Origin of the sequence: Marinomonas algarum, from assembly GCF_020532605.1 — a bacterium.
In the GTDB taxonomy this organism is placed as follows: Bacteria; Pseudomonadota; Gammaproteobacteria; order Pseudomonadales; family Marinomonadaceae; genus Marinomonas; species Marinomonas algarum.
Window position 1 is genome coordinate 1 of sequence record NZ_JAJATW010000006.1, and the last position, 57,384, is coordinate 57,384.

Here is a 57,384-nt window from a genome sequence, read left to right on the forward strand (position 1 = left end):
CGCACAACCGATCATTTTACTGCCTGTGTCCATACCAGCAGTCAGCTTTTGCTTATAGCCGGAGCTTCCACCCAGAAACTTAATGGTAAAGGGCGTCCGTTTAACCACCTTTGCATTGCCACGTTTCAGCAAAGACCTTGCTTTTTGCGGCTTGCATGGCATGAGTGGTTTACCACTCTTATTTAGTACAAACACGAACATAACGTGTTTCTCCTTCGAGTTATGCGTATCTGTCTGCTTGAGGCACAGGCAGAATCCGACTTCCTCTCGATCAGATAGTAAGGCTTTAGGTGAGGTTGACTGGCTATAACGCTTTAAGCCTGTTTACAGTGCCTCGACAGAGCAACGGACTGAGGTGGCATCCGAGGGTGTCTATCTCCAAACTATCGTCTACTCACATAAGATCCTCAGTGAGTGATCTGGTCAACTTGGCTTTTACAAGCCCGCTCCTTTAGGGGCGGCGTAATTGACCGTATATCTCAAATAACAGCACTTCTGCTTGCCTGTATTAAAAATTTAACTCAATACGTGGCTGGCTATTTTTACTCAAATCTACTTCTGGCGAGCAAACAAACACGCGTGATGAAGGAATATCATGGTTTACCAAGTATTCTTTCAGCGCATTGGCGCGCAATAAAGCCATGGCTTTACCGCGTTCTAAGGTGTCCGCGTCCACTTCTTTAGGCGGTGTTTCAAAGCCTAAATCTCGATAACTGGTAATGCCACAGGCTTTTAACTGGCTGTCCTTTTTGTCCTTCATCAAAGCACTGAGTTGCTCAATAAAAGGCGATTGTGCTTCGCCTAGTGTTACGCTTTCAGGATCAAAAATCAGCGGTTCAACGCGAATCTTTAACAACTGATCGCCAGCAAACTGCGCAATGGTAATTACATTGGCGTAAGGGATAAAGGTTTGCATCAAGTAGCTGCTTGAGGCGGAATAAAGGGCTTTACGTACAGGCAAAAGCAAAAAGTCTCGCCAACCAAACTCTGGGTTATCGATGTCACCAGAAAAGGGGATGTCTAAATCAATCACATTGTTGCTGTCTTTTAAAATGCCCACCGCAATATTCAGAGGAACCGCGCCAGCTTTGATAACAGAACTGCTCTCTTTACGCCCCCCCAATTCGAACTCTCTCAACACAATGTTTGAGTTACCGTTTAACACACCATCTTCTGCCTTAAGCTTCAAATCAAGATCAAGTTGTCCCGAGTCGATTTGATAGCCCAGCACACTGGAAATATAAGAAGAGAAGGGTGGCAGCTCGGCTTCACGAATCGCAAATTCGCTGTCGAGTGTCAATCTGTCGGCCAATGGCCAAAGGGTCAAATCGCCATTGAGCGTGGCGTATTTGTCATTGCGCGCCTGAAACGCGACAACGGTCGCCTGCTCTTTATCTTTGGTGTTGAGATTACGTACTGACAAGGTATCAATTTCCACCGAACGTTGCAGGATCGGCCGGATGCTACGATCTTGTAGAGCCACCTTAGATGCCCCAGTGGTGTCATAGGCATCCAGTATTATGTAGTAAGGCGTTGAAATTGCAGAGTCTTGCTCTGTTGTGGCGGTTTCTTCTGTGTCTTGTTCCTTTGCAACGTGCTCTTCTGAGGTTGTTTGCTCTGAAGAGATGTCTTCTGAAACCGGTGCTTCGGAAGAGACGAAAACCAAATTTTCCAGTTGTTTTTGTTCGTTGATTAGCGCCTGAATATCAAAAGAATCGATGGTCACCTGTTTGATCTCAGCACCTTCTTGATCGGCTGTGACGCCTGACACCGAAATATTACCAACGGTGGCTAATGGCGGCAGGCTTTCTTTTGACTCAGAAGCAACCAGTGACTCAGAAACCACAAGATCACGGATCGCTAATGCGCCTAGGGTGACATCAAAGTGGCTGTCTTGCTGAGCAAAGGTCACATCAGATACGCCGGCAGACGCCCAAGACGCAACGCGCTTTTCTGCGGTCAAAAAGGTATCCAGCCCTTGGCTGGCGAAGTTCAGTTTTTTGCCTTGAATGGCCGGCGCTTGTTCGCCTTGAATATCAACGGTTAGACGATCTCCGGTCAGTTCTACAAACGCTAGAGAAGCACGCTCTTGCTGGTTTTGGTCAGCGTACAGGTTCTCTATTTGAATCTCGAAAGCCGTGTTGTCGAGAAACATTGTCTCGCCTGCTTTTTGCGCAGACAGCGTGTTAGCAAGCGAAAAGGTAGTGTATCGAGCGGTATTATTGGCTTGTGTCACTTCAAGGTTTTGACTGTTTAACTGGGTTGTCACCGCCAATGTCAGATCTTGTGATTCCGCCATGGTCATGTCTAGCGCACTTAAATCGATTTCGGTGAAGGCGTTTTTAACGGATAACCCTTCCATCGAAAGGGCAAGGTCGTGGATATCAAAATGCGTGTTATCAATTTGAGCCGTCCATCGTGAATCGTCCTGTGTGGCATTAAATGGACTGTTGAGCGTCATTGAACCAAAAGAAACGTCCTGGTCGGCTTGTTGTAGTCGGGTCTTTTTCAATGAAAAATCGAGTTGTCCTGAAGCCGCGAGTGTTTCTTCCGATTGGTTTTGTTGCACATCAAACGGTGCGCCTATACTGATGTCGTCAAATGTTGCCTGTTGATCGGCCTGACGAACTGCAACCTGTTGTATCTGTAATGCCAGATCCCCGATGGCGCTGAGTACGGTATCGTTTTGCTCAACGGTGACAGGGGCTTTTAGGCTCAAAGAGCCGTACTCAAGGTTCTGGTCAGCTTGTGTAAAGGCAAATTGTGTTGAGCTTAAATCCAGCGTGGCTTCTGCGGATGTTTCGCCTGCTGAGCGTTTAAGGCGAAACGGTGCATCAAAAGACAAGGTTTCAAAGTGTGCTTTTTGCTCACCAAGCGATAGGGCGGTGAGGTCGGACTGAATGGCCAGTGTGCCGTGGGTGGTGAGGTCATGTTCAGACGCAAAAATAACCGACGGCACAGCCAATGATAAGTGAGTGGCTTTGGTGGTGACTTGCTCATTTGAGGCGATTGTTAGATCCAGGTTGCGGATGTGTGTGTCAACAGTGAGGTTTTTGGCCTCAAAGGTGGGGACATCGCCAGATTGATCCAGTAAAACATCGACATCAACAGCGAGATCCACTTCCCCTTGGCTTTGGTTAAAAGGCGCGGGAATAAAGTGCGCAAAATCACTGAGTAAAAGACGAGTGTCTTTTACTCTGATGTTGGCTTGGCTTTGCTCAGGGGAATAACCAAAAGTACTGTTTAGGGCGAACGTGGTGTTATTGACCATCAAGGAGAGGGCTACATCACCTTGCCAGTCAAGCGCTTGCCCCTTGATATCCGTTAGGCGTAACTCAGACAGAATGAGGGTATCCTGTTGCGCAGCTGCGGTTAAGTCAGGCTGCCGTGATAAGTTGACTTGGCTATTAGTAAAGGAAAATGCTGGTAGTTGGACTGTCCATGGTGCGCTGTCTGAGGCGTCATTTCCTGTCTCTTCTTCGACTTCTGCCGTTGCATCTGTATTGTACTGAGCGGTGTTGATGCCTGCTACTATCCAGTCGTTTTCCTGTTGAGTAACGTCCAGCGTGAGTCCTTTGATATTGGCTTCAGAAATACGCACTGTTTTGGTAAAAAGTGGCCAGAGTTCTACTTTAAATAAAGCCTGTTCCAGCGTAAAGGTCTCGTTGCCTGCCTTGGTCACGATAACGTCGCGGACATCGACTCTGGGCGGAAAGAAGTCGACGGATAAGGTGTCGATGGTAAGGGTTTGGTTTTGTTCTTCAAAATACGAGGTTAAAACGTGTTTGGCAACAAAGGGCGTGACAAACCAAGTGAGGGTGACGAGTCCGGTGACGGCAGATAAAGGGTAAAAAACAAAATGACGAAAGTGACGGCGCGTTATCATAAAAAGCCTTTTAAGTGATGGACGTGCAAATACAAATGAGTGTCTTTACTCTTTTGATGATGAATCATTGGCTAATCGTGTGTCGGAAGCAAGGTTTTCTGAACGTAATGGCATCCGCATTAAATAGGTGCTGACGCATAAGCCAATGATGACTAAGCCAACAGTTGCCCAAAAACGATGAACTAAAAAGATGGAGATGGCCATGCCTGCCCACATGAAAATAATGGCGCGATTGCGGGATTTACGAGGGATGCCATCGGAGGACTGCCAGTCCATGACAATGGGGCCAAAAAACTTATGGGCCAACAGCCATGCGTGAAAACGTTCTGATGATTTTGAAAAGCACCAAGCTGCTAGCAAGACCAAGGGCGTGGTGGGTAACAAAGGCAGAAAAATGCCAATGACGCCCGTAATTAAGGAAAGCCATCCTAAGAGTAAATAAAATATTCGCTTTCCGTTCATAAGTTGCCCGTGTCATATAAAACATTCGCGTGATGGCATGAGAATAGCACGCGAATGTGGTTAAGGTGTTACTGTCCTGAATGAAAAATTGCATCCATACTGTCTTCGGTCTCATCGGCAATCAATGGCCAGCCGCCTAAGCGTTTCCAGCGATTGACCATTTCACAAAACAGCTCAGCAGTTTTTTCGGTGTCGTATTTCGCAGAATGGGCTTCGGCGTTACTAAACGGAATAGATGCCGCTTCGCAGGCTTTGGCCAGTACAGTCTGGCCAAATACCAAACCCGCTAAGCTGGCGGTATCAAAGCTTGAAAAGGGGTGGAAAGGGTTGCGTTTAATGTCGGCACGTTCAATGGCAGCGTTTAAGAAACCATGGTCAAAAGCGGCATTGTGACCCACTAAAATGGCGCGTTTGCAACCGACAGATTTTAATTCTTTGCGCACCTTGGTAAAGAGCTGGGTAAGCGCGTCGCTTTCAGGAATGTCTTGTCTGTTTGGGTCAAATGGGTCGATACCGGTAAAGTCCAAAGCCGATTTTTCAAGGTTTGCACCTTCAAATGGCTTGATTAAAAACTCTAATGTTTCATAGATGTAGAAGTCGCCGTTTTCATCTACGCGAAGAATGCTGGCGGCCATTTCCAGTAAGGCGTCGGTTTTTTGATTAAAGCCTGCGGTTTCGACGTCGATAACAATAGGAAGAAAGCCGCGGAATCGGTCTTTGATTTCATGGTTTGACAAAAGAAGGTCCTTAATTCTGCCGTTAAAACAACAGTGACGGTGTATAATAAGGCGAAATCATAACACATTTGATAATGCTTGAACGAGATGTCTAAATGGGAATTACCCAACAACTTTTAATTCGTACGGTCTTTTTATTGTCGTCTTGTGTGCCCTTTGTTCAGGCTCATGGTATGACGCATTATCAGTCTGGTATTGCTGATTCTGAATGGTTGTTATCCGGCGATATTTTTTCATGCAGCTTGACTCATCCGGTGCCCCATTATGGTGAAGGACATTTTATTAAAGAAGCTGGTGAGCCGATGAAGTTTGTTCTGCAACCACAGAATGAAAAGCTTGGGCCGGGTCAAGTTTATATCATCTCCCAAGCACCCGACTGGTCGCCAGGTCTGCGCCCCGAGACGTTGGAAATTCTTCCTTACCCAGGTTATGGCTTAACGGTTGAGGTGGGTGGTAAAGTCGCCGAGCGTATGTTGACTAGCTTAGATCGAGGCCGTCATCCGGTAGTGGCGGGCACGGCATGGGAAAACAGTCGTGAAACAGTGGAAGTCAGTTTATCCAACATCAATTTTGCCCCCGCTTACAATGAGTTTCGCCGTTGTTTATCGACGTTATTGCCCGTGAATTACGATCAAATTGCCCGTACGGCGGCGCTGTTTACTACCAATGGCGTCGAGTTGACCGATCGTATTCGAGCGCGCTTAGATTTGGTGGCCCTGTACGTGTCGTCAGATCCGAGTGTAGGGTACATTTATATTGACGGTCATACGGATGTGATTGGCTCCCGTCGAGATAATCGAGAGCTGTCAAAAATACGGGCAGAAAAAGTCACCAGCTACTTATTAGACAAGGGCGTTCCAGCGGAAAAAATCATTTCTCGTTATCATGGTGAGCGTTATCCATCCACGACCAATAACACTGCAGACGGTCGAGAACGAAATCGACGGGTGACTATTCGACTGGAAAAAAACTCTTAACTGATAGTGTGTCACTCTAAGGTGTTCGCAGCGTTTGTATTTGCCTTGTTTCGCGGATTTATCTCGCTGAAAGAGGGCTTTTCGCTTGCTAAGCAAGAATCGAGATCTTACACTTAATCCCCTGTTTTTAATTATTGGCGCCGCCGTTTTACGGATTATGGGAGCGCTTACCCGTTGAGGAGAATAGAAATAATGTCTGACGTGAAGAAGGTAGTGCTTGCCTATTCTGGCGGCCTGGATACTTCAGTAATCGTGAAGTGGCTTCAAGAAGAGTATAACTGTGAGGTGGTGACGTTTACCGCTGATTTGGGTCAGGGTGAAGAGGTTGAACCAGCTCGCGCCAAAGCTCAAGCGTTGGGTATTAAGGAAATCTTTATCGAAGATCTGCGCGAAGAGTTTGTCCGCGATTTCGTTTTCCCAATGTTCCGTGCTAACACCATTTACGAAGGTGAGTACCTTTTAGGTACATCTATCGCGCGTCCTTTGATCGCAAAACGCTTGATTGAAATCGCTAATGAGACCGGCGCTGATGCCATTTCTCACGGTGCGACCGGTAAAGGTAACGACCAAGTACGTTTTGAGTTGGGTGCATACGCACTTAAGCCAGGCGTTAAAGTGATTGCTCCATGGCGTGAGTGGGACTTGACGTCTCGTGAAACCCTAATGGCATACTGTGAAGAGCATAAGATTCCGGTTGATTTCTCAACGAAGAAGAAAAAATCACCGTACTCTATGGACGCCAACCTACTGCACATTTCTTATGAAGGGGATCAGCTTGAAGATCCTTGGACGGAAGCAGAAGCGGATATGTGGCGTTGGTCCGTATCACCTGAAGAAGCACCAAATGAGCCAACGTATATCGAAATCGGTTACGAAAAAGGCGACCCAGTTTCTTTGAATGGCGAAGCACTGTCTCCAGCCACCATGCTAGAAACCTTAAACAAAATCGGTGGTGCCAACGGCATTGGTCGTGTGGACATCGTTGAAAACCGTTTCGTTGGTATGAAGGCGCGTGGTTGTTATGAAACACCGGGTGGCACCATCATGATGAAAGCGCACCGTGCTATCGAGTCAATCACACTTGACCGCGAAGCAGCGCATTTGAAAGACGAAATGATGCCACGTTACGCAAAAATCATTTACAACGGCTTCTGGTGGTCAGAAGAGCGTCGTATGATGCAAGCCTTGATCGACACATCGCAGACCTATGTGAACGGTACGGTTCGTCTTAAACTGTATAAAGGCAATGTAGAAGTGGTGGGTCGTCAGTCTGAAAATAGCCTGTTTGACAGCTCTATTGCAACGTTTGAAGACGATGCTGGTGCATACGATCAGAAAGATGCGGCGGGCTTCATTAAGCTAAATGCTCTACGCATGCGCATCGCTGCACAAAAAGGCCGTGGTTTTCTTGATAACGACAAATAAGTCGTTTTAACGTTTAATAATAGCCTTTCAAAAAGCGCCTCATTCTTGCAGAATGGAGGCGTTTTTTATTTTTGTACATTTGGTCAGCTATTTTGTGTTTTTAGCGAATACGCTGATTGTGAAGGAAAAGACTGATGACAATTTATAATGTTGGCTCGATAAACCTCGATCATGTGTACCAGCTTGACCACTTTGTTCGTCCTGGTGAGACCATGGCGTCAGACAGTTATCAATGTTTGCTCGGTGGCAAGGGGGCGAATCAATCGGTTGCATTAGCGAAAGCGGGGGCCGAGGTCAAGCATGTGGGCGCGATTCACCCGAGCAATCAAGCGGTGTTGGATCAACTGCAAGCGTTGGGCGTTGACACGTCATTAGTGGCTTTTTCGGACGTGGCGACAGGTCATGCGATCATTCAGCTGACGAAACAGGCAGAAAACTCGATTATTTTGTATCAAGGTGCCAATCATCAATTAACGGAATTACAAGTTGATGAGGTGTTGTCTCAAGCACAATCAGGCGACTGGGTGTTGCTGCAAAACGAGACCAATTTAATTGAGTACACCATGAGAAAGGCGCAGTCTTTAGGGGTGAAAGTGGCGTTTAATCCGGCCCCTATGGATGCAACTTTGACTCAAAAGGTACTGGGCTTGGTTGACTTGTTAATCGTGAATGAAGTGGAAGCCATGGACCTGATTGGCACCACGGACATTGAAACGACCCTTGCCGAATTTCCAAAAAAGTACCCTGATTTAGCGGTGATTATGACGCTGGGCAAAGCAGGCGTGTACTACTTTTATGGGGAGGAGGTGGTGTCTGTGAAGGCTTTTTCGGTCGACGCGGTGGACACAACCGGTGCCGGAGATACTTTTATTGGCTTTTGCCTGTCTGCATTGATGAAGGGGGAAGACATGACGCAAGCCATGACGCGTGCCTGTGCGGCATCGGCCATTTGTGTTACTCGCCTGGGTGCTGCCTCAGCTATCCCTACGCAACACGAAGTGACCGAATTTTTAGCGAACAATACTCAGTAAAACAGGCAGTTTTAAAAGGAATATTCTATGGCTCGTAAGATTATTATTGATACCGATCCCGGCATTGACGATGCGATGGCGATTTTATTCGCCTTTCAAGCACCACAACTGGAGGTGCTTGGGTTAACGACCACCTTTGGTAATGTGTCCGTTGAGTTAGCGACACAAAATGCCATTAAATTAACAGAGATTGCTAAGGTCACTGTTCCTGTTGCCAAAGGGGTGGCGATACCCAGCCAGATTGCACCGCGTCCGCACCCTGACTTTGTGCACGGTAAAGATGGTTTTGGCAATATCGATTTGCCAGCCCCTCAAGGTAAGGCCATAGAGAAAAGCGCCGCTCAGTTTATCGTTGATACGGTGCGTGAATTTCCCGGTGAAGTCACTCTTATTGCGCTTGGGCCTCTAGGCAATCTGGCAAAAGCATTGGAGCTTGATCCTGAGGTCGCGAATCTCGTCGACGAAGTGGTGCTCATGGGGGGAACCGCAATTGAATACGGTAACGTCTCACCCGTTGCTGAAGCCAACATTATGAACGACCCTCATGCAGCGGATAAGGTGTTTACCGCGCCTTGGCAGGTGACCATGATCGGACTTGATGTGACTCATCAAGTGCTGTTGGACAATGATATTCTCGGACGCATTAGACAAGCTAACCCTGAAGAGGGTGGTTTCTTGTTTGATTGCGCACAGTATTACATTGACTTCTACAGCAGTCGATTTGATATGAATGGCTGTTATTTCCACGATGCGTCAACGATTGCTTATGTTATGGACCCTAGTATTTTTGGTGTTGAACTGGGTGCGGTGCGTGTCGCGTGCGAAGGCATTGGCATTGGTCAGACGATCTTTGCGCCTCAGGGGATGACATTTCCAGAGCCTCATTGGAACGATGTGCCCATGACGCAGGTGTGTATGGAAGTGAACAGCGAAAAATTATTGAGCTTGTTTGAGACAACCCTGTCCTAAGTCGTTAGAATGCCTCCACCGAGACAAAGGCATGATTTTCCATGCCTTTTTTATTGATAAAGAGATCAGTATGAAATTATTAGTGAGAAATTTAGCCCGCAACACCACCGAAGAAGAATTGAAGGCATTGTTTGCTGCCCACGGTACTCTACAGTCTTGTAATTTGGTGATGGACAAGGAAACTGGCGAATCAAAAGGTTTTGCCTTTGTTGAAATGCCAAAAGTGGGTGACGCCAAGGCGGCAATCAAAGCATTGAATGGTCAGGAAATCGACGGCGCCAAAGTGCGTGTGAAAAAAGCGGAAGACACGGCAAGCCCAGAAGCCTAATCTTAAGTACGCTACTTATGTGCCTCAACAAAGGTGTTGATAAACGCCACATCCTTGTCTGAAATCGTATGGTAATTGAGTTTGATGTAATGTTTGTTGTGCTCATTAAAAACGTCTAACGTTGGATCACATAAGGCTTTAATGAGCGCTGTTTTGCCTTCATGGATGGCGTTCAGTTCAATTTTGACCATCTTAGATCCTTGCAACCCTGCGGCCGCTTCTACTTCGAGCATCTTGGTTGAAATGTGTGTGCAATGGATCGGCATCACCACACCATTGGTAAGATACAGGGAACCTGTCCAAAAACAGCGAACGTAGGGAACATGTGAATTCAGCACGAATACGATCCTTTAGAAGTGAAAATCTAAGTAGAGGCCAGATTTTGCAAGGATACGCGGTTGAATGCAAGTTTAGCGCTGTACTTAATGTCTCACAAGGTGTGGCTCATAAAGCCAACACCCTGTGAGACATTAAGTCGGAAACAAGGGCGTAGTTTATGTGTTTGAGCGCTTATTCTGTTTGCTTGATGGCCTCGCCCAACGCGTTAATCAAGCTGTCAATTTCAGCTGGCTCAGTGGTAAAGGGCGGTGCCAGTTGAATAGTATCGGCTCCATAACGCACATAGTAACCTTTGTCCCACATGGCCATGGCGATCTGAAATGGCCGTTTTGCGGGTTCGCCATCAATCGGTGCAATGCTGATCCCTGCGGCAAAACCAAAGTTACGAATGTCCGTGACCATACTGTCTGCTTCTTTTAGCTGGTGGACGCTGTCTCCCCACGCCGCACTCATGTTGTTGACTCGTTCAATAAGTCCTTGTCGTTTTATTTCCCCCAAAGACGCCAAACCTGCAGCACAGGCAATTGGATGTGCGGAATAGGTGTAGCCATGAGGGGCTTCTAAAAGGTAATCCGGTCCACCGTGTTCCATAAAGGTGTCGTAAATCTCTTGTTTAAACGCCACAGCCCCCATAGGAATAACGCCATTGGTGACTTGTTTCGCTGTGGTCATAATGTCGGGCGTGACACCGAAGGCTTCCGCGCCTGTTTTGGCGCCCATGCGACCAAACGCCGTAATAACCTCATCAAAAATGAGCAGAATATTGTGTTGGTCACAAATCTCCCTGAGACGCTGCAAATAGCCCTGTGGAGGCACGATAACACCCGCAGAGCCCGACATAGGTTCAACAATAACAGCGGCAATGTTTGAAGCGTCATGCATCATAATTAAGTTTAACAAGTCATCGGCGCGTTCTTTTCCTTGCTCTGCCATGCCTTTGGTAAATTCGGTGCCAGGCGCTTGAGTGTGAGGTAAGTGATACGATTCTAGCCCTTGACCGTATAGAGTTCGGTTAGCAGGAATGCCGCCAACACTGAAGCCCGAAATACTGGAGCCGTGGTAGCCTTTAGCACGACCGATGAATTTGGTTTTGGTGCCCATGCCTTTTTTACGCCAGTAAGCGCGAGCGATTTTTAGGGCGGTGTCGACAGATTCAGAGCCTGAACCCGTAAAAAAAATGCGATTTAAGCCCTCTGGCATGAATTCTGTAATTTGTTCTGCCAGCAGAAACGATTTTTCATGGCCATATTGAAAAGCAGGGGAATAGTCGAGGGTTTTAACTTGCTCTGCGACGGCTTCATTAATCGCAGGAACACTGTGTCCTAAACCACATGTCCATAAGCCCGATAAGCCGTCGAAAATTTTTCGACCGTCTAGGTCGGTGTAATATTTGCCAGAGGCGGCAGTGATGATCCGCGGGTCTTTTTTAAACTGGCGATTACCTGAGTAGGCCATCCAGTGGGCATCAAGTTGGGCTTGGGTTAAGCGGGATTTAGCAATATGACTCATGGCATCCTCTCTCAGGGCACGTAATAAATAGTGGGCAGTTAGGTTTAGGTCAGCAACAAACGCAATAGAAACAGAATGCCGAGGAGAGAAGGTTTAATAAATACTGGGCTATTTAATTATAGGTTGCTTTTTAGTTAACTTTATTGGCTCTGGTTTGTTGTCTTATCTGGCTGTTTTGTTTGACCGAAAGGGATTCATTTTTTCCTCTTTTGGCAATTCCTGCTATCCTTGGCGCTTTTACATTTAACGAGACAAAACCATGATAAATGACAAAGACATCATTGAAACATTAGAGGAATTAGAGACCTTTTTACGCTTGATTGAAACAGGTGCCTTGGGTCTTGATAACGTCGCTGGCGTTGCCTTGGCAACTAATAATGCTAATGGTCGTCCTTTTGTTGCGGTGTTAGACGACAGTCAACAGTTGGTTTTAGGTCGTTGGGTGAGTCAAGACGTGTATGAAAACGGCAAAGACATGGTTCGTTATGGCACGAAAAAGCCACATTAATAGAGACGACAACTCCTTAAATTTTTCATGGGTATTTTCACATTGATCATTCTGCCGCTTGTGTCTTTTTATTAGCAAGTGTCTATTTCCTAAGGTATTTTTTTAGAAATCATGCAAAAACCGTCACTGATGACCCGCGATAATCACCTTATTGCACAAAAGCAAGCTCAGCTCTCCAAACGTCAAAAAGACGGTTTGCCCTTTGACCGAACGCAAGCTGAGCTAAACAGTTTGATTAAAAAGTCTGAGACGCTCTACCAAACGCGTTTATCACGTCTGCCTAAGGTAACTTATGACGAAAGTTTACCTGTGGCGGCACGAGCAGATGAGATTATTCAGGCAATTCAAGACAACCAGGTGGTGATCATTGCCGGTGAGACAGGCTCGGGTAAAACCACCCAATTACCAAAAATGTGTCTGCAAGCCGGTCGCGGAATCGCTGGTGTTATCGGCCACACTCAACCAAGGCGTCTCGCGGCACGCAGTGTGGCAGAACGTATCAGTGATGAGTTGCAGGTAAAGTTAGGCGAACAGGTAGGGTTTCAGGTGCGTTTCAGTGATGAAAGTACCGAAGAAACGCTGATTAAGCTGATGACAGACGGTATTTTATTGGCTGAAATTCAACAAGATAAACGCCTTTACAAATACGATACTATCATTATAGATGAAGCCCATGAGCGCAGTTTAAACATCGACTTTTTGCTAGGCTATTTGAAACAGGTGCTTGCGGCACGACCAGATCTAAAAGTCATTGTGACCTCCGCCACCATTGATGTGGAACGTTTTTCCAAACATTTTAACGATGCACCCATCATCGAAGTGTCAGGTCGAACGTATCCTGTGGAAGTGCGTTATCAACCTCTACTCAGCAAATCTGAATCGGAAGAACTCGATGAAGATCAAAGTATGGAGCAAGGCATTCTCGATGCCGTTGAGCTGCTTATCGCTGAAGAGCGTCAGTCGGGCTACCGCGGTGCCGGTGATATTCTGGTGTTTTTGCCCGGTGAGCGGGAGATTCGTGAAACTGCCGAGTTATTACGTCGTGCTGAGCTTAGAGCCACAGAGGTGTTACCCTTGTATGCTCGGTTAAGTGCCAGTGAACAGCAGCGTATTTTCAAGTCTCACGGTGGACGTCGTATTGTGTTGTCGACCAACGTGGCAGAAACCTCGTTAACTGTACCGGGCATTCGTTATGTGATTGACCCTGGCTTGGCGCGTATCAGTCGTTACAGTGTGCGCTCAAAAGTTCAGCAGTTACCGATTGAAAAAATCAGTCAAGCCAGTGCGAATCAGCGCGCCGGGCGATGTGGTCGTGTGGCGGACGGTATCTGTATTCGCCTTTACGCCGAAGAAGATTTTGCACAACGTGCTGAGTTTACCGACCCAGAAATTTTTCGTACGAATTTGGCGTCGGTTATTCTTCAAATGGCTAATCTGAAACTAGGCGCAGTGGAAAAGTTTCCTTTTGTGGAAATGCCAGAAAAGCGCATGATCAACGACGGTTACCGTGCTTTGACGGAACTAGGGGCACTACGAAAAGACCGTTTGACGCCGATTGGTCGCCAGTTGGCTAAGTTGCCGATAGATCCTAAGTTAGGGCGTATCCTGATTGCGGCCGAGCAACACAGCGTGCTGAAAGAAGTGGCCATTATTGTCAGTGCGCTTTCTATTCCTGATCCTCGTGAACGTCCTCAAGATAAAAAAGCACAGTCGGATCAAGCCCATGCTGTCGATAAAGATGAAGACTCTGATTTTGCGGTGTTCTTAAATTTATGGGAGCGCTACGAAGCGCAACGTCAGGCGTTGTCACAAAATCATTTACGCCAATATTGCCGCAAGCAATTTTTGAATTTCATGCGCATGCGTGAATGGCGAGATATCCATCGCCAAATTATGATTGCCTGTAAACAGCTGGGTTTCAAAGAGGTGCAACATGAAGAGCGCCACTACGAAGCCATACATCGTGCGTTATTGGCGGGGTTGTTTACGCAAGTGGCGAATAAAATCGAAGACAGCAAAGAGATGCTAGGTTGTCGCTCTCGCAAGTTGTCTATTTTCCCGAGTTCCATGCTGTTTAAAAAGCCACCTCAGTGGATAATGGCAGCGGAGTTAGTAGAAACGAGTAAATTATACGCGAGAGTAACCGCGCGTATTGATCCTGCATGGATCGAAGAATACGCCGCGCCTTTCGTGAAACGCCAGTACTTTGATCCGCACTTTGAGCGTAATCAAGGGCGCATTATGGCCAGCGAACAGGTGTCTTTGTATGGGCTGGTGATAGTGGCGAAGCGGCGTGTTGATTACGGTCAGGTGAATCCCGAAGAAGCCCGCGAGATCTTTATTCGTTCTGGTTTGGTAGAAGGAGCGTTGCGCACCAAACAAGCGTTTTATCGTAAAAATAAAGCCCTGATTGAATCGCTGGAAACACAAGAAGCCAAGCTGAGAACCCGTGATATCTTAGTGGATGATGAGGCTGTTTTTGCCTTTTATCATTCGCGTTTGCCTGACACGGTTCGAAATCAAAAAAGCTTGGACTACTTTGTTAAAAAATCCCCTGATACCTTGTTAATGACCCGAGAGGATCTGATTAACCAAGACGTAAGTGTGGATGATCAGGCGTTTCCTGATTCTTTTGGGCTGAATGGTGTGGCCTTGCCCATTGATTACAAATTTGATCCAGGCAAAGAGTCGGATGGGGCCACATTAAAAGTCCCGGTGGGCTTGTTGCGCCAGTTAAGTTTGGAAGACCTTGGCTGGGCGGTGCCTGGCTTTATCAAAGAGCGTTGTGAGGCCTTACTGCGGGCTCTGCCAAAAGCATTACGACGTCGTTTTGTGCCGATCCCTCCCTTTGTTGAGCGTATTTATCCAAATCTATCTAAAGACAAAGGCGACTTACTGGAACAGCTAAGCTTGCAGATCAAGCGTGAAACCCTCATTGATATTCCGCTTAACGAGTGGAATGCGGAGAAACTGGATTCGCATTTAACCCTGAATCTGGAAGTGGTTGATGAACGAGGGAAAGTATTGGGTGTTGGCAAAAGCCTTGCTCAGTTACAAACTCAGTTCAGTGATCTAGTCGAAGAGAGTTTCGCCAAATTCGGTACCAAGCAACATGAGCAAGAAGGCTTAACGGTTTGGCCTGAGCAAAGTGTGCCGGAACGTCAAGAGATCAAACAAGCCGGCATTAAGGTCACGGCGTTTCCCGCCCTGCAATCGGAAGGGGAATCTGTTTCCCTAAAAATGTTCGATGATCAAAATACTGCCATTGAAACCCATCGCAAAGGGGTGATTACGTTGCTTAAGTTAACCTTAAGCAAAGAGGTGCGTTACCTTAAGAAAAATCTACCGCGTTTACGGGAGTCCATGTTGATCTTTTCCCCTTTGGGTCATAAGGATGTGTTGTTGGAAGATCTGTTGAATGCGATTCTAGATAAGGTGTTTCTGGATGGGCGGCCGTTACCACGGACCAAATCAGAATTTGAGCGGTGCGTTGTGAGTCATAAGACTGAGTTAGTCGGTGTCGCGAATGAGATGGCGACCCAGTTATATCGTGTTTTGTCTTCCTATCAAGGGGTGGCGAAAAAGATGAAGGGCAATATCCCTTTGCCTTGGACGCGGGTGTACGGTGACATTAAATTTCAGCTGGAGCAGTTAATCTACCCCGGCTTTATTGGTAAAACGCCTTTGTTTTGGTTGGGGCAGTTGCCTCGTTACTTTAAAGGCGTTGAGGTGCGTCTAGAGCGTTTTCAAAACCATTTAAACAAAGAAAACGCCTACGTTGCTCAATTAGAAGGTTTATGGCAAACCTATGCGCGTCAGCAAAAGGCCCATGATGAGAAGGCGCTGTATGATCCTGAGTTAACAAAATATCGTTGGATGTTAGAAGAGTACCGTATTTCCTTGTTTGCTCAATCTGTTGGCACATTAGAGCCCATTTCTGATAAGCGCCTTGCGAAACAATGGAATGAAGTGAAAAAACTGGTTTGATGAAGTCATGATAAAAAAGGTGAAATAAAATGAGTAAGGCATTGAGCGTTTGGTTTGTGAGTCTGGTGATGTTGTTTTCAACCGCCTCTATCGCTGCCACAGAAGAGGATCCTTGGGAGGGCTTTAATCGCTCTATGTTTACCTTTAACGATACCATTGACGGGGCCATTTTAAAGCCCATTGCAAAAGGTTATAAAGCCGTCACCCCCACGCCCGTGCAAAAAGGTGTCAGTAATTTCTTTTCGAATTTAGGCGAAGTCGGCAACATCACGAATAACTTGTTGCAGGGTAAGTGGGATCAGACAGCCTCATCGACGTTCCGCTTTTTGATTAACAGTACGGCGGGTTGGTTTGGTCTTTTTGATGTGGCTTCTGAACTTGGTCTTAAAGAGTACGACGAAGACTTTGGTCAAACCCTAGGACATTGGGGTATCTCCTCTGGGCCGTATTTGGTGCTGCCGTTTTTTGGGCCTTCTACGGTGCGTGATGGCTCTGGTTTGGTGGCCGAATACATTTCCATTGATGAAACAGAGATTCTGGATTTGGATAACAAAGAAGAGTTGGCCCTACTTGGACTGGATTTGGTTGAGACCCGTGCTCGTTATTTAAACGCCGAGAACATGATTGTGGGTGACCGCTACAGTTTTGTGCGTGATGTCTACCTGCAGACTCGTGCCTTTGAGGTCTACGATGGTAATGTGCCAAAAGAACCGTCAACACAAACCGACAGTTTTGGTGACGACAGCTGGGGAGAGTATGACGATAGCTGGGAAGAAGAGGACTCCAGCTGGGCGGAGTAGTATCGGCTTAATCTATTTTGATGCCTCACTTCATTGGGTGAAGTGAGGCCGTTTTGTGGTTAGGGTCTGCAGCAAGGCTAATACGGAGCAACTTTCCAGAGTCTGTCCCCAAGTACAGTATGCCACTTGAATCTTGAGCAATGGAACGCAAGCGTTCATTAAGATGCGCCAAATAACGCGCTTCTGACGTGTCACCATTGGCTTTTGTCTTGATTTTATTGAGGTGTCTTAAGGCCAGTGCGGTGGACAGAAAATCCCCGTTCCAATTCGAAAATAACATGCCTTTGTAACGAATCAAGCTACTGGGCGCAATGGATGGGATAAACACCTTCACAGGGTTATCAATGCCGTCTTTTTCTTCTCCTTCACCAATGTTTGTGTTGCCGCTGTATTCTTTGCCGTACGATACGATAGGCCAGCCATAATTTGCCCCTGGTCGAATCAGGTTAATTTCATCGCCACCACGAGGGCCGTGTTCATTTGACCATAAGGTGTGTGTGTCGTCGTCGTAGTACAAACCTTGTGGGTTACGGTGTCCATAGCTCCATATTTCATTGAGAATATTGGCGTGTGTAATAAACGGATTATTATTGGGTACGCTGCCATCGAGATTTAAGCGCACGATGCTGCCAGCATGATTGGTGAGGTTTTGTGCGTTGTCGCGAATGCCTCGATCGCCAATTGAAAAGAAAACATGGTTTTGGTTATCGAACGTAATGCGTCCGCCAAAGTGTCGAGTGGTGTTGCTTGCAGAGTCTGTGATCAGCAAGTCTTCCCATTGAGTTAAGGTGTTTTTGACCAGTTTGGCTCTAGCAAGGGTTGTTTTTGCGCCGAGCTGAGTGGGTTTGGTATAAGTGAAGTACAGCCACGCTTGCGTATCAAAACGGGGAGACAGTGCAACATCGAGTAAGCCACCTTGACCACGATCATCGACACTAGGCAAGCCAGACAAAGCCTGTTGTGTGCCGTCTAACAGGTTGACTCGATATGCGAGGCCGCTTTTTACTGTCACTATGGCTTCTTGGTCATTAAGTAAGGTGATGCCCCACGGTATGCCGTTAAACTGGGTGAGTTGAGTCACACTTAGTAAAGACGCTGTTTCTGTTGTGTGTGTTGGGTCTTGGGTGGTTGAGGGGAGCGGTGTTGAGGCGCTGACCTTTAGCGCCATGAGGCTCACTAAAAATACAATCCAAATTTTCATAATGCACCTTTTGCTTTGATCTCAAATTTGGACTCAGTATATACAACAGGATGAGAGTAAGTGGGCTTGTTCGGGTATTTCCTTCACAATTGCGGATTACTTGCCTAGTTGGACAGAGTGTTCAGAGTTCGTTGTGACCTCTTATGTATTGAGCGACTTGCTCTCGTTTACACTGGGTGCCCGTCAATTAATTCCACCAGCTTCATTTTGTCGACAATATTGAACTTTTTGCCACTAATGGCAATAAGGTTATTTTGGCTGAGCTTGGTGATGGAGCGACTGACGGTTTCTTCTGTTATGCCAAGATAATTACCAATGTCCCTTCGAGACATAGGCAACTTGAGGGTAGTAAAGGTGGAGGAGTGGCAGGATTGAATGTAGATATTGAATAAAAACGAGGCGACTTTCTTTTCTGATTGAGTTTTACCCAGTAAAGACAGTAGATTTTGGTTTTCGTGAATCTGTCGACTCATTAGTCTAAGCATGTTGTTTTGTAAGTTTGGGTGCTTATCGGTGAGCTTTTCAATGTCATTGAAGCGAATTCGAAACACACTAGAAGCTTCTAATGCTTTGGCTGAGACCGGGTAGCGACCGGTATCAATACCGCTGAAGCCAACAATATCGTCTTGATAGTAGAAGCAGGTGATTTTTTCTGTGCCAGAGTTAATTGTGGTAAAGGTCTTAATCGAACCGGAGAGAAGAATGTAAATGTAATGAAACTCATCGCACTCTTTAAAGACAAGGTCGCCCTTTTTGAGTTTGGTAATTTTGCCACTGTTCGTCATTGTGCTGGTGTCAATCAGATTACTGATGATCGACTTACGAAGGGCGTAAAGTGAACTATTAGGATTTTGCATCATAAAATTAGGTAGAAAGTAGTCAGGCTAATGGGTAAACAAATATTTGAAATACGCATGTCAGTTCAATCTATTCTGTGTTTGTTATAAGTTTATAGTATGCTTTTATGAACAAGTTTACAGTTAGCATGAATTATGCCACTTTAACATAAACCACTAAGTCATTGATATTTAATGATAAAAAATAAATTCTTTAGATTAACTTTGACTAATGTAGTCTAAATTGACATATTTGACCAAAATACACTGACAATATTGGCATTTCACTATGAATATTATTGCAACTGATGCACCTTCTTCTAAAGGGCTCGCCAACATGTTGGAGGGCTATGATTGCCCTGCGATTTTGGTGTCTGTCGACTATCAAATACTGGCTATTAACCAACATTATCGAAATGAGTTTGGCAATACACCTCTAGAACAAACGTCGCGTTGTTATGAGGTCTCGCACGATTACACCGTGCCTTGTGATGAGGCAGGGGAAGATTGTCCGTTATCCGCTGTCCTCCAAAGTGGTCACAAAGAGCGAGTGCTGCACATTCATCAAACGCCAAGGGGGAAGGAACACGTTGATGTCGAAATGTTGCCTATCTTTGATGACGAGGGAGAGTTGCTGTTTTTTGTCGAGCTGTTACGAACCATCTCGATGGCCAGTCCTGAAAATATTAATAACAAGCTGGTGGGCGCAAGTCGACGTTTTAATCAAATGCTTGAAAAGGTTACCCGGGTCAGTCAAAACGATGTGTCTGTTTTGCTGCTGGGTGAATCAGGCAGTGGAAAAGAGTTGGTGGCAACGGCGGTACATCAAGGCAGCCAGCGCAGTAAAGGGTCTTTGGTGACCTTGGAGTGCGCAGGTTTGACGGATTCTTTATTTGAAAGTGAGTTATTTGGTCACGTCAAAGGCTCCTTTACTGGGGCGAATAACAATCGCACGGGCCTGGTGGAGTTAGCGAATGGCGGCACCTTGTTTCTTGATGAAATCGGCGATGTGCCCCTTTCTATGCAGGTAAAGTTGTTGAGGCTGATTGAGACAGGGTCGTTTCGCCCTGTGGGGTCTTCTATTATTAAGCACAGTAATTTTAGACTGATCTGTGCCACCCACAAAAATTTATTTCAGATGGTGAAGTCGGGAGAGTTTCGTCAAGATCTCTATTATCGAATCAATGTATTTCCTATTTATGTGCCTTCCCTTCGAGAGCGACAAGAGGATTTGCCGCTTTTAATTATTGCGTTGTTAAAGCGAATCAGCGAGGGCAAGGAATATTACTTGACTGATTCGGCCCTTCAACTGTTAAGGCGTTATGACTTTCCCGGCAATATTCGTGAGTTAAGCAATATTTTGAATCGTGCGGTTATTTTATCCGATACCAACCTGATTGAGCCGAGTACCATCCAAGAATGCTTGGATATCGATCGTGAGTTAGGTCAATATAATGATAATAGTTTGCAAATAGACGATTCAGGGCTTGCATCAGGGCGATCTAATGGAACAGAATGGGTTGACTTGAAAACAGCCGAAAGTCGCTACCTGGCAGATCTAATGGCCTTTTATGAAGGCGATAAGGAGAAGGTAGCGAGTGTTGCTGGGATCAGTCTTCGTTCATTGTATCGAAAACTCGAATCTTAATAAGATTTCTTAATAAGTTCGATAGGCATGAATGGGTTGAACAAGATATTAGTCGAACCTAATATGTCTGCATTGAGCAAGCGTTGCTTGATGTCTTTTTTTTATTATCAAGGAGTACAGTAATGTCTTTACGTATTAATGATGTCGTTCCAAACCTAGAACTTGAAACAGACCTAGGCACTTTTAAACTACACGACTGGATCGGCGACAGCTGGGCGATTTTGTTCAGTCACCCAAAAGATTTTACACCCGTATGTACAACAGAATTTGGTGCTGTTGCACAGTTGTCTGCAGAGTGGGAAAAACGCGGCACAAAAGTAATTGGCCTATCTGTTGATGGCGTTGAAGAACACAAAGAGTGGAAATCAGACATCGAATCTTACTCTGGCGCAAAAGCCGGTTTCCCAATCATCGCTGATGATTCTCTAGAAGTCTCTAAAGCGCTAGACATGTTGCCAGCAGACGCTTACCTACCTGATGGCAGCACAGCAGCAGATTCAGCCAGTGTACGTGTTGTTTTCATCATCAGCCCAGACAAGAAACTGCAATTGTCTATGACGTACCCAATGTCAGTAGGTCGTAACTTTGCTGAAGTATTGCGTGCTCTTGATGCGCTACAAGCAAGCTACGGTGTGCCTGTTGCCATGCCAGCAAACTGGCAAGCAGGTCAAGATGTTATCGCGGCGTTGTCTTTGAATGATGAGCAAGCGAAAGAAAAATTCGGTGAAGTGAACACCGTATTGCCTTACCTACGTATGGTTAAATTACCAGCGTAAGTGGCAGTCTAGATAAAATAAAACCAGATATCGTATTCGGTATCTGGTTTTTTTTGCTTTATATTACGGGTTAAAGTGCTTTGTAAGCGTTTAGGCCGCCCGCAACGTATTTTGCGTTTTTGTAACCCATGTCAATCAGTGAGGCTGCCGACAAGGCACCACGGTTGTTGGCGTTGCAGTAACATAAAATTTCCGTATCCAAATCAGGGATTTTGTCCTCAACAATCATCTCCAACTTACCGCGACTGATGTTCATTGAACCGTCGATATGGTGTTTTGCGTGTTCGTCTGGATCACGAATGTCTAAGGCAATAGCACCATTAGCAATGCGTTCGTTGACGGTATCGGGCGCAATGCCTTCTGCTTTTGCTTGAGCGGCATCCGCCATGGCTTGGAATTTCTTTGTATATTGCATTGTAGTAAACCACTTATTAATTAAGGTTGGCCTAATATATTAAGGATGCTGGCTTTTTTCAAGCGCGGGTTGCGCATTAATACTCCTTCTGTCTCAATGTGTTAAAAGTAGAAGTGCACTTTGTTCGGCCTTTGCTCTATGATAGCAGGCTGATGTTTTTGAACTTAAATTGGAATAACTTGATTATGAACAGCACTCCTACTCACAAGCCAAGACCAATGGTTGACCTCATTGTCAGTGTGATTTTGCCTTCTTTTATTTTAATGAAGCTCAGTGGCGAAGAGTCATTAGGCGTCAGTGGTGGCCTATTATTAGCACTGGCTTTTCCCTTTGGTTGGGGCGTATTTGAGCTGATAAAATATAAGAAATTTAATTTTATCGCCTTGCTTGGTGTGATCAGTGTGTTTTTAACAGGCAGTATTGGCTTGTTTGAACTAGACAATAAATGGTTGGCAATCAAAGAGGCCTCTATTCCGGCCATTATTGGCATTGCCGTGTTTATATCGACGTTTACGCCTTACCCCTTGGTGCGCGCTTTATTTTTCAATGCATCCATCATGGATGTTGAGATGATCAAGCAGAAACTCGAAGAAAACCACACCACACAAGTGTTTGAAAAAAGGCTGATGACAGCGACCTATTTTATTACTGGGTCGTTTGCGTTTTCGGCCACAATGAACTACATCTTGGCGAAATGGTTGGTGACAAGCCCTGCTGGTACGGAGGCATTCAACGAAGAGTTAGGTCAAATGACGCTCTACAGTTACCCCATGATTGCGATCCCCTCTATGATTATGATGATGGCCATCTTCTTCTACCTACTGCGCAGTATCAAACAAGCAACGGGTCTCAAACTCGAAGATCTTATTATTAAAAAGTAATGGCGTTCGCTGCTTTTTCAAAAGCCTTTGGTTCGTATGCAAAGGCTTCAAGTCTTCAAGAAAGTGGCTTTTTTTGCTGTGCTATTCATCTTGTTGACGGCGCAAACTGATGCAATATAGATACATCCATGTTACAAAAACCGCTCGGTAAAACAGAAGAAAACTCAATGAAATCAAACGATACATTAGACAGACGTTTTAGTATTGCCCCTATGATGGATTGGACGACATCAGATTATCGGGTTTTTGCACGAACGCTGACCAAACGTACACTGCTCTACACTGAGATGGTGACGACGGGGGCCTTATTGCAAGGCAATCACCCTGAAAGATTTTTACGATATGATGAGTGTGAGCACCCCATTGCACTGCAATTGGGAGGGTCGGATGCTGCGGCGTTAGGGCAGTGCGCTAAAATGGCAGAGCAAGTCGGCTTCGACGAAGTAAATCTGAATGTTGGGTGTCCCAGTGATCGAGTGCAAAATAGCTTGATAGGTGCGTGCTTAATGGCGCATCCAGAGAAAGTCAAAGAGGCCATGCGTGCCATGCAGGATAATTGTTCGATCCCTGTCACCATCAAGCATCGCATTGGTTTAGACGATCAACAGGAATACGCCGTACTGCGAGATTTTGTGGGTGACATAGCTACCACAGGCGTCTCAACGTTTATCGTTCACGCTCGTAATGCTATTTTGGAAGGGCTTAGCCCAAAAGAGAATCGTGAAGTGCCACCTCTTAAATACCATTATGTGCAGCAATTAAAGAAAGACTTTCCTCACCTTGAAATCATTGTAAACGGTGGCATTAAGACAATTGAAGAGTGCAAAGCGCAACTTGAGCAGGTAGACGGCGTCATGGTGGGACGAGAGGCTTATCATAATCCATGGTTGCTGAGCCAAGTTGATACGGCGTTGTTTGGTGATCATGCTTTGGTGTCTGACCGTTATCAGGCATTAGAGGCTTTTGTGCCCTATGTGGAAAAAAAGTTGGAAGAGGGCGAGCGATTGCTTCATCTAACGCGCCATATTTTGGGTATCTTTCAAGGTGAGCCTGGCGGTAAGCAATTCCGTCGGTATTTGTCTGAAAATGGCCATAAAGCCGACGCAAAGATTAACGTACTATTAGAGGCCATCGACTTGGTCAAACATCATCAACACAAAGGAAAAGAGCAATGAGCAATAAGTTATCTCAATTAAAAGCGTTCACGACCATTGTGGCAGATACCGGTGACATCACCGCGATTAAAGATTTTTTACCTGAAGATACAACCACTAACCCTTCTTTGATGTTGAAAGCAGCCCAAATTCCTGAGTACGCTCCTTTTCTTGATCAAGCGGTCGCTTGGGCGAAAACACAAAGTGATGATAAAGCGCAGCAAATTGAAGATGCGAGTGATAAATTAGCTGTGATCGTCGGCACTGAGATTTTGAAGTACATTCCGGGTCGCATTTCAACAGAAGTCGATGCCCGTTTATCTTTTGACAAAGAGGCCACTTTGGCAAAAGCGCGTAAGCTTATTGCACTGTATGAAGACGCTGGTGTGTCTCGAGACCGTGTATTAATCAAAGCGGCGTCAACATGGGAAGGCATCAAAGCCGCTGAGACGTTGGAAAAAGAAGGCATTAATTGCAACCTCACCTTGTTATTTTCTTTTGCTCAGGCTCAGGCTTGTGCTGAGGCCGGTGTGTTTTTGATTTCGCCTTTTGTGGGCCGTATCCTCGATTGGTATAAAAAGTCTACTGGTCAGGAATACAGTGCAGAAACCGATCCTGGTGTTGTCTCTGTGACAGAAATTTATAATTATTACAAAACACACGGCTACAAAACGGTCGTGATGGGCGCCAGTTTCCGTAATATCGGAGAAATCGAGCAGCTTGCAGGCTGTGACCGTTTAACCATTAGTCCTGCGTTGTTGGACGAGTTGAAAAAAGACGAAGGTATATTAGAGCGTAAATTGTTGCCTGCGTCTGATATTAAAACCGCACCTAGTGCGATTACCGAAGCAGCATTCCGTTGGGCCATGAACGAAGATGCTATGGCAACAGAAAAGTTGTCTGAGGGTATTCGTAACTTTGCTGTGGACCAGGGTAAGTTAGAAGTGACGTTGGCGTCTATGTTATAGCCTTTAACCTCACAAGGCTTGATTTGATAAAACGCGGCCAATTGCCGCGTTTTTTGTTTGCTAAGGAAAACAACATGACTGAGTTTGATAAGATGCGCCGAGGTGAGCGGTTCAACAGCATTGATCTAGATTTGCGTTTACGGCGTGAGGCCGCACGCTTGGCATGCGCGAAATACAATGCGCACCCAAGTAAGGGCAATCTTCGCCATATTACTCGGTTGTTTGCCTCTTCTACGAATACCGTGATTGAACCTGGCTTTCAGTGCGATTACGGTACACAGATTTATTTAGGCGAACGGGTATACATTAACTTTCAATGTGTGTTTCTAGACAGTGCGGCTATTACGATCGGCAATGATGTTCTGATTGGACCGGGTGTTCACTTATACACGGTCGATCACCCGAGAGAGGCGAGTCAGAGAGCGTCAGGAGTCTGTGTCGCTCGCCCAATCGTTATCGGATCTGGTGTTTGGATTGGTGGCGGTGCAAAAGTGCTGCCAGGGGTAAGTGTCGGCGATAACGCAATTATTGGTGCGAATGCGGTGGTAAGACGCGATGTGGCAGAAAATGAACGCTATGTTGGAGGGTAAATAAATCAAAGCAACATCAGTGTCGCTGCTTTGATTAGAACACGTTTTTTAAAGGTTGATCACAACAGTTTGGGCATCAAGCTGTTTTTGCAACATAGCAGAAAGAAGCAAAGACTGTTTCAAGAAGAGGCATCTTTATTCTCTTGCTCTGCTTCTGCTGCCTTAATGCGATTGTAGATTTCTTCTCGATGAACGCTGACCTCTTTCGGTGCCTTGATGCCTAAGCGTACCTGTGAGCCTTGAATGCCCAATACGGTTATTTCAGTATCGTCTCCGATGTTGATGGTTTCACCTGAGCGTCGTGTGATGATTAACATAATTCCTATCCTTTGGTTTTGTTGTCGACAAATACGAAACGCTGACTACTTCAGTGACGTCTTCAATGTATTACTAAAAAAAGTGTCAAGATAATTTTCTTTGTGCCAACTTTACCACACCAATGATCTGGTAAGTGTCACTCACTTTTATCTGAGTATACTCGCTATTGAGTGAGTGTAGATAGACATTATCCACATCGAAAATCAGTTTTTTAAATACAGCGTGTTGATGGTCAGGAAGCTTTGCGACAACCAAGTCACCATTTTTTGCGCGCTGGTGGGGTTCTACCAATATAAAATCGCCTTCCGAAATGCTGATACCGGATTGAGCGCGCATACTGTCATTTTCAACGGGTAGCCAAAAAGCGTCTTCAGAAACAGGTTCTGCAGTAGCTATCCACTGTGTTTTATGAGGGTATAGGGTGAGTGTCTTTGGCCAAGGTGCAATGATGTCATAATTAAGGATTGGGCATTGATAGAGTTTAACGTCTTCTTTGGTCGGTATTGCTTCAACATAATGCAGAAAACGCTCTCGAGTGCCTTGTGTTGTACCGTGAGCAAGCCATTCAGGGCTGCATTCGAGGTGTTTGGCTAGATCCAGTAACTTACGAGGGTTTTTGGTAGCGCCTTCCTCGATTTTTTGTAGGGACTGTTGTGTTATGCCAACACGACTTGCTAACTCTGCTTGAGTCAGTTTTAAGTGGGTTCTTCTTTGTTTACAACGTTCAGCCATGCTCATGGTGGTGATAATTACAACTTTAACTGTATTTGACAAACAATAAAAACTGTCATCAAATACAGTTAAAGTTGTTAAGGAGGCACTATGTCAGCTATAGCAAAGGCCGTTAAGATTATTGGAAGTCAAACTGCGCTGGCGAATATTCTAGGCGTTAAGCAAGCCCATGTTTGGAATTGGTTAAATATACACAAACGTGCACCGGCTAAATACATTCGACGCATCGCTGCGTCCACAGAAGGGCAGGTCAGTGAAAGTGAGCTACTGATGGACCATGAGCGGCCATAAATTCATTTATCGGTAATTTTTACTGGGTGTTTTTAAAACAGGCCAAAAAGATAGCGACTTTCGTGCGCTTTTTTACTGTACAATGCGCCACGATTTCTTGTCGTTAACCTATTTTATAAGTGATCCCATGGCAATAAAAGCAACGGTTTATAAAGCATCGGTTCAAGTGTCAGATATGGACCGCCATCACTATCAAAGTTATGAACTTACTTTAGCGTTACACCCTTCAGAAACCGAAGAGCGCATGATGGTGCGTTTAGCTGTGTTTGCCTTATTGGCTGATGAAAAAGAAAGTGGCGAGCAGCTAAGCTTCACGAAAGGCATCAGTACCGAGGACGAGCCGGATTTATGGCAAAAAAATTATTCAGATGAGATTTTGCTTTGGGTTGAGCTTGGTCAGCCAGATGAAAAGCGTCTTCGAAAAGCGTGCGGTCGCGCTCAGCAAGTTGTCGTGGTGAATTATAATGACAAATCGGATATTTGGTGGGAGCAAACCAAGGGCAAAAACAGTCGCTTTGACAACCTAAGAGTGCTGCAATTTCCAGAGTCACAAGTACAAGCTTTAGCGGCTATTTGTACGCGTTCTATGCAACTAAATGTCACGATTCAAGATGGTGAAATGTGGCTTTCTGGCGAATTGGGCGAGTGTATGATGGCACCTAAATGGCGACATCAGTAAGCAAAAAAATTAAGGCCAATCAGAACGTGTTCTTCAATTTATTGGCCTTTTCTCTTCTTATCCTTACACTTTATTCTTTTAGCGTACGCTGAAAGAGTGCGATGGCTTTGTTGTAACATTCTAACGCCAACGCGGGGTCGTAACGGTCTCCTTCATCACGCATGAAAGCATGTTGTCCATTAAACTCATACCAAGTAAACCGTCGTTCGGTATCCATTAATTGTTGATAGATTTTCTGACGTCCTTGTGTTGGGACATGAGGATCTTGCTTGCCCCATACTAACGCTATTTCTCCCTGAATTTCTTGGGTTCTGGTAAAGGTGTCATTGCCTGCTTGGCAAGGGAGCGTGTTTGAATGGATGTCCGTTGCATACAGGCAAAAAGCGGCATGAATGCTGGGTAGTAAAGCCGCGCGATAAGCAAGGTGGCCTCCCAAACAAACTCCCATACTGCCAAACTTGCCGGTGCAGTAGTCTTGCTCTGAAAAGAAGGTCAACATGGCTAACGTGTCACTGTCGTGGGATTCGAGTGGCTTAGTGAACTTGTCATTATTGCCCTTATCTTTGCCTTTATCGTCGTAACCCAGCACAGTGCCTATTGGATTGAGTTCGTGAAATACCTCGGGTACCACTACGACAAAGCCGTGTCCTGCCATGATGTTGGCAGAGCGTGAAATAGGCGCTGTTTGTTGGAAAATTTCAGAATAGAAGAAAATGCAGGGAAAACGACCCTCTGCTTGAGGGCGGTAAACGGTACAGCGCATCAGGCCAGTTGGCGTATTAATGTCTTCATCGTGGCGTTGGGTGATCATAGGGTTCCTTAACAGTGATAGCGTCTATGCGTAAAAGTGTAATTTTATTACATCATAGTCTACTTTTTAAGAAAGAAAATACACAAAAAAATCCGATAAACAGAGTGCTTATCGGATTTTCTATTGAGGGTGTTTGCGTTTTTGCTAAGTCGTTGGGCTTAGCGTTTTCTTGTACGATTTATTACCCGTCATAAAGATAATAAGGAAGAGAACCAAACCAACCGCTTGAATCCATATGTCTAAATTGGGCCATAGCATCATAATAGACGCAACCAGCAACGCTGCGCGTGGAACGATAGACAGTTTATCTTCTAGGTAACCCTCCATCGCACCAACAAGAGCATACATACCAATGGTGATGAAGAAGGTGAGACGCAGTAAGGTTTCTGGGTCGCCACCAATCAATGGGGTATAGGCCATCAACAGAGGGACTATGTATAGTCCTTTCGCCAATTTCCAGGCTGTTACGCCGGTTCGCATAGGGGGGGTTTTGGCGATCGCCGCTGCAGCAAAGGCCGTCAGACAAACCGGTGGGGTAACGTTACTGTCTTGCGACAACCAAAAGATGATCATATGTGCGGTGACCAGAATCATCGCTACACTGTTCGCACCAAGTGCCTGATCCATCAACATCCCTTTAAAATCATTAGGAACCTGAGCCAGTAGAGCTTCCGCTTGTTCCATTGGCATGCCTTGTGCCAAGGTCGCTAATGCAGCAGGGTCTACCAACATGAAGACAGCGCTGGCGGCTTCGGGTAAAGTGCCAGACGCCATCATTTCCAGTAATTGACTTTCAGCGATCAAGTTAAACAATGCTGGCGCTGACAGAGTGCCCAATACGATATAAGAAGCGGTCACGGGCAAACCCATGCCCAAAATCAAAGAAGCGATGGCCACCAAGATAATGGTAAAGAACAAGCTGCCGCCTGCCCAATTCGTAATCAGCAGCGAGAAGGTGTTTCCTACACCTGTGGTACTGATAACATTAACAACGAGGCCGATACCTACCAATAATACGGCGGTGGTGGACATATTTTTCGCCCCTTGCGCCATTGCATCAAGAATGGCAGCCGGTCCCATACGGTGTTTGCTGGATAGAAATGACGCCAAAATAACCGCAAGGATACTGATGCCAGCGGCGTATGTTGGGGTAAACCCTTGAATTAACAAAGCGACCAACACACCAAGCGGCACAATATGGTGCCAGCCTTCTTTAAGAACAGTAGAGACTTTTACTGCATCATCGCTTTCTGTCGCGATAACACGGCTACGCTTTGCTTCGACACGAACGAAAAAACCCACCGACAGAAAATACAAAAGAGCAGGAATGGCCGCGACACTGATAATGGTGACGTAAGAAACTTGCGTGTAAGACGCCATAATAAACGCCCCCGCTCCCATAACAGGAGGCATTAACTGGCCACCAGTCGAGGCGGCGGCTTCAACGCCAGCAGCAAAACGTGCTGGGAAGCCAGCGCGACGCATCAAAGGAATGGTGATTACCCCAGTAGAAACGGTGTTGGCTACTGACGACCCTGACACCGATCCCATTAATCCAGATCCGAGTACGGCGACAAAACCTGGACCACCGATCATTTTACTGGCCAGTGAGCGAGAGAGGTCAATGATGAAATCGCCCGCACCAGATTTTACTAAGAAAGCACCAAACAGAATAAACATGAAGACAAAGCTCCATGAAATGCGTGAAATCGAGCCAAACATGCCGTCAGTGCTAAAAAAGCTACGATAAAGTAAGGTTTCAACGCTTAAGCCAGGAAAGTTAAACATACCGCCAAGCCAGCTTCCCCAAACGACAACATAGGTCAAAGCGATAACGATGAGAAAGGGAATAAACCAACCACTGGTACGTCGAATCAGTTCTAGTGACAACAACACTGCGATACTGGAGACAATCCAATCCGACGTGTTGAAGGTCACGCCTCGGGCATAAAGAGCGTCTTCAAATAAGACGATATACACCACCATCCCAATCAAAGCGAGAACAATGACGGTGTCAAAAAACATGGCGACTTTACTGTCTCGCCATTTTTGGTTGGCAGGGATAAGTAGGGCGCACAATGTACCAAAACCAGCAAAGTGAAAAGCGGATACCCAAAGTTCTGGCAAGGTGGCAATGGTATTAATATAGATATGCGCCACTGCTAAAAAAATAGAGAGGCTAAAGACTAGGCGGTTTAACCAAAGTCCAGAGCGATGTTTGGTCTCGAAATCTTCAAGATTAATTTCTTGAGATTCAGCTGGTTTTTGCGATGCAGCAGTCATAGACAGACAACCCTTATATAGACAAAAAACGTATTATAGCAAAAGTCAAATAAGAGCACTGAGTAACATCTCAGTGCTCTTATTTTGAGCAAGGAACTTTATTCTGCGATTAAGTGATTAGGTATAGTAACACCTTGTTCACGGTAATAGCGCAATGCTCCTGGATGCAGTGGCACGTAAAGTCCTTTTAGAGCAGTTTCAACAGACATGCTGCTAGTCGCTTTATGGATCGCGCTTAGATAGTTTAAATTTTCATAAATGGTTTTGGTTAACTGATAAACATCTTCCTCAGATACGTCTGCACGTGTTGCTAGAAAGTTTGATTCTGCAATCGTGTTTATTGGTTTTGTTTGTCCTGGATATGTGTTGGCTGGAATGGTGTATTTAGTCCACAAATCATATTCATGGTTTGTTTTAGCCATTTGCTCATCAGTAAAGTCAAGAACAGTAACCTTATCACCAAGCGAGGCATACAGGCGTGTTATCGCTCCTGCTGGAACCCCAGCCGGGGTATTCATGCCATCAATATTACCATTCTGGATAGCATCCGCGCTGGCTCCATAACCCATGTAAGCCAAACTGAATTCGTTTGCATCGATGTCTAAACTTTTCAAAATATGACGGCCTGACCCTTCAGCTCCTGAGTTTTTTTTGCCAATGGAAAACTTATTATTGCTACCTTCCAGCTCTTTTAAATCAGCAATTGTCCCTGTTTTAGCCAACTCACTTCTAATGGTAAAGTGCTCTACTTGCTGCCAGAGTGTGCTGATAGACCTTAGCTCGGTTTGTTTACCGGCCCTTTCCATTGGCCCTGTTCCATTCCAAGCCCAAGCACCATTTATACCTTGAAGTATACCAAATTGTGCCTGATTTTCTCCCAAAAGCTTGATGTTTTCGCCTGAGCCTGCAGAACTGACGGCTGATAAAGATACACCAAATTTTGGTTCAAGTTTGACTTTACTGAGTGTGGCAATAGCAACGCCTACAGGGTAGTAGGTTCCTCCTGTTGAAGCCGTTGCTAGTATATAGTTTTTGTCTTCTGCGGCGTATACCCCCGAAGTCGATATTGTAATTGCAGCGATTGTTGCTGTTGATAAGACAGTTTTAGTGATAAATCCCAATTTCATTTTATTTTTCTCCTAGTATGGGCTTAGTTGAATATCTATACAGGCTAATTTCATGCCAATTATGTATCTTCATGATAAATAAGGTCTTTTTTAATTTTTATTTAATTTTTTAATTATTTACACAAAACTGAGCAAATTTTTGCTTATAGCTTACTGAATGGCGTAAGCAAAAAATTGCTTACGCGAAACTGAGTAGGAATAGGGTTTGAGCATTTAGCTCTTATGGCAGGTGTTTTTACATGAGCGAAATATTGCCGATTGCAATAGCTTATGGCTAGATGACGTTTAAACACCAGGTTTTGCTATCTGATGTTGAATAGAGAGCTGCTCTTGGGTAGGTGGTTTTAGCTAATACTACTTAGGCTATGGATTAAGCGCTTGCTCCATTTCTATTATGGCTTACCAACATATACTTTAGATGGTTTTGTATGAGTTAGGGAGGGCAAACATTGCTTGTGGACGAAAGAATATAAAAACGCCGCACTTAGGATGCAGCGTTTAAGATTGATATGTGAAAAGTATTATTCAGCAATCAAGCGGTTAGGAACATCGATACCACGTTCACGGTAATAGCGTAATGCACCAGGGTGCAATGGCACTGGCAATCCAGAGATGGCTTTTTCGATAGACATCACTGACGTTGCTTTGTGAATTGCGCTTAAGTAAGAAAGGTTCTCGTACAATGCTTTCGTCAACTCATAGACGTCATCATCAGAGATATCCGCACGTGTTGATAGGAAGTTCGGTTGTGCAACCGTGTTGATTTCCTTGGTTTGACCTGGGTAAGTATTTGCAGGAATGACGTATCGAGTCCATAGGTCATAATTGCCGTTGGCCTCTTTAACTTGCTCGTCGGTAAAGTCTAGAACTTGTACCTTGTCGCCCATTGAGGCAAACAATCGAGTCACTGCACTGACAGGCACACCAGCAGGTGTGTTCATGCCTTCAATGTTGCCGTTTTGTATCGCGTCTGCGCTGGCGCCGTAGCCCATGTAAGCCAATGCGAAGTTATCGGGTTCAATGCCTAAGCCAGAAAGTTGCTGACGGCCTGAACCTTCAGTACCAGAATTCTTTTTACCAATAGAAAATTTATTATTGGTGCCCTCTAGCGCTTTAAGGTCGGCCATGGTGCCGGTTTTTGTCAGGTCTGATTTTAAAACAAAGTGTTCAACGTTTTGCCAAAGCATGGAAACAGAACGAAGCTGCTCTTGTTTACCTGAACTTTTGAATGGGCCATCGCCATCCCAAGCCCAAGCACCGTATAGGCCCTGTAAAATGGCAAACTGTGCTTGGTCTTCACGCAACAATTTAATGTTTTCACCCGAGCCAGCAGAGCTGATTGCTGAAACAGACATGCCAATTTTTGGCTCAAGCTTGACTTTACTCAAGGTAGCGATAGCAACGCCAACAGGGTAATAAGTACCACCGGTGGATGCAGTTGCCAAGATATAATTACGATCGTCTGCAGCGGATGCACCGGTTGCAGAAAGTGCAATAGCCGCCGCTGTTGCAGTTGATAAAATTGTTTTAGTCATAAGTCCCAATTTCATTTTATTTTTCTCCTGTTAATAAGGGGCGCTGAGGTAATATAGTGATTTCATATCTGATGAATTGTACTTCCATTGATGCATATTGAGTTTTTATATTTGGAGTTACTTCTAAACTCAATAAATAACGAGATAGCCACTTGGTATCTCGACAGATACAGCTTGCGCTCAATATAAGCAAACTATTGTTCATGAGGAAAGAGTTAAAAGAAGATTATGCAAGAAAAACTTAAGGTTCGAGTTGTGTTGTTCGACTTAGGCAACGTTTTGGTTAATTTGGGAGAGGTCGCCGAAATAAGTGGTATGTTAAATACGGAAGGTGAGGAGTCGGACGTTTGGTTGCAGTGGCTATCGTCTCCCGCTGTGGCTGCATTTGATTCTGGTAAAATCACTTTTGAGCAGTTTGCAAAGGCATTACTGCAAGAAGTGGGCAGTCAAACACCCATAGACGTGTTTAAGGCGCATTTTAAAAAATGGCCAAGAGGGTTGTTTGACGGCGCTTTAGCGTTGGTTGAATCCGTGAAGCCAGAATACCATCGAGCCATATTGTCGAACACAAACGCGGCTCATTGGCCAAGGTTAATGAATAAGATGGGCTTGGCCGGCGTTTTTCACAGTTACTATGCTTCTCATCTTATCGGCGCCGTAAAACCAGATGGCGCGATTTATCAATACGTTCTGGATCAATTGCAGGTATTGCCAGAAGAAATACTGTTTATTGACGATAATCAGATTAACATTGACGCTGCAAAGGCGTTCGGTATGCAGGCTTTTCGAGTGAAAGGGGTGGAAGAGGCCAGATTCGTACTGGATCAACATGATGTTCTGCTTAAGCCTTTAGCGGAATAGTGTGTGCAGGACAATGTTCTATGAACAAATGATCTATTCATCATGATAGCTTAATCAAATGTTGAGTTTATTCATTGGTGTTGTATTTTTAGAGGTATCTCATGTTGTTGGAACGAATCGGCAATGAACAGTAAGTCCTGTAAGGTGATGTATTTAATGATGAATGTGTTGGGGAGTCGTAGTTTGCATGCGTACATTTGATGGGCATTCCTCGATCCGATATTCTCGTACTCGGCCAATGTATCCTGCTGAGTTGTATTACTGGCTTTCAAAGCAAGTGGCGAACCCAGGTGTGGTTTGGGATTGTGCCTGCGGAACTGGCCAGGCGTCAGTAGATTTGGCTGCCTACTTTAATCAAGTTGAAGCGTCGGATATTAGTGAGTCGCAAGTGCATTCTGCGGCTCATCACAGAAGGGTAAATTACCGAATTTGTCCTGCAGAGAAAACCGATTACCCTGATAATTACTTCGATGTGGTAGTCGTTGCCCATGCTCTTCATTGGTTTGACTTGGAAACATTCTGGAGAGAGTTGCACAGAGTACTCAAACCTGGAGGGTTATTTGCTTGTTGGGGATACAACTGGCTGCAAGTGGGCGAAGCAGAAGATAAGGTGATTTCGGAAACCGTGTTGTCTGAATTGACCGATTATTGGCCGGCGCAAAGTCGTCTCCTATGGGAGCAATATAATGACATTGAGTTTCCTTTTCCCCTGATGCAAGTACCGGATTTTGAACTTAAATGTCACTGGTCCGTTACACAGACGATAGATTTTATCCGAACATGGTCTGCTTCCCAGTTAAGAATTCAAGAAAGCGGTGATGAGTTTCTACTCAACGCATCGCCATTGATACGTGAGGCGTGGTCAACACCAAACAAAAAACAGGACATACAACTTCCCTTTTTTCTTAAAGCCGGTCGATTCGATTAGCACCAGCGTTGGCTTATCTTTGTTGTCCAAAAACCAGTAAGACTAAAGTGGAATAGTACCCGTTATGAGTCGAGTTATAGTAACTCGGCATCCGAATAACAAATTTAACAATGGAGCAGGTTATGGAATCATCATACAGCGCAACCTCAAATGAGGCGGCAAAAACAGCCAACGTTAGTCAAGCGGAGTTTGAAAAACGCTATCAAGAATCGATTGATAATCCTGATGGATTTTGGGGTGTTGAAGGTAAGCGCCTCGATTGGATTACGCCTTATACGAAAGTGAAAAATACCTCTTTTGCCCGTGGTAATGTCAGTATCAAATGGTTTGAAGATGGTAGTTTGAATGCGGCTCATAACTGTATTGACCGTCATCTTACCCACTCTGCAGACAAAGTGGCTTACTACTGCGAAGGCGACGCTGAAAGCGATGAGAAAATTGCCATCACTTACCAGAATTTGCATGACGAAGTTGGCCGTTTAGCCAATGTACTCAAGCGCAAAGGGGTGGTAAAAGGCGATCGAGTCGCTATTTATATGCCAATGATTCCTCAAGCTGTTTACGCCATGTTAGCCTGCGCTCGTATTGGTGCTGTCCATTCCGTTATCTTCGGTGGCTTTTCTGCTCATGCCATTGCTGATCGCCTTAATGACTGCGAAGTTAAGTTGGTGATTACCGCCGACGAAGGTCGTCGTGCTGGTAACACTATCCCGCTCAAGCACAACGTTGATATGGCGCTTGCGAATAATGCCTGCCCTTCTGTTAAACACGTTCTTACCTATCGCTATACAAAAAAGGATATTCCTTGGTTTGAGGATCGTGATTTGGACTGGGAAACAGAGGTGCACAATGAAAGCACTGAGTGTCCTGTTGAGCCGATGAATGCAGAAGACCCCTTGTTCATTCTTTATACTTCTGGCTCGACGGGGAAGCCAAAGGGCGTTGTGCATACAACAGGGGGATATCTTGTTTACGCGTCGCTCACCCATGAGTTGGTGTTTGATTTAAAATCTGACGATGTTTATTGGTGTGCTGCTGATGTCGGTTGGATTACTGGTCACAGCTATATGGTTTATGGGCCGCTAGTAAATGGCACCACGAGTGTCTTGTTTGAAGGGGTTCCCACTTACCCCGATTCCGGTCGTATTGGTCGTATCGTTGATAAATTTGGCGTGACCATATTGTATACGGCTCCGACGGCCATTCGTGCTCTGATGTCAAAAGGCGATGAGCCAACACGCTCCAGTAAACGGGATACTTTAAGAATACTGGGCAGCGTGGGTGAGCCAATCAACCCCGAAGCTTGGTCGTGGTACTACACGGAGTTAGGGAATTCTGCTTGTCCTATTGTTGATACTTGGTGGCAAACGGAAACCGGTGGTTTGATGATGTCGCCGCGTATTGTGCAAGGTGATATTAAGCCCGGTTCTTGTACGGGACCTTTGTTTGGTGTTCAGCCCGCGTTAGTGGATGCCCAGGGTGAGTTACAAACCAAGCAAGGCGAGATGCAAGAGGGCGGCTTAGTTATCACGGATTCTTGGCCTGGTCAATCGAGAACGGTTTATGGTGATCATGAGCGTTTCGAACAGACATATTTCAGTACCTTTGAAGGTATGTATTTCACTGGAGATGGCGCTTCTCGTGATGAAGACGGTCATTATTGGATTACAGGTCGTATGGATGACGTGTTAAACGTTTCTGGTCACCGTTTGGGTACCGCTGAAATTGAGAGTGCGCTGGTGGCCCACCCATCTGTTGCTGAGGCTGCAATCGTTGGTTATCCCCATGATATCAAGGGACAGGGGATTTATGTCTATGTGAGTGCCGTTGCAGGCGTTACGCCAGACGAGGAACTGACGCAGTCATTGAAGCAGTTTGTGCGCCAAGAAATTGGGCCTATTGCGACGCCTGACTTGATTCAATGGTCGAGTAAAGGGCTCCCGAAAACCCGTTCGGGCAAGATTATGCGCCGTATTTTGAGAAAAATTGCTTCAAATGAACATGATCAATTAGGGGATACCAGTACATTGGCGGACCCAAGTGTGGTTGATGATTTGATCGAAAACCGTTTAAATATGTGACAACTAACGTATTTAAAAGGATACACAGTGATTTCACTTGTTATCGCGGATGATCATCCCTTGTTTCGTAGCGCACTCAGTAGTGCGTTACGATCAGAAATTGAAGGGATTAACATAGTTGAGTCCCATGATTTGGACTCGACTCTCCAATGTCTTAAACAACAAATAGACCTTGACCTATTGCTTTTGGATCTCAATATGCCGGGCAGTGGCGACTTGTTTGGCTTGATTCAAATTCGAAAAAACTTTCCTGATGTCCCTGTGGCAGTGATTTCCGGCAGTGAAGACAGTGCCATGGTCGCCATGGTAATTGATGCTGGTGCGTTGGGTTTTATCCCTAAAACCAGTGAGCCAGCCACTTATGTAAAAGCAATTCATGCTATTTTGGCCGGTGATATTTGGTTGCCAGATGGGCTGCGTGTGGAAGTGGCAAATCAACCAAAACCAGACTTATCGATGCAAAATAAGGTTGCAGAACTGACACCACAGCAATACAAGGTGTTGTGCTACCTTCATGAAGGACTGCTCAATAAGCAAATTGCTTATGAGTTGTCTATTTCAGAAGCCACGGTGAAGGCGCATATTACTGCGATTTTCCGTAAGCTCGAAATTAACAACCGTACCCAGGCGGTCTTAGTGGCCAGTAATTTGAAGCTGCAAATGGTGAGTACCGGTTAAGAGGGTGTTTTCTTAGTGTCATCTTTAGCTAAGGTGCGATTGTCTTTGGCTTGTGGTTCTTTGGCTTGTACGTGTTTGCTCTGAGAGTCTTGGTTTTCTTTATCGGAGTGACAGCCACAAGGGGGAACAGGGTCCATTCCTCCTTCATGCCAAGGGTGACATTTTGATAAGCGTCGCAATCCAAGGTACACACCTTTAAACACACCGAAACGTTCTATTGACTCGATCATGTAGCGTGAGCAGCTTGGGTAAAAGCGGCAGTTGTTTCCAAGAAAAGGGCTAATAAAAAGTTGGTAGCCCTTCACTAATAAAATAATAAATTTCTTCACAATGCATCTCAGGGTTTAAGCGGCTAATAAAGTAAAAACCATGTCATTTATGTGTAATTGCTCTACACAATTTGATAATGTAAACAAAATATACCATAGATTAGATACAACTTATGCCAGACCAACCTATTACTTTAGACGCCATGCAGGTTGTGGCTTATCAGGGTGAGCCTGGCGCTTACTCCCATCTTGCCTGTAATCATACTTTCCCCGATTTTAACAGTGTCCACTGCGCTACCTTTCTTGATGCGCTCAATATGGTCGAGCGAGGGGAGGCTTTGTACGCGATGATTCCTGTCGAGAACTCAACGGCAGGACGAGTGGAAGAAATTTATCGTGAGTTAAAACATACGCAGCTTTTTGTGGTTAAAGAGCATTTTGAACCCGTTAATCATTGCTTGATTGCGCCTCATTCTATGGCCTTAGACGATATCTCTCGTATTGGCAGCCACCCTCAAGCCCTTGCACAGTGCGATGCCAACATAAAAGCACTGGGAGCAAAGCCGCAAGCCATGTATGACACGGCAGGCGCCGCTAAGCATATTGCTGAAGTGAATGACCCTGGACTGGCGGTGATTTCTTCATCCTTAGCGGCAGACTTGTATGGTCTTAATATATTAAAAACGTTTTTCAACGATGCCGAAGGCAATACAACACGCTTCTTAGTGTTTTCCCGTCAACAAAAGATGCCTGTTTATGAAAAAGATCGCATGTACATCACTTCGTTTATGTTTCGTGTCAGAAATATCCCCGCCGCTTTGTACAAAGGGATGGGGGGCTTTGCGACACAGGGTATTAATATGCTCAAGTTAGAAAGTTACATGGTGAATGGGCATTTTACTGCAACACAGTTTTATGTAGATGTTGAGGCGCATTTTCAATCGTCGGCCATGCAAGCGGCATTAGAAGAGTTACGCTTTTTTTCAGAAGAGGTTCGCATATTAGGTACGTATTTAGCTGACAATTATAGGTTGAAATGAGCATGATCTATCGCCCATTTATTTTACTCACGTGTTGTTTTGTGATGTCCCAAGGTTGGTCAAAATCGAGTGAGTCTCTTGAGCTTGGTTTCTCAATGGGGGAAGCGTCTGAAGGCTTGTGCGCTTTTCAGAGCATTGCTAATGATATTCCCACGGTCGTCACGCCCTCAAAAATGCCTCAGCCAAGAGTGGACGTTTCTTCCACCTTATCGGTCTTAGATGGCGATTTCATTCGTCGTGTTAACATGCAATATGTTGAAGATTTGCTGCGTTTTGTGCCAGGGTTTGCTGTAGCGCCTTATTACAGTTCCAGCCAAAAAGTGGCTTCTTATCACGGTACGCAATTGGACCAGTATCGTCGTATTCAAGTGTTGGTCAATGGCCGCTCGGTGTACAGCGCCGGCTTGGCTCGTGTGGAGTGGGCAACGTTGCCGCTTAGTATCGAAGACGTTGCACGAGTCGAAGTGAATCGTGGCCCGAATGCTGCCAGCTACGGTATTAATTCCTTTTTTGCCGTGGTGAATATCATCACTCAATCGCCACTAGAGACGCTAGGTGAAAGTGTAACGGCTTATTCAGGAACACGTGGCGATTACCGTTTGTATGGACAGCACAGCGGATTACAAGGTGAGTGGAGCTATCGTGCATCAGCGTCCACGACAAACGTGAGCGGTTTCGACATAGATGCAGATGGTGACAAACGCCACGATGGTCATGGCGCGGTGATGGGGAACGTGTTGATTCAAAAAGAAACGCCGACCAGTTCTTTTGATATAGACATTGGCGCCAGTTCGTTGCGTGACAATATACAACCTTCTTCCTATGGTGGTCAGGCCGCAGACGTCAATGAACCGGAGCGACTTGTTGACCGAGAGCACATTAAGTTAGGCTATGGTACGCAAGTTTCTTCTGCGCATCACTTGAAAGTACAATACTATTACGATGAATCGGATTTAAATGAATACCACGATGTTGAATTAACACCGCTTTTTTACGCCCAAGTGTTTAATGGCGTAAGCAGTGGGTCTGTTAGATCGACTTACGATGTGGATCTTGTTGAAACACGGCAAGATATTGAATTACAAGATACATGGGAAGTGTCCGAGTCTGTGCGTTTGATTTCTGCCATTGGTTATCGCCTTGATGAAGCTGAGTCAGAGCATTACTTTTCCGGTCGTGTGAGTGATGAGGTATTCCGCCTTTCTTCTAATATGGAATATCGTGTGAACCCAGATTGGGTATTAAACACAGGGGCGATGTTTGAACACAGTGATATGGGAGGGTCGTTTTTATCGCCTAAGTTTGGTGTGACCTATAAACTCTCCGAACAAGAATCGTTGCGCTTTAATGTGTCAAAAGCAGTTCGAACCCCCGATTTATCAGATCAATATTTCCAATGGCAATATGCTTTATCGAACGGAGACGTTTCGACCGTCACCTATGCAGACAAGGGAGAGGCCGAAGAAAAAATTACCTCTTATGAAGTGGGTTATTACCGCTACTGGCCTAAAAAAGCAGTGTCTGTTGATCTGAAGCTTTATCATGACCAAGTGCAAGACATGGTGTTGAGTAAAAAATATTTCTCCTCTTTTGATAAAGTTGACGCACCGATAGAAGAGGGTGTGACAGAAGATGTGACAATTAATGGCGTTGAGTTAGAACTGGATTGGCGCTTTCAATCAGGTGCTATGGCACGTTTTACCTATGCGTACCAAGACACGGATACTGAAAATCAGACACTGATAGAAGCCACCACACCGGTTGTGATGTCTCTTTTCGGTAGTGTCCCATTATCAGATAAGTGGTCTGCTCAAGGCTATTACTGGTATGGAAAAGCGTTTGGTGAAGGGGATTATGCGTTACTGAACACTTGGTTATCGTATCAATTTTCTTTAGGAGGTTATTCAAAAGCAAGGATGGGAGTCGGTATGGAAACAACGTTAAATAGTGGAGCATTGGTTTCAAAACACAATAATTATGAAGACGATGCATTCGCTTATATCTTTACTCGTTTTACTTTCTAGCTTAATAAATGGAATTTAGTAAGTGAGCATCATACTTAGGGTTTTTGCGCTATTGCTTTTGTTGTTTTCAACAAAAGGATGGGCGGTGATCTATTTGGTACACGATACCGAAGAGAGTGCTGCGCGTGCGCTATCATTTCAACTTTCTCGGCAATTGCCTGTTGATACAAAGGTGACGCCGGTCCGTCGAACGGCTTATATTCAAAATATTGCTCAAATAGAAAAGGACGACATTATTGTCCCCATCGGTGTGGACAGTTTTCGTGATGTTTGCATGGTTACATCGCAAGGTGTTGTCATGGCCCTGTTTGTAGGGAAGGAAGAGTATGAAAATATTCAGGCTCGATGTTCTGTATCAACCAGCGCTGTGTTTTCAGGTGCTCCCTTAGAGAAGCGTTTGGTTTTATTGCAAGCGGTTTGGCTCGATAGAAAGCCGTTGGCGGTGCTTCACAGTGATACCTTGTTGTTGGATGAGCAAGGTATGACAAGCAAGGCCGCAGAATACGGTTTCAAGCTTTTGTTTTTTCCCACGCCGGTAGACCGTTTGTCTGTCTTAAAATCGGTCAACTTTGTGTTAGAAGATGCCAGTATGATCATGGCACTGGTGGACACTCAGCTTTATCAACAGGGCATAGCCCAAGATATACTAAGGCTGTTGTTCCATAAGCGCCAAGTCATCATCGGCCCTTCTTTGCCGTTCGTTCGAGCAGGTTCTTTGTTTGCTATATATTCAGATACTGAGGCGAAATTGGCTACTTTGGTTAATCACCTGACGCTATGGCAGAAGCAAGGTGTTTTTCATGAAGCAAGATACCCCGACAAACTGAGAGTCAGTTTTAACCCCTATTTAATTAAGTCTCACAGTGTCGTGTTGCCTTCTGCGTCTTACTTAAAAGAGCAGTACGGCCTGTGTTCTGACATAGACTGTCGGTAGTTACAGCAAAAATCGTTTAATAAGACTGGTAAAAGGCAGCGGTTTTTCCGCATGCAGCCAGTGTCCCGCCCCTGCAATCATCTTAAAGCTGCCTTGTGGAAAAAGTGCTGTGATGGCTTCTTGGTATTCTTGAATAATATAGTTTGATTTCTCTCCCTTGATAAACAAGGTGGGTATTGAGATGGGCGTATCAATCATTGGCTTACGTAAAATCGTTGCATAGCTGGCAGCAATGTTATCGATGGCCAAGCTGAGTTTATAATGATCGCTGACTTTTACAAGGTTTTTGAGTAAAAATTGTCTAACTGCATGGTTTGTTTCGTAACGACTTAGGAGGACATCCGCTTCTTTGCGTGATGCGATCGTTTCATCATTTATAGCGCTTAACCCGGCTAATATTTTGGTGTGACTTGCTTGGTAGTCGACGGGGGCAATGTCTACTACGATGAGTTTGTCTATGGATATTTGATTGTCGGTATCGACAAGAGCCGCCACCTGCATCGCGACTTTCCCTCCCATAGAGTGACCTAGTAGGTGAAAGTGCTGAATATCCTGCTCTTTAATCCAGTCTATTACCGCTGTTGCCATTTTTGGGTAGGTAGCGTCTGGCATACTGCTGGAGCGACCATGATTCGGTAAATCAATACAATGAACGATAAAGTGCTCGGCAAGCGTTTGGGCAATGGAGTGCCAATTATCTGCATTACCAAACAAACCATGAATAACCACTAGGTGTGGGCCGGAAGAGCCATATTGTTTAGCGTGTATCATAAGGTTTTACTCTGTGAACGGGTAAATTGAAATGGAAAACCATGTGTTCCATGGTAAATTAGTCGGCCTGTATTATACAAAACCTTTAAACAGTATGCTTTGCATCAAGGCCAGATAGACTATGTTAGACACATTTTTTATAAAAAACCTTAAACATCCCTTGTCCCTTGTGGCTATTACGCTTGATAAGTATGGCATACAAGCAAACGGTATTACTGTGCTTGGTTTCATCGTAGGTATGATGTCGGTGCCAGCTTTATATCTTGGGAATACCTCTTTAGCGTTAATGTGTATCGTGTTCAATCGCATAATGGATGGTTTAGACGGGGCTGTTGCTCGTGTACAGGGACCGACTGATTTAGGTGGTTACCTTGATATCACATTAGATTTTATTTTTTACTCGGCGGTGATTTTTGGTTTTGCTTTAATGAATCCAGCAGACAATGCGTTGGCAGCGAGTTTTCTAATATTTTCTTTTATGGGAACAGGGAGTAGTTTCTTAGCATTTGCAATTATGGCGGAAAAACGCAATATCAAGCGTTTGGATTATGGTAGGAAATCGCTTTATTTTATTGGCGGGCTGGCAGAGGGCACTGAAACCATTCTCTTTTTGGTGTTGATTTGCTTAATACCAAGTTACTTTTCCCTGTTAGCCTTTGGTTTCGGCGCTCTCTGTTGGGTCACTACCATCATGAGATTGTATGCAGGGTACCGAACCTTGTCTAAACACACTCACCAGCACTGAAACTAATAAAGAGCGATATCGATATCGCTTTTTACAATAGCACAACAGGCAAGCAGATGGCCGTCGTGAATCCAAGCCAGTGGCTCAGACAGATAAACCACGGTCCCTTTTAGTAATTTGATAGAGCAAGATGAGCAATAACCTTCACGGCACTGGTACTCTACTGTGATACCGGCTCTTTCAAGTTGCACGAGTAGAGGTTCATCTTCCGATACCATAAGAAACCGCTCACCCAAGGTTACCTTGTGTAACACTGGGTTAGTGTCTTTGTCTGCAGAGTTAGAGGTCGAAGTCATCGAAATCGGAATCATCTAAACTGTTATCCGTTTGGCCAACCAGGTAAGAGCTAATTTCTGCCTCTTGTGGTGCAACCTGTACGTTATCACTGACAAGCCAAGCATTGATCCAAGGAATAGGGTTATTTTTAGTAGCAAAATGGGCCTCTAATCCCACTGCTTGCATTCGAACATTTGTAATGTATTCGACGTATTGACCAAGTATCTGAGCATTTAGGCCGATCATCGAACCGTCTTTGAATAAATATGCTGCCCATTCTTTTTCTTGCTCAGCGGCTTCGATAAAGATGTTACGCACTTCGTCCTGACATTCTGCTGCGATCAATGCCATTTCAGGATCGTCTTTGCCAGATGCCATCAGGTTCAACATGTGCTGTGTTCCGGTAAGGTGCAAGGCTTCATCCCGGGCGATTAATTTAATTATTTTTGCGTTACCTTCCATCAAGGTGCGTTCAGCAAATCCGAAACTGCACGCAAAACTCACATAAAAACGAATGGCTTCTAACACGTTAACCGAAGCAATAGTCAGATACAGCGCTTTTTTCAGAGCCGCCATAGAGACGGTTATTTCGCCTTTACCAGGGATGGTGAAGGTGCCTGTTCCCATGGTGTTATAAATATTTACCATTTCGATCAAGCGGTCATAATAAATAGACACGCTGTCAGCACGCTTAGTAATTTCTTCATTATTAACAATATCATCAAAAATCTTACTTGGGTCATTGACGATATTTCGAATAATGTGTGTATACGATCGGCTGTGGATGGTTTCACTGAAAGACCAAGTTTCAATCCAAGTCTCTAATTCAGGTAGGGAAACAATCGGTAAAAAAGCAACATTGGGAGAGCGTCCCTGCACACTATCAAGTAACGTCTGATATTTTAAGTTACTAAGAAAAATGTGTTGTTCATGTGCTTCTAACCTTTGAAAGTCTTTGCGGTCCGTCGATAGATCCACCTCTTCAGGTCGCCAAAAGAAGGACAGCTGTTTCTCAATCAGTTTTTCAAAAATGGGGTGCTTCTGTTGGTCATAACGAGCAACGTTCACATTTTCACCAAAAAACATGGGTTCTTTGGTGCTATCGAAGTGTTTACGATTGAAAGTCGAGTAACTCATGTTTTAAGGTGTTCCTCAAAAACGATGGGCATTGGTTAAATAATGCCCGGTTGTAAATAATATTGGAGACGCTATTGCGTAAAATAGGGTCAATATGGAACTGACCCCAATGTGTGATCAGCGAGAACATAGAAAAGATCACAGTGCCACTCAATGTTCTACGCAACAACGTTGTTTCTGGGTCAAATTTTACAGGCACCGCCAGCGCAATCGTCCATGTCTTCTTGTTTGTCATCCGCTCCGTCACGAGTGTTGTGGTAATACAGTGTTTTGATCCCTAGTTTGTAAGCCGTTAGTAGGTCTTTTAGGATGACCTTCATGGGCACTTTTTGTGCTTCAAACTTTTGAGGGTCATAATTTGTATTCGCTGAAATTGCCTGGTCAACAAACTTCTGCATGATGCCTACAAGTTGCAAGTACCCATCGTTTGATGGAATGGTCCAAAGCAATTCATAATTGGCTCTTAGGCGCTCAAATTCGGGTACAACCTGCTTTAAAATACCGTCTTTACTGGCTTTCACAGACACAAAACCACGAGGCGGCTCAATGCCATTTGTTGCATTACTGATTTGAGAAGACGTCTCAGAAGGCATTAGTGCGGTTAAGGTAGAGTTACGTAAGCCATGTTGAACAATATCGGCACGCAACGCTTCCCAATCGTAAAACAATTCATTAGAAACAATGTTGTCTATTTCTTTTTTGTAGCTGTCTATTGGCAAGATGCCTTTTGAATAGGTTGTTTCATCAAAACCAAGACATGGACCAAATTCTTTTGCTAACTTGTTTGATGCTTTCAAAAGGTAATATTGGATGGCTTCAAACGTTTTGTGTGTTAACGCGTTAGCACTGCCATCAGAATATTTAACGCCATTTTTTGCTAAATAATAGGCGTAGTTGATAACACCCACGCCCAGAGTACGGCGCAGTTCAGTGGCACGTTGTGCCGCAGCGATAGGATAATTCTGATAGTCCAATAGGCTGTCTAGCGCTCGAACAACGAGTTCAGACAATTCTTCCAGTTCATCCAGATTGTCTAAGGCACCCAAGTTAAAGGCCGATAATGTGCATAACGCGATTTCGCCCTCTGGGTCATCAATTTGATTTAAAGGCTTAGTCGGCAGCGCAATTTCCAAGCACAGGTTGCTTTGTTTAACAGGCGCTACCTTGGGATCAAATGGACTGTGCGTATTACAGTGATCTACGTTCTGTAAGTAAATGCGGCCCGTACTGGCGCGCTCAGACGCAAATAATGTAAACAGTTCCGATGCTTTAATCGTTTGCTTGCGAATCGTTTCATCTTGCTCATACAAATGGTACAGACGATCAAACTCTTCTTGATCTGCAAAGAATGCGTCGTACAAGCCTGGAACATCAGAGGGGCTGAACAGTGTAATGTTGCCACCTTTGATAAGGCGTTGATACATCAAACGGTTGAACTGCACACCGTAATCTAAATGTCGTACGCGGTTTTCTTCGACCCCACGGTTGTTCTTTAGAACCAGTAAACTTTCTACTTCAAGATGCCAAATAGGGTAAAACACAGTGGCTGCACCACCGCGTACTCCCCCTTGGGAACAGCTTTTAACGGCCGTTTGGAAGTGTTTATAGAAAGGAATACACCCTGTGTGGAACGCTTCGCCACCGCGGATCGGACTGCCTAGCGCACGAATAGCCCCTGCATTCACGCCAATACCAGCACGTTGGCTTACGTATTTCACAATAGCGCTAGAGGTTGCATTGATAGAGTCAAGAGAATCACCACACTCGATCAACACACAGCTACTGAACTGACGTGTTGGGGTACGAATACCGGACATGATCGGAGTGGGTAGAGAGATTTTAAACAGTGAGACGGCATCGTAAAAACGACGAATTAGATCTAAACGCTCTACCTTGTCATAGTTAGCAAATAGACATGCAGCCACCAAGATATAGATAAACTGAGGGCTTTCGTAAATCTCTCCGGTGACGCGATTTTGAACCAGATACTTGCCTTCTAATTGTTTGACGGCAGCGTATGAAAAATTCATATCACGAGAGTGATCGATGTAATCATTTAATGTATTGAATTCTTCCTCAGTGTAATTTTCCAATAACTGAGCATCATAGCGCTTCTGTTGTACGAGTTTACTAACGTGTTCAAACAAGTGAGGCGGTTCAAAATCACCAAAGGCTCTTTTACGTAAGTGGAAAATAGCCAAACGTGCGGCAAGATATTGATAATCCGGTGTTTGTTCAGAGATTAAATCCGCTGCAGATTTAATGAGTGTCTCATGGATGTCGGTGGTACGTATGCCTTCGAAAAATTGAATGCGTGCTTTTAATTCCACTTGTGAAACGGAAACGTTATCTAACCCCTCTGAAGCCCAAGTAATGACTTTGTGAATTTTTTCTAGGTTGATTTTTTCGGTCGTCCCGTTACGTTTAGTAACTGTGAGAGTGCTCATGAATTAAGTTCCCAGTCGTGCGTAGTAAAAAAGAGAGTATCTACTGTATATAGTGTGTGTTTTTGCAACAACACACTAGATGTAGTGTTTCGAGAAAGAGTTGACGCGAACAATAGTGATGATTGTGTCTAAAATCAAGGCTTGAAAAATGGTGCAAATTAGGAAACGATGCCCCGTGAAGTGCTTACTTACCGTGCCTGCCTTAGAGAACGTAAAGTTAGCCGTTGGCAATATCATAGGGTAATTTTTATCTTTTTTTTTCGAGAAATTTTTTCATCAAACTGTGTCATTTTAAATATTAGATAAGATTGATGTAAAGCCATTTAAACACGGCGACAAGTGAAAATAAGATCAACTGGTGGAGGAGGTAAAAGGGCAGAGCATGACGCCCCATAAAGGCTAGGAGACGAGTCAGTATAGATTGAGGTAAAGTAACATATTGCCAACCTAAATAGCCCAGCAAGGGCCCGATCAGTACCACGCCAATCCATGGGAATGGGAATACGATATCGAGTGTTCTATTGGGTAAAGGAATGTACTGAGTGATTAGTGAAAAAGCCTGAGGGAAATGCAACCAACCGGTATTTTGATAAATGCTGATAATCCCAGCACCACACAGAGCCGACAATAATGGCCAGCGGACCAGAGGTCTTGTCAAAATAGAAGCAATAAAAATGAAGTGCAGTATGCCAAAGTAAATCCATTGATTTGGCATAGCAAAATAGGTGACGACGGAAATAATGGCGGCCGATGCAAACAATTTGCCATCGCGTTGCCAGTGGAGAGGCGGTGTTTTCCTTGTTGTCGTTTTTAGTATGGATAGGTAGGCAGACCAGCCAATGGCACTTAAAAAAAGAAGTAAAATAGCTCGCCGAAAATACACCCAAAAAGGGTCATGAACAGCAAAGCTTAAGAAGCCAAACTCGCGTAAATCCCAACAGAAATGAAATATCATCATCAATAAGACGGCAACGCCTCGATAGACGTCTAAAAAAGCACTGCGTTGACGAGGTGACAAAACATGAGAGGCTTGCATGAACATCCAAGGAAAAATTATGACGAGAATTTTGCCATCATACCGATACTCATTTTTTAGCTCAAGCACGCCCCCCTTGATGACACGATTAAAGTCGATATTGCCTTGGGAAAGAGAGCGACTGACCTTGTTTGGAAAAGAGATCCCCGTACCTCGTCGAGTGGCATTTGTTGCTGATCAAGGCGTGTGCTATCGATATTCTGGCAAAGATCATCGGGGAGTGGGCTGGCCTGAAGATTTACTCGCCGTAAAAAAAGAAGCGGAGCAATTGGCGCGACAGCCTTTTAATTCTGTGCTGCTAAATTGGTATCAAGACGGTGAGGAGTACATGGGGTGGCATGCAGATGATGAAAAAATATTAGGGCCTGCGCCTATTATTGCCATGTTAAGCCTTGGAGCACCGCGAAGCTTTGTTTTTCGCCTTAAGTCTCACCACAACATAAAACACAGCCTAGAGTTAGAGGATGGCAGCTGGTTAATCATGTCTGCATCAACTCAGGTATTGTGGCAACATACTTTGCCCGTCAGAAAAAAGGTAAAGCAAGAGCGGATAAGCTTAACCTTCCGCTACCTGCTTTAATGTGTCACGGTTAAGGTGCTTTACGCGTCATGTTCCATTCACCTTGATGCTCTGTAAAACAAATACGATCATGCAAACGGCTAGGTCGACCTTGCCAAAACTCAATAAAGTTTGGACGTAAAACATAACCCCCCCAATTCTCAGGGCAAGCCACGTCTTGGTCTGCGAACGCACTTTCTTCTTTGCTAAAGGCTTCCTGTAGAGCGTCACGGCTAGCAATGACAGCACTCTGTTGTGATGTCCTTGCCGCCAGCTGACTGCCTCTTGGACGACTGGCAAAATACGCTTGTGTTGCAGCGCGGTCAATTTTCTCAATGGTTCCTTCAACACGAATCTGTCGAGACAAAGCGGGCCAGAAAAATGTCATGCTGGCCTGATTGTTCTGTGCGATCTGTTGGCCTTTTTCGCTGTCATAGTTCGTGAAAAAAGTGAATCCATTGTGATCACGCTTCTTGAGCAAGACGACTCGAGCGTGTGGAACGCCTTCTTGGTCAACGGTGCTGAGCACCATCGCGGTGGGATCATCAGGGCAGGCTTCGATGGCCTTTTCAAGCCAAGTATCAAATAAACTGAAGGGATCATTGCCTGCTTTTTCTTCTAAAAGATCGTCAAAATTATAGTCTCGACGAATCGAATGTAGGTCTCTGTTCATGATTAAATCCGATAGGTTGTTGTCGTCATGACTTTGGACAGTTGCGTCATAATGCTCATAACGGGTTTAGGAAATTCATACCCTCCTGCCGCTAACGCCATCGCTTTGTGTTGAGCTTCGTCTTGGTGCATTTGTGTTAACACCGCTCTACTTTTTTCGTCGTTAGCCGGTAATGTCGCCATGTGCTTTTCAAGATGCGTGCAAACTTGATCTTCTGTGGCAGCCACAAATCCTAAACTTAATTTATCGCTGATTAAGCCCGCTCCAGCACCAATCACAAAAGAAGCGCCATAAAAGAAAGGATTTAACAGACTGGGCTTGCTATGTAGGTCGTACAAGCGTTGCTCACACCAAACCAAGTGATCTATTTCTTCATCGGCGGCATGCTTCATATCTTCTCGCACTGTCGCAAGTTTCGCTGTGGTCGCTTGGCCCGCGTAAAGTGCTTGAGCACACACTTCACCCGTATGGTTAATGCGCATTAAGCCAGAAGCGTGCTTGCGTTCTTCCACTGATAATTCGCCTTCCGCTACGGTTTCAGCTGGTGAGGGCCGAGATGCTGTAGCGGCTTTAGGAACCAGTGTCTGTAGTGCGCGATCGAACTGTAATACGGTTTTGTCTAGGAAAGAGATCATGTGTTTCTCCTTATGTTACTAACCTGGTGGCCATGTCATAGCGCGGCCACCTAACACGTGCATGTGAATGTGGTAGACAGTTTGTCCGCCCATTTCGTTGCAATTCATGGCAACACGGTAGCCTGCATCAGCGATGCCTTTTTGTTTGGCTACCTTAGCGGCAGTGATTTGCAGCTTACCAACAACGGCGGCGTCATCGTCTGTTAGGTCGTTTAATGTACTAATGTGGCGTTTTGGAATGACTAAAAAATGCGTCGGTGCTTGTGGCATAATGTCTTCAAACGCAATCACATCCTCGTCTTCGTATAAAATAGTGGCGGGAATGTCGCCCTTTACAAGATTACAAAATAAGCAGTCCATATTCTCTCCTCTAATAAGTATTATTCAAGCTTGATTGTGGTTCATCAAGGCGTATTTGTTGTCGGGTTGATTGATGACAAGTTTGTCTTTTTTAGTTGCTTGTCTTTCTGTACGAGGCGCTCTGCTTTTTGTATGAGTCGATTGAGCTGTTGGTTCAGTTGATTATCCAAATCAGCACAATACAGTAACTCATCAAACCCCAACTTTTTCGCATAGTCTAACGACATCTTAACATTGTCTGTGATCAGTAAGCATTGGTCTTCGTGTCGCATCAGTGGCAGAAGCTTTTGTTGTGTGATGTGTGGGATGTGACCACCATTATCAAAGATCAAAGTAATCGTACCCGTGGTTCTTTTTGTTGGCACTTCAAAGTGATCCAGTAGACCTTCTAGGGTGGTGAAGTGTTCTATTTTGTTGGTACGGCTTTGCAGTAGGCCGAGTGCCTTTTGCAAGTCATGATCTTCTTGCCCGAATAACACAAGATCAAACAGCGTGTGGGTTGTGATGTCTTTTTCAGAGGGGCGTATACGGGCACGGATTGGGAGTGTAACGTTTATGTTGCGTGCTTTGTTCTGGTTATATATCTGAATTTCTCCCTTCATGTGATGAATAAGCTGGGTAAGGTAATATACCCCCATATCCACACTGGAGTTTGCTAATCCTACATGAGAAGGCAGCGGGAAAACGCTGAGTTCAAGCTGTGTAATGCCTTCTCGATTGACTTCACGGCGCGTGATATTCAGTGTCAGTGTTTGGTCGGTGAAGTGTTTGCATTCCTGTATTAAGCCTTCAATTAAGGATTGCAATACCCTCGTATGTTGTAAAATTTCAATATGATCTGTTTGTTGGGTATGCAATTCGATCACGGCACTGTTTTGGTCCAATCGTTGTGCGTTGTTATAGGCTTTATCAATAATGTGATCCAGCAATTCAGGATGGGTTTGTTTGGGGCCGATATCTTCTTTAATGGTGTTAATCAAATCAATGCGTTTAACAAGATCTTGTATGTTGTTATTGGCGACGAGACTGTCTTCAAGAATGTTTTTGCCTTCTTGGGTGACGGTCATTTTTTCAAAATGTGAGAGCGCACCATGGATGATATTATTTTGTCGACGTAATCGTGCTGAAACATCCGATAATAATTCAGTTTCCACCGTATCTGGGTAGGCCATATCGCGAGTAGATCGCTGTAACAAGGAAGACGTTTGAGCAATCATACCTGTGAAGTGAATCATCGCTTCGATAATGATGGTTACGGTTAGACCCCACTGTAAAAGCAGCAGGCTCGGGGCGATGCCGTAAACGGATAAGATCCAAGCGAAGTAGCCAATACACAAGGTAAGTCGTGCTGTTAAATAGTATCCAGAAAAAGGCACCTTGTAATTAAACGCCACGATAGCGTGAATCATTAAGATAATCAGCGTGGCGATCATCATCAGGGAAAGTGTCATGATGTGTATTTTTTCCGGTGCAATCATGAAGACAACAGCGAACAAAGCGTTGATTGAGCTAATGGCCAACAGCACTTTGTCAAGCTTCGGTAAGTAAGTGCGGTTATCCAGATAAAGTCTTGAAAAGAAGACAATGGCACACAAACACAAAAGAGCAGCCAAATTATAGATACGCTCTTGAACATGACGGTAGCTGGGGAAGAACTGTGCTACTTGATCGTGTATGGACAGGTGCAAGATCACAATACCGACCAGTAACGTACCGTACATAAGGTACATAGGGTGGGCGGTTCTGATAAAGAAAAAGACGTTGAAAATAAACAGAGTCAGTAACACGCCGATCAGTATACCGGTGAGCGTTAGGTTGCTTTGTGTGTCCTGGCTCCAAGTAGACAGTGTTTTGAGTTCAATTTGTGTGTTGATAGGTAAACTCGAGGAAAGTTTAACGTAGAGTGTAAACACCGGCGGCGTATTGGCTGGGATAGGAAAAATGTAGTTAGAGGCTTTGACAAGACGATTAGAGTAAGGGCGTGCGCTGCCTAACTCGGCCTGCACTTGGTTGTCGTACAAGCTTGGTAAATAAATGTCTAAGTACTGCAGTCTGTGTGAGTTGATTTCCAGTAAACTCGGTGTATTGCTCGTCGTGCGGATTGCAATGTCATTGCGCATCCAAATATTGCCTTTAACAAAGCCAAACTGTAAGTATTCTTTATTCAGTGGCCGGAATTGCTTGCTGTAGGCATCAGACATCACGTCTTTTAAAGTAAGTGTGCCTGTCTCATCAATAAAATAGTCACCATTTTGACCAATATTAATAGCATCGTGCGTATCATCCATGACAGATATCGTGTTTGAGCCCCAAGCAATATTGGAGGCGGTGAGCAAAAAGAGTAACATTAAACGAAGAATCAAAACGCTGGCCCAAAAAGTACTGCAAAGACAGTCATTATTAACTAGATAGGGGATTGAATGCTATATCCAATGTTGGTGGAACATTATGTTTGGTTTAGCTTATTGTTGCTCGGAGTGACTTGGTTTACTCGTCAATCGAAGCCCGCGACGCGAACCAATTTATTATACGGTTACGGTATGATTGCTGTGTTGGGTTTTGTGCTGGCGTTTGACTGGGTAGCGGGCATTATTTTCGGCCTTTTGGTTCTTGAGTTGGGTCGTGTGCTCAAAACATGGCTGAACAAAAAAGAAGCTGAGTTGAAAAAATAATAGGTTCAGATAGGGCCATTAATGCAAAGATAAAAGCCACTTCAATTTGAAGTGGCTTTTTTATGGGTTATTTCTGTTCGCGAGCAATGGCTCTATGGCCAATGTCGGTACGGAAATATACTTTATCCCACGATAAAGTTTTGATGACATCGTAGGCGCCGGCTTGTGCTTCAGCAACCGTGTCACCTAAAGAAACAGCGCAAAGCACGCGACCGCCATTGGTAACCACTTGACCGTCTTTTAGCGCGGTGCCTGCTTGAAATACTTTTTGGTGAGCAGGCAGTTTGGTGTTTAAACCGGAGATAACATCGCCTTTTGGATAGGTCGCAGGGTAGCCACCTGCAGCCAGAACCACACCCAAACTTGCACGTGGATCCCAATCGGCTTCCACGGTATCGAGTGTGCCGTTAATGGCAGCCAGACACATTTTGGCCAAGTCAGAGCGTAGACGCATCATAATCGGTTGGGTTTCTGGATCGCCAAAGCGGCAGTTGTATTCCAATGTTTTAGGCGTGCCATCGGCTGCTACCATCACACCCGCGTATAAGAAACCGCGGTAACGATTTCCTTCCGCGTTCATGCCTTTTACAGTAGGCATAATGACTTCATTCATGATGCGGTCGTGAATCTCTGGGGTGACAACAGGCGCTGGAGAGTAGGCCCCCATGCCACCGGTATTTGGGCCTAAGTCACCGTTATCGCGTGCTTTATGGTCTTGGCTGGTGGCCATGGGTAATACGGTTTCACCATCGACCATGCAGATAAAGCTGGCTTCTTCCCCAGTCAAAAACTCTTCGATGACAACGCGGCTACCGGCTTCCCCAAAGGCATTGCCTTGTAGCATGTCTTCAACGGCTTCGATGGCTTCTGCTTCCGTTTGCGCCAAAATCACGCCTTTACCTGCAGCAAGGCCGTCGGCTTTTACTACAATTGGTGCGCCTTGTTGCTTAATGTAAGCAACAGCTGGCGCGATTTCAGTGAAGTTGCCATAGGCCGCTGTTGGGATGTGATGGCGAGCCAAAAAATCTTTGGTGAACGCTTTCGAGCCTTCGAGCTGAGCCGCCGCGGCGCTCGGTCCAAAAATCGCTAAGCCTTCTTTTTCAAAGGCATCCACCACGCCGATGACAAGAGGGGCTTCAGGGCCAACAATGGTAAGGTCGATGGCTTCTGTTTTTGCAAAAGCAACCAAGGCCTCTATGTCTGTTACGCCGATATTGACGTTGGATACTTTATTTTCAGTTGCTGTACCTGCATTGCCTGGTGCAACAAAAACCTGTGCAACGTCAGCAGATTCAGCGGTTTTCCATGCTAAAGCGTGTTCACGCCCGCCGTTACCAATAATAAGCACTTTCATTGTTTGTTCTTCCTTTTGTCGCATCGCTGTTTAGTGGCGGAAATGACGCATACCGGTGAATACCATGGCCATGCCCGCTTCATCGGCTGCAGCAATGACTTCTTCATCACGCATTGAGCCACCGGGTTGGATTACAGCCGTAATACCAGCCGCAGCGGCTGCGTCGATACCATCTCGGAAAGGGAAAAAAGCATCTGACGCCATCACAGAACCTGGAACTTCTAGGCTCTCATCAGCGGCCTTAATACCGGCAATTTTTGCACTATAGACACGACTCATTTGGCCAGCGCCCACGCCGATGGTTTGCTCTGCTTTGGCATACACGATGGCGTTAGACTTAACAAATTTTGCGACTTTCCAAGCGAACAATAGGTCGTTTAATTCCGCTTCGCTTGGTTGGCGTTTAGAGACCACTTTTAAGTCGTCAAGTGTGATGTTGCCATCGTCTCGGTCTTGGACAAGTAATCCACCATTGACGCGCTTGTAATCTAATGCGGCAGGCTTGTCTGCTGACCATTGGCCGCACTCTAAAAGGCGAACATTTTGTTTGGTGGCGACGATGTCTGCAGCGTCATCGCTTACGCTAGGGGCAATAATGACTTCGACGAATTGGCGATCAACAATGGCTTGTGCGGTTTTTGCATCCAGTTCTTGGTTGAATGCGATAATGCCACCAAACGCCGATGTTGGGTCGGTTTTAAATGCAAGATCGTAGGCTTCGAGTTGTGATCCAGCGGTTGCGACACCACAAGGATTGGCGTGTTTAACAATCACACAAGCGGGCTTATCGAAACTTTTGACGCACTCTAGTGCTGCGTCTGTGTCCGCAATGTTGTTGTAAGAAAGAGCCTTGCCTTGACGTTGCTTGGCGGTACTAATAGAGGCTTCTTTCGGGTTAGCTTCCGTGTAAAAAGCCGCTCTTTGGTGTGGGTTCTCACCGTAGCGCATTTCTTCTTGCTTGTTGAATTGCAAGTTAAACGTACGCGCAAAGCTTTCACTGCCGCCGTCTACTTTTTTGCCTAAGAAGTTAGCAATCATACCGTCGTAATGGGCTGTATGCTCAAATGCCTGTACAGCAAGATCGAAGCGCTGGTCGTATGTTAAACCGCCTTCGGCTTTCAATGACGTGAGAAGAGCATCGTAGCTGTTTGGTGAAACGACAATAGCAACGTCTTTATGATTTTTCGCTGCTGAGCGAACCATGGTTGGACCGCCGATATCAATATTTTCGATCGCCATTGGCAGGTCACAGTCAGGACGTTCAATGGTGGCTTCAAAAGGATAAAGGTTGACAATAACCATGTCGATTTCATCAATGCCATGTTCTTTCATGATGGCACCGTCGATATCACGACGACCCAAAATACCGCCGTGAACTTTAGGGTGAAGTGTCTTCACTCGACCGTCCATCATTTCAGGAAAGCCTGTGTAGTCAGAGACTTCGGTTGCTTTCACATTGTTGTCTAGCAACAAACGGTAAGTACCGCCAGTTGAAAGAATCTCAACACCTTGAACGGTTAACTCGCGTGCAAAGTCGACAATGTCTGTTTTGTCTGACACGCTGATCAAAGCGCGTTTGATTGGGGTTATGGTATTTGGGTTTGCCATTATGGTTCTCGCAGTGAATGTAACATTTAATAAACAAGGGGAAGGAAAGACAAAAAAAGGGCGAAATCGCCCTTTTTCTTTGTACTTATAGCATACCGTATTGTTTCAACTTCTTGCGAAGTGTCCCTCGGTTTAAGCCAAGGATGGTGGATGCTTTGGTTTGGTTATCCTTTGTGTAGCTCATGACAGACTCGAGCAAAGGCGCCTCAACCTCGGCCAATACCAGCTGGTATAAGTCTGTAATTGGTTGCCCATCTAAATGAGCGAAGTAGTTTTGTAGGGCTTTTTCAACATTATCACGTAAGGGTTGTGACTGCTCTGAAGAAGCGGCTTGAAACGTATGTGTATGAGTTTGTTCTACCACAGAATGACCTTCTATTTTTAAAGCTAACCATTTGTTAATGCATACAATATCGATTAAACGAGTTACATCACTCCTCTAATGGATATTGATAACACTAGGTATAAGGTTTATTTGTCTACTGACAAACAAAAAATGCGTCCAATTCATCAAGCTGCTCTTGCGTATTATCAATACGATTAAACAGGCTGCGAAATTGACTTTTATCCGCTAACGTTTGTAAGTACCAACCCACGTGTTTACGAGCAATGCGCACCCCCAAATAATCACCATAAAACTGGTGTAGAGCGTGCACATGGGTCAGTACAAGTTGCCTTACCTCCAATAATGAGGGTGGGGCTAACAATTCATTTGTTTGTAAATAGTGATTGATTTCACGAAAAATCCATGGCCTTCCTTGTGCTGCGCGACCAATCATAATGCCATCGGCTTGAGTGTAATCTTTGACAAATTTTGCTGACTTGGCGTCTTTGATGTCCCCATTTGCAAAGATAGGGATCGTCAAATGCTGCTTAATTTCAGCGATGGTATCGTATTCAACGGCACCTTGGAATTTACACTCTCTTGTTCTGCCGTGAATGGCGAGAGCTTGAATGCCAATGTCTTGTGCCATCTTTGCGATGGAGAGGCCGTTTTTCTGGTCAAGACTCCACCCCGTACGAATTTTCAAAGTAACAGGTACCGAGACACTATTTACAACAGACTCCAGTATTTCACGAACCAATGCTTCGT

The 57,384-nt window shown here is 45.0% G+C and carries 55 protein-coding genes (1 of these 55 only partly in view); 26 read left to right on the forward strand and 29 right to left on the reverse strand.

Going from position 1 to position 57,384, the window contains the following annotated elements; translation table 11 throughout:
- The 4 genes from LG368_RS05085 to rnt all read right to left on the reverse strand — a co-directional run.
- Positions 1-201 (reverse strand): RRXRR domain-containing protein (locus LG368_RS05085; RefSeq protein WP_226753655.1); only part of this gene is annotated, 201 nt, incomplete at its 3' end.
- A 307-nt stretch (positions 202-508) separates the two neighbouring features.
- Positions 509-3,886 carry a DUF748 domain-containing protein gene (locus tag LG368_RS05090; RefSeq protein ID WP_226753656.1) on the reverse strand — a complete coding sequence of 1,126 codons (3,378 nt, stop codon included), beginning with the start codon at positions 3,884-3,886 and terminating at the stop codon, positions 509-511.
- A 45-nt stretch (positions 3,887-3,931) separates the two neighbouring features.
- Positions 3,932-4,348: a YbaN family protein gene (locus tag LG368_RS05095; protein WP_226753657.1), complete on the reverse strand. Its 417-nt coding sequence runs from the start codon at positions 4,346-4,348 to the stop codon at positions 3,932-3,934.
- Between the two features lie 68 nt (positions 4,349-4,416).
- The gene (gene rnt / locus LG368_RS05100; protein ID WP_226753658.1) at positions 4,417-5,085 is read right to left on the reverse strand and encodes a ribonuclease T; all 669 of its coding nucleotides are present in this window, start codon (positions 5,083-5,085) and stop codon (positions 4,417-4,419) included.
- A gap of 95 nt (positions 5,086-5,180) precedes the next feature.
- Between rnt and LG368_RS05105 the strand changes: the two genes are divergently transcribed.
- From LG368_RS05105 to LG368_RS05125, 5 genes are all read left to right on the forward strand, one after another.
- Positions 5,181-6,062 (forward strand): flagellar protein MotY, encoded by an 882-nt coding sequence (locus tag LG368_RS05105; RefSeq protein ID WP_226753659.1) that lies wholly within the window; start codon positions 5,181-5,183, stop codon positions 6,060-6,062.
- Between the two features lie 192 nt (positions 6,063-6,254).
- Positions 6,255-7,487 carry an argininosuccinate synthase gene (locus LG368_RS05110; RefSeq protein WP_226753660.1) on the forward strand — a complete coding sequence of 411 codons (1,233 nt, stop codon included), beginning with the start codon at positions 6,255-6,257 and terminating at the stop codon, positions 7,485-7,487.
- A 134-nt stretch (positions 7,488-7,621) separates the two neighbouring features.
- Positions 7,622-8,518 carry a ribokinase gene (locus tag LG368_RS05115; RefSeq protein ID WP_226753661.1) on the forward strand — a complete coding sequence of 299 codons (897 nt, stop codon included), beginning with the start codon at positions 7,622-7,624 and terminating at the stop codon, positions 8,516-8,518.
- A 27-nt stretch (positions 8,519-8,545) separates the two neighbouring features.
- On the forward strand, positions 8,546-9,487 hold the full coding sequence (locus LG368_RS05120) for a nucleoside hydrolase (RefSeq protein WP_226753662.1): 942 nt from the start codon (positions 8,546-8,548) through the stop codon (positions 9,485-9,487).
- A 70-nt stretch (positions 9,488-9,557) separates the two neighbouring features.
- On the forward strand, positions 9,558-9,815 hold the full coding sequence (locus LG368_RS05125; RefSeq protein ID WP_226753663.1) for an RNA recognition motif domain-containing protein: 258 nt from the start codon (positions 9,558-9,560) through the stop codon (positions 9,813-9,815).
- Positions 9,816-9,826: 11 nt separating this feature from the next.
- Here the strand turns inward: LG368_RS05125 and LG368_RS05130 are convergent, their stop codons facing one another.
- Together LG368_RS05130 and aptA are read right to left on the reverse strand one after the other, a co-directional pair.
- On the reverse strand, positions 9,827-10,153 hold the full coding sequence (locus LG368_RS05130; protein WP_226753664.1) for a hypothetical protein: 327 nt from the start codon (positions 10,151-10,153) through the stop codon (positions 9,827-9,829).
- A 172-nt stretch (positions 10,154-10,325) separates the two neighbouring features.
- The gene (aptA, locus tag LG368_RS05135) at positions 10,326-11,663 is read right to left on the reverse strand and encodes an omega-aminotransferase AptA (RefSeq protein ID WP_226753665.1); all 1,338 of its coding nucleotides are present in this window, start codon (positions 11,661-11,663) and stop codon (positions 10,326-10,328) included.
- 259 nt (positions 11,664-11,922) lie between these two features.
- On the opposite strand from aptA, the gene LG368_RS05140 reads away from it, so the two are divergent.
- The 3 genes from LG368_RS05140 (at position 11,923) to LG368_RS05150 (ending at position 16,958) form a co-directional block, all read left to right on the forward strand.
- The gene (locus LG368_RS05140; RefSeq protein WP_226753666.1) at positions 11,923-12,171 is read left to right on the forward strand and encodes a hypothetical protein; all 249 of its coding nucleotides are present in this window, start codon (positions 11,923-11,925) and stop codon (positions 12,169-12,171) included.
- 111 nt (positions 12,172-12,282) lie between these two features.
- On the forward strand, positions 12,283-16,158 hold the full coding sequence (gene hrpA, locus LG368_RS05145; protein ID WP_226753667.1) for an ATP-dependent RNA helicase HrpA: 3,876 nt from the start codon (positions 12,283-12,285) through the stop codon (positions 16,156-16,158).
- Between the two features lie 29 nt (positions 16,159-16,187).
- Positions 16,188-16,958 carry an MlaA family lipoprotein gene (locus LG368_RS05150; RefSeq protein WP_226753668.1) on the forward strand — a complete coding sequence of 257 codons (771 nt, stop codon included), beginning with the start codon at positions 16,188-16,190 and terminating at the stop codon, positions 16,956-16,958.
- 25 nt (positions 16,959-16,983) lie between these two features.
- On the opposite strand, the gene LG368_RS05155 is transcribed toward LG368_RS05150, so the two are convergent.
- The gene (locus tag LG368_RS05155) at positions 16,984-18,159 is read right to left on the reverse strand and encodes a PQQ-dependent sugar dehydrogenase (protein WP_226753669.1); all 1,176 of its coding nucleotides are present in this window, start codon (positions 18,157-18,159) and stop codon (positions 16,984-16,986) included.
- Between the two features lie 167 nt (positions 18,160-18,326).
- Positions 18,327-19,019: a cyclic nucleotide-binding domain-containing protein gene (locus LG368_RS05160; RefSeq protein WP_226753670.1), complete on the reverse strand. Its 693-nt coding sequence runs from the start codon at positions 19,017-19,019 to the stop codon at positions 18,327-18,329.
- Positions 19,020-19,284: 265 nt separating this feature from the next.
- Here LG368_RS05160 and LG368_RS05165 point away from each other — a divergent pair, with 265 nt between their 5' ends.
- On the forward strand, positions 19,285-20,643 hold the full coding sequence (locus tag LG368_RS05165; protein ID WP_226753671.1) for a sigma-54 interaction domain-containing protein: 1,359 nt from the start codon (positions 19,285-19,287) through the stop codon (positions 20,641-20,643).
- Between the two features lie 122 nt (positions 20,644-20,765).
- Complete coding sequence (locus LG368_RS05170) at positions 20,766-21,419, forward strand: peroxiredoxin (RefSeq protein ID WP_226753082.1); 654 nt, start codon at positions 20,766-20,768, stop codon at positions 21,417-21,419.
- A 70-nt stretch (positions 21,420-21,489) separates the two neighbouring features.
- Here LG368_RS05170 and LG368_RS05175 read toward each other — a convergent pair whose 3' ends face one another.
- The gene (locus tag LG368_RS05175) at positions 21,490-21,834 is read right to left on the reverse strand and encodes a rhodanese-like domain-containing protein (protein ID WP_226753672.1); all 345 of its coding nucleotides are present in this window, start codon (positions 21,832-21,834) and stop codon (positions 21,490-21,492) included.
- A gap of 185 nt (positions 21,835-22,019) precedes the next feature.
- Between LG368_RS05175 and LG368_RS05180 the strand changes: the two genes are divergently transcribed.
- The 4 genes from LG368_RS05180 to LG368_RS05195 all read left to right on the forward strand — a co-directional run bounded on the left by LG368_RS05180 (position 22,020) and on the right by LG368_RS05195 (position 25,427).
- The gene (locus tag LG368_RS05180; protein WP_226753673.1) at positions 22,020-22,715 is read left to right on the forward strand and encodes a VC0807 family protein; all 696 of its coding nucleotides are present in this window, start codon (positions 22,020-22,022) and stop codon (positions 22,713-22,715) included.
- A 167-nt stretch (positions 22,716-22,882) separates the two neighbouring features.
- Positions 22,883-23,890, forward strand: coding sequence for a tRNA dihydrouridine(20/20a) synthase DusA (dusA, locus tag LG368_RS05185; RefSeq protein WP_226753674.1), 1,008 nt, complete (start codon positions 22,883-22,885; stop codon positions 23,888-23,890).
- A complete protein-coding gene (tal, locus tag LG368_RS05190; RefSeq protein ID WP_226753675.1) occupies positions 23,887-24,837 on the forward strand; it encodes a transaldolase in 951 nt (316 codons plus the stop codon). The genes dusA and tal overlap by 4 nt, the downstream gene beginning before the upstream one ends.
- A gap of 74 nt (positions 24,838-24,911) precedes the next feature.
- Complete coding sequence (locus LG368_RS05195; protein ID WP_226753676.1) at positions 24,912-25,427, forward strand: sugar O-acetyltransferase; 516 nt, start codon at positions 24,912-24,914, stop codon at positions 25,425-25,427.
- A gap of 119 nt (positions 25,428-25,546) precedes the next feature.
- Here LG368_RS05195 and csrA read toward each other — a convergent pair whose 3' ends face one another.
- Together csrA and LG368_RS05205 are read right to left on the reverse strand one after the other, a co-directional pair.
- A complete protein-coding gene (gene csrA, locus LG368_RS05200) occupies positions 25,547-25,744 on the reverse strand; it encodes a carbon storage regulator CsrA (protein WP_226753677.1) in 198 nt (65 codons plus the stop codon).
- A gap of 85 nt (positions 25,745-25,829) precedes the next feature.
- Complete coding sequence (locus LG368_RS05205; RefSeq protein WP_226753678.1) at positions 25,830-26,483, reverse strand: LexA family protein; 654 nt, start codon at positions 26,481-26,483, stop codon at positions 25,830-25,832.
- Positions 26,484-26,567: 84 nt separating this feature from the next.
- Between LG368_RS05205 and LG368_RS05210 the strand changes: the two genes are divergently transcribed.
- The gene (locus tag LG368_RS05210; RefSeq protein ID WP_226753679.1) at positions 26,568-26,768 is read left to right on the forward strand and encodes a YdaS family helix-turn-helix protein; all 201 of its coding nucleotides are present in this window, start codon (positions 26,568-26,570) and stop codon (positions 26,766-26,768) included.
- Positions 26,769-26,895: 127 nt separating this feature from the next.
- On the forward strand, positions 26,896-27,447 hold the full coding sequence (locus LG368_RS05215; protein WP_226753680.1) for a YaeQ family protein: 552 nt from the start codon (positions 26,896-26,898) through the stop codon (positions 27,445-27,447).
- Between the two features lie 70 nt (positions 27,448-27,517).
- Here LG368_RS05215 and LG368_RS05220 read toward each other — a convergent pair whose 3' ends face one another.
- The 4 genes from LG368_RS05220 to LG368_RS05235 form a co-directional block, all read right to left on the reverse strand.
- Positions 27,518-28,258 carry a dienelactone hydrolase family protein gene (locus LG368_RS05220; RefSeq protein ID WP_226753681.1) on the reverse strand — a complete coding sequence of 247 codons (741 nt, stop codon included), beginning with the start codon at positions 28,256-28,258 and terminating at the stop codon, positions 27,518-27,520.
- Positions 28,259-28,402: 144 nt separating this feature from the next.
- Positions 28,403-30,541 (reverse strand): TRAP transporter permease, encoded by a 2,139-nt coding sequence (locus tag LG368_RS05225; protein ID WP_226753682.1) that lies wholly within the window; start codon positions 30,539-30,541, stop codon positions 28,403-28,405.
- A gap of 98 nt (positions 30,542-30,639) precedes the next feature.
- Positions 30,640-31,668 carry a TAXI family TRAP transporter solute-binding subunit gene (locus tag LG368_RS05230; protein ID WP_226753683.1) on the reverse strand — a complete coding sequence of 343 codons (1,029 nt, stop codon included), beginning with the start codon at positions 31,666-31,668 and terminating at the stop codon, positions 30,640-30,642.
- 521 nt (positions 31,669-32,189) lie between these two features.
- A complete protein-coding gene (locus LG368_RS05235; RefSeq protein ID WP_226753684.1) occupies positions 32,190-33,218 on the reverse strand; it encodes a TAXI family TRAP transporter solute-binding subunit in 1,029 nt (342 codons plus the stop codon).
- A 213-nt stretch (positions 33,219-33,431) separates the two neighbouring features.
- Between LG368_RS05235 and LG368_RS05240 the strand changes: the two genes are divergently transcribed.
- From LG368_RS05240 to LG368_RS15575, 4 genes are all read left to right on the forward strand, one after another.
- Positions 33,432-34,064: an HAD family hydrolase gene (locus tag LG368_RS05240; protein WP_226753685.1), complete on the forward strand. Its 633-nt coding sequence runs from the start codon at positions 33,432-33,434 to the stop codon at positions 34,062-34,064.
- A gap of 187 nt (positions 34,065-34,251) precedes the next feature.
- Positions 34,252-34,992: a class I SAM-dependent methyltransferase gene (locus tag LG368_RS05245; protein WP_226753686.1), complete on the forward strand. Its 741-nt coding sequence runs from the start codon at positions 34,252-34,254 to the stop codon at positions 34,990-34,992.
- A gap of 122 nt (positions 34,993-35,114) precedes the next feature.
- Entirely contained in the window at positions 35,115-37,073 is a 1,959-nt protein-coding gene (gene acs / locus LG368_RS05250) for an acetate--CoA ligase (protein WP_226753687.1), read from the forward strand.
- A gap of 27 nt (positions 37,074-37,100) precedes the next feature.
- A complete protein-coding gene (locus tag LG368_RS15575; protein WP_226753688.1) occupies positions 37,101-37,751 on the forward strand; it encodes a LuxR C-terminal-related transcriptional regulator in 651 nt (216 codons plus the stop codon).
- On the opposite strand, the gene yidD is transcribed toward LG368_RS15575, so the two are convergent.
- Positions 37,748-38,080 (reverse strand): membrane protein insertion efficiency factor YidD, encoded by a 333-nt coding sequence (gene yidD, locus LG368_RS05260; protein ID WP_226753689.1) that lies wholly within the window; start codon positions 38,078-38,080, stop codon positions 37,748-37,750. The genes LG368_RS15575 and yidD overlap by 4 nt on opposite strands.
- Before the next feature lie 113 nt (positions 38,081-38,193).
- Between yidD and LG368_RS05265 the strand changes: the two genes are divergently transcribed.
- Genes LG368_RS05265 through LG368_RS05275 form a run of 3 tightly spaced genes read left to right on the forward strand, consistent with a single transcriptional unit; the run spans position 38,194 to position 42,018 of the window.
- The gene (locus LG368_RS05265) at positions 38,194-39,060 is read left to right on the forward strand and encodes a prephenate dehydratase (RefSeq protein ID WP_226753690.1); all 867 of its coding nucleotides are present in this window, start codon (positions 38,194-38,196) and stop codon (positions 39,058-39,060) included.
- Positions 39,061-39,062: 2 nt separating this feature from the next.
- Entirely contained in the window at positions 39,063-41,084 is a 2,022-nt protein-coding gene (locus tag LG368_RS05270; protein ID WP_226753691.1) for a TonB-dependent receptor plug domain-containing protein, read from the forward strand.
- A gap of 22 nt (positions 41,085-41,106) precedes the next feature.
- A complete protein-coding gene (locus LG368_RS05275; protein WP_226753692.1) occupies positions 41,107-42,018 on the forward strand; it encodes a hypothetical protein in 912 nt (303 codons plus the stop codon).
- Here the strand turns inward: LG368_RS05275 and LG368_RS05280 are convergent, their stop codons facing one another.
- Positions 42,019-42,789 (reverse strand): alpha/beta fold hydrolase, encoded by a 771-nt coding sequence (locus LG368_RS05280; RefSeq protein ID WP_226753693.1) that lies wholly within the window; start codon positions 42,787-42,789, stop codon positions 42,019-42,021.
- A gap of 121 nt (positions 42,790-42,910) precedes the next feature.
- Here LG368_RS05280 and LG368_RS05285 point away from each other — a divergent pair, with 121 nt between their 5' ends.
- The gene (locus LG368_RS05285) at positions 42,911-43,534 is read left to right on the forward strand and encodes a CDP-alcohol phosphatidyltransferase family protein (protein WP_226753694.1); all 624 of its coding nucleotides are present in this window, start codon (positions 42,911-42,913) and stop codon (positions 43,532-43,534) included.
- Positions 43,535-43,536: 2 nt separating this feature from the next.
- Here LG368_RS05285 and yfaE read toward each other — a convergent pair whose 3' ends face one another.
- The 4 genes from yfaE to LG368_RS05305 form a co-directional block, all read right to left on the reverse strand.
- The gene (gene yfaE / locus LG368_RS05290; protein WP_226753695.1) at positions 43,537-43,830 is read right to left on the reverse strand and encodes a class I ribonucleotide reductase maintenance protein YfaE; all 294 of its coding nucleotides are present in this window, start codon (positions 43,828-43,830) and stop codon (positions 43,537-43,539) included.
- Entirely contained in the window at positions 43,814-44,947 is a 1,134-nt protein-coding gene (gene nrdB / locus LG368_RS05295; protein WP_226753696.1) for a class Ia ribonucleoside-diphosphate reductase subunit beta, read from the reverse strand. The genes yfaE and nrdB overlap by 17 nt, the downstream gene beginning before the upstream one ends.
- 182 nt (positions 44,948-45,129) lie before the next feature.
- Positions 45,130-47,394, reverse strand: coding sequence for a class 1a ribonucleoside-diphosphate reductase subunit alpha (nrdA, locus tag LG368_RS05300; RefSeq protein ID WP_226753697.1), 2,265 nt, complete (start codon positions 47,392-47,394; stop codon positions 45,130-45,132).
- Positions 47,395-47,692: 298 nt separating this feature from the next.
- Positions 47,693-48,430: a heparan-alpha-glucosaminide N-acetyltransferase gene (locus tag LG368_RS05305; RefSeq protein ID WP_226753698.1), complete on the reverse strand. Its 738-nt coding sequence runs from the start codon at positions 48,428-48,430 to the stop codon at positions 47,693-47,695.
- A 19-nt stretch (positions 48,431-48,449) separates the two neighbouring features.
- Here LG368_RS05305 and LG368_RS05310 point away from each other — a divergent pair, with 19 nt between their 5' ends.
- Entirely contained in the window at positions 48,450-49,010 is a 561-nt protein-coding gene (locus LG368_RS05310) for an alpha-ketoglutarate-dependent dioxygenase AlkB family protein (RefSeq protein ID WP_226753699.1), read from the forward strand.
- 10 nt (positions 49,011-49,020) lie between these two features.
- Here LG368_RS05310 and pdxH read toward each other — a convergent pair whose 3' ends face one another.
- Genes pdxH through LG368_RS05330 form a run of 4 tightly spaced genes read right to left on the reverse strand, consistent with a single transcriptional unit; the run spans position 49,021 to position 52,945 of the window.
- Entirely contained in the window at positions 49,021-49,662 is a 642-nt protein-coding gene (gene pdxH / locus LG368_RS05315) for a pyridoxamine 5'-phosphate oxidase (RefSeq protein ID WP_226753700.1), read from the reverse strand.
- 2 nt (positions 49,663-49,664) lie between these two features.
- Positions 49,665-50,297 carry a 2-polyprenyl-3-methyl-6-methoxy-1,4-benzoquinone monooxygenase gene (gene coq7, locus LG368_RS05320; protein WP_226753701.1) on the reverse strand — a complete coding sequence of 211 codons (633 nt, stop codon included), beginning with the start codon at positions 50,295-50,297 and terminating at the stop codon, positions 49,665-49,667.
- An 18-nt stretch (positions 50,298-50,315) separates the two neighbouring features.
- A complete protein-coding gene (locus LG368_RS05325) occupies positions 50,316-50,657 on the reverse strand; it encodes a histidine triad nucleotide-binding protein (RefSeq protein ID WP_226753702.1) in 342 nt (113 codons plus the stop codon).
- A gap of 44 nt (positions 50,658-50,701) precedes the next feature.
- Positions 50,702-52,945 carry a 7TMR-DISM family protein gene (locus tag LG368_RS05330; RefSeq protein ID WP_226753703.1) on the reverse strand — a complete coding sequence of 748 codons (2,244 nt, stop codon included), beginning with the start codon at positions 52,943-52,945 and terminating at the stop codon, positions 50,702-50,704.
- A 132-nt stretch (positions 52,946-53,077) separates the two neighbouring features.
- Here LG368_RS05330 and LG368_RS05335 point away from each other — a divergent pair, with 132 nt between their 5' ends.
- Positions 53,078-53,329 (forward strand): hypothetical protein, encoded by a 252-nt coding sequence (locus LG368_RS05335; protein ID WP_226753704.1) that lies wholly within the window; start codon positions 53,078-53,080, stop codon positions 53,327-53,329.
- 67 nt (positions 53,330-53,396) lie between these two features.
- On the opposite strand, the gene purD is transcribed toward LG368_RS05335, so the two are convergent.
- From purD to dusB, 4 genes are all read right to left on the reverse strand, one after another.
- A complete protein-coding gene (gene purD, locus LG368_RS05340; protein ID WP_226753705.1) occupies positions 53,397-54,683 on the reverse strand; it encodes a phosphoribosylamine--glycine ligase in 1,287 nt (428 codons plus the stop codon).
- A gap of 30 nt (positions 54,684-54,713) precedes the next feature.
- Positions 54,714-56,291 (reverse strand): bifunctional phosphoribosylaminoimidazolecarboxamide formyltransferase/IMP cyclohydrolase, encoded by a 1,578-nt coding sequence (gene purH, locus LG368_RS05345; RefSeq protein WP_226753706.1) that lies wholly within the window; start codon positions 56,289-56,291, stop codon positions 54,714-54,716.
- Positions 56,292-56,376: 85 nt separating this feature from the next.
- Positions 56,377-56,655 carry a DNA-binding transcriptional regulator Fis gene (gene fis / locus LG368_RS05350; RefSeq protein WP_148835335.1) on the reverse strand — a complete coding sequence of 93 codons (279 nt, stop codon included), beginning with the start codon at positions 56,653-56,655 and terminating at the stop codon, positions 56,377-56,379.
- A 115-nt stretch (positions 56,656-56,770) separates the two neighbouring features.
- Positions 56,771-57,384 carry the 3' portion of a tRNA dihydrouridine synthase DusB gene (gene dusB, locus LG368_RS05355; protein WP_226753707.1) on the reverse strand. Its footprint extends 355 nt past the window's final position, so 614 of the gene's 969 nt are visible here — the last part of the coding sequence; its start codon lies off the right edge, out of view; it ends in the stop codon at positions 56,771-56,773.

What these genes read in the sequence shown, in the direction of transcription:
- LG368_RS05090 (WP_226753656.1), bottom strand. Translation starts at nt 3,886, where the DNA reads ATGATAACGCGCCGTCACTTTCGTCATTTTGTTTTTTACCCTTTATCT.
- LG368_RS05095 (WP_226753657.1), bottom strand. Translation starts at nt 4,348, where the DNA reads ATGAACGGAAAGCGAATATTTTATTTACTCTTAGGATGGCTTTCCTTA.
- LG368_RS05105 (WP_226753659.1), top strand. Translation starts at nt 5,181, where the DNA reads ATGGGAATTACCCAACAACTTTTAATTCGTACGGTCTTTTTATTGTCG.
- LG368_RS05110 (WP_226753660.1), top strand. Translation starts at nt 6,255, where the DNA reads ATGTCTGACGTGAAGAAGGTAGTGCTTGCCTATTCTGGCGGCCTGGAT.
- LG368_RS05115 (WP_226753661.1), top strand. Translation starts at nt 7,622, where the DNA reads ATGACAATTTATAATGTTGGCTCGATAAACCTCGATCATGTGTACCAG.
- LG368_RS05120 (WP_226753662.1), top strand. Translation starts at nt 8,546, where the DNA reads ATGGCTCGTAAGATTATTATTGATACCGATCCCGGCATTGACGATGCG.
- LG368_RS05125 (WP_226753663.1), top strand. Translation starts at nt 9,558, where the DNA reads ATGAAATTATTAGTGAGAAATTTAGCCCGCAACACCACCGAAGAAGAA.
- aptA (WP_226753665.1), bottom strand. Translation starts at nt 11,663, where the DNA reads ATGAGTCATATTGCTAAATCCCGCTTAACCCAAGCCCAACTTGATGCC.
- LG368_RS05140 (WP_226753666.1), top strand. Translation starts at nt 11,923, where the DNA reads ATGATAAATGACAAAGACATCATTGAAACATTAGAGGAATTAGAGACC.
- hrpA (WP_226753667.1), top strand. Translation starts at nt 12,283, where the DNA reads ATGCAAAAACCGTCACTGATGACCCGCGATAATCACCTTATTGCACAA.
- LG368_RS05150 (WP_226753668.1), top strand. Translation starts at nt 16,188, where the DNA reads ATGAGTAAGGCATTGAGCGTTTGGTTTGTGAGTCTGGTGATGTTGTTT.
- LG368_RS05155 (WP_226753669.1), bottom strand. Translation starts at nt 18,159, where the DNA reads ATGAAAATTTGGATTGTATTTTTAGTGAGCCTCATGGCGCTAAAGGTC.
- LG368_RS05160 (WP_226753670.1), bottom strand. Translation starts at nt 19,019, where the DNA reads ATGATGCAAAATCCTAATAGTTCACTTTACGCCCTTCGTAAGTCGATC.
- LG368_RS05165 (WP_226753671.1), top strand. Translation starts at nt 19,285, where the DNA reads ATGAATATTATTGCAACTGATGCACCTTCTTCTAAAGGGCTCGCCAAC.
- LG368_RS05170 (WP_226753082.1), top strand. Translation starts at nt 20,766, where the DNA reads ATGTCTTTACGTATTAATGATGTCGTTCCAAACCTAGAACTTGAAACA.
- LG368_RS05175 (WP_226753672.1), bottom strand. Translation starts at nt 21,834, where the DNA reads ATGCAATATACAAAGAAATTCCAAGCCATGGCGGATGCCGCTCAAGCA.
- LG368_RS05180 (WP_226753673.1), top strand. Translation starts at nt 22,020, where the DNA reads ATGAACAGCACTCCTACTCACAAGCCAAGACCAATGGTTGACCTCATT.
- dusA (WP_226753674.1), top strand. Translation starts at nt 22,883, where the DNA reads ATGAAATCAAACGATACATTAGACAGACGTTTTAGTATTGCCCCTATG.
- tal (WP_226753675.1), top strand. Translation starts at nt 23,887, where the DNA reads ATGAGCAATAAGTTATCTCAATTAAAAGCGTTCACGACCATTGTGGCA.
- LG368_RS05195 (WP_226753676.1), top strand. Translation starts at nt 24,912, where the DNA reads ATGACTGAGTTTGATAAGATGCGCCGAGGTGAGCGGTTCAACAGCATT.
- csrA (WP_226753677.1), bottom strand. Translation starts at nt 25,744, where the DNA reads ATGTTAATCATCACACGACGCTCAGGTGAAACCATCAACATCGGAGAC.
- LG368_RS05205 (WP_226753678.1), bottom strand. Translation starts at nt 26,483, where the DNA reads ATGAGCATGGCTGAACGTTGTAAACAAAGAAGAACCCACTTAAAACTG.
- LG368_RS05210 (WP_226753679.1), top strand. Translation starts at nt 26,568, where the DNA reads ATGTCAGCTATAGCAAAGGCCGTTAAGATTATTGGAAGTCAAACTGCG.
- LG368_RS05215 (WP_226753680.1), top strand. Translation starts at nt 26,896, where the DNA reads ATGGCAATAAAAGCAACGGTTTATAAAGCATCGGTTCAAGTGTCAGAT.
- LG368_RS05220 (WP_226753681.1), bottom strand. Translation starts at nt 28,258, where the DNA reads ATGATCACCCAACGCCACGATGAAGACATTAATACGCCAACTGGCCTG.
- LG368_RS05225 (WP_226753682.1), bottom strand. Translation starts at nt 30,541, where the DNA reads ATGACTGCTGCATCGCAAAAACCAGCTGAATCTCAAGAAATTAATCTT.
- LG368_RS05230 (WP_226753683.1), bottom strand. Translation starts at nt 31,668, where the DNA reads ATGAAATTGGGATTTATCACTAAAACTGTCTTATCAACAGCAACAATC.
- LG368_RS05235 (WP_226753684.1), bottom strand. Translation starts at nt 33,218, where the DNA reads ATGAAATTGGGACTTATGACTAAAACAATTTTATCAACTGCAACAGCG.
- LG368_RS05240 (WP_226753685.1), top strand. Translation starts at nt 33,432, where the DNA reads ATGCAAGAAAAACTTAAGGTTCGAGTTGTGTTGTTCGACTTAGGCAAC.
- LG368_RS05245 (WP_226753686.1), top strand. Translation starts at nt 34,252, where the DNA reads ATGCGTACATTTGATGGGCATTCCTCGATCCGATATTCTCGTACTCGG.
- acs (WP_226753687.1), top strand. Translation starts at nt 35,115, where the DNA reads ATGGAATCATCATACAGCGCAACCTCAAATGAGGCGGCAAAAACAGCC.
- LG368_RS05265 (WP_226753690.1), top strand. Translation starts at nt 38,194, where the DNA reads ATGCCAGACCAACCTATTACTTTAGACGCCATGCAGGTTGTGGCTTAT.
- LG368_RS05270 (WP_226753691.1), top strand. Translation starts at nt 39,063, where the DNA reads ATGATCTATCGCCCATTTATTTTACTCACGTGTTGTTTTGTGATGTCC.
- LG368_RS05280 (WP_226753693.1), bottom strand. Translation starts at nt 42,789, where the DNA reads ATGATACACGCTAAACAATATGGCTCTTCCGGCCCACACCTAGTGGTT.
- LG368_RS05285 (WP_226753694.1), top strand. Translation starts at nt 42,911, where the DNA reads ATGTTAGACACATTTTTTATAAAAAACCTTAAACATCCCTTGTCCCTT.
- yfaE (WP_226753695.1), bottom strand. Translation starts at nt 43,830, where the DNA reads ATGACTTCGACCTCTAACTCTGCAGACAAAGACACTAACCCAGTGTTA.
- nrdB (WP_226753696.1), bottom strand. Translation starts at nt 44,947, where the DNA reads ATGAGTTACTCGACTTTCAATCGTAAACACTTCGATAGCACCAAAGAA.
- nrdA (WP_226753697.1), bottom strand. Translation starts at nt 47,394, where the DNA reads ATGAGCACTCTCACAGTTACTAAACGTAACGGGACGACCGAAAAAATC.
- LG368_RS05305 (WP_226753698.1), bottom strand. Translation starts at nt 48,430, where the DNA reads ATGCAAGCCTCTCATGTTTTGTCACCTCGTCAACGCAGTGCTTTTTTA.
- LG368_RS05310 (WP_226753699.1), top strand. Translation starts at nt 48,450, where the DNA reads ATGACGAGAATTTTGCCATCATACCGATACTCATTTTTTAGCTCAAGC.
- pdxH (WP_226753700.1), bottom strand. Translation starts at nt 49,662, where the DNA reads ATGAACAGAGACCTACATTCGATTCGTCGAGACTATAATTTTGACGAT.
- coq7 (WP_226753701.1), bottom strand. Translation starts at nt 50,297, where the DNA reads ATGATCTCTTTCCTAGACAAAACCGTATTACAGTTCGATCGCGCACTA.
- LG368_RS05325 (WP_226753702.1), bottom strand. Translation starts at nt 50,657, where the DNA reads ATGGACTGCTTATTTTGTAATCTTGTAAAGGGCGACATTCCCGCCACT.
- LG368_RS05330 (WP_226753703.1), bottom strand. Translation starts at nt 52,945, where the DNA reads ATGGATGATACGCACGATGCTATTAATATTGGTCAAAATGGTGACTAT.
- LG368_RS05335 (WP_226753704.1), top strand. Translation starts at nt 53,078, where the DNA reads ATGCTATATCCAATGTTGGTGGAACATTATGTTTGGTTTAGCTTATTG.
- purD (WP_226753705.1), bottom strand. Translation starts at nt 54,683, where the DNA reads ATGAAAGTGCTTATTATTGGTAACGGCGGGCGTGAACACGCTTTAGCA.
- purH (WP_226753706.1), bottom strand. Translation starts at nt 56,291, where the DNA reads ATGGCAAACCCAAATACCATAACCCCAATCAAACGCGCTTTGATCAGC.